At 44.0% G+C, this 50891-nt stretch carries 39 protein-coding genes, 3 tRNA genes, 2 rRNA genes, 1 pseudogene and 1 riboswitch; of the genes and pseudogenes, 38 read left to right on the top strand and 7 right to left on the bottom strand.

The window, feature by feature from the left end:
- The 4 genes from VEHSUH05_RS09255 to VEHSUH05_RS09240 form a co-directional block, all read left to right on the top strand.
- Positions 1-93 (top strand): 23S ribosomal RNA (locus VEHSUH05_RS09255); the annotation flags it as partial.
- Between the two features lie 217 nt (positions 94-310).
- Positions 311-427: ribosomal RNA gene (gene rrf / locus VEHSUH05_RS09250) — 5S ribosomal RNA — on the top strand.
- 851 nt (positions 428-1278) lie between these two features.
- Positions 1279-1354 (top strand) — tRNA-Trp (locus VEHSUH05_RS09245).
- 100 nt (positions 1355-1454) lie between these two features.
- Positions 1455-1531: transfer RNA gene (locus tag VEHSUH05_RS09240), tRNA-Arg, on the top strand.
- A 304-nt stretch (positions 1532-1835) separates the two neighbouring features.
- Here the strand turns inward: VEHSUH05_RS09240 and VEHSUH05_RS09235 are convergent.
- Positions 1836-2114: a helix-turn-helix domain-containing protein gene (locus VEHSUH05_RS09235; protein ID WP_038115989.1), complete on the bottom strand. Its 279-nt coding sequence runs from the start codon at positions 2112-2114 to the stop codon at positions 1836-1838.
- 168 nt (positions 2115-2282) lie between these two features.
- Between VEHSUH05_RS09235 and VEHSUH05_RS09230 the strand changes: the two genes are divergently transcribed.
- From VEHSUH05_RS09230 to VEHSUH05_RS09180, 11 genes are all read left to right on the top strand, one after another.
- Positions 2283-3983: an efflux transporter outer membrane subunit gene (locus VEHSUH05_RS09230; RefSeq protein ID WP_105091388.1), complete on the top strand. Its 1701-nt coding sequence runs from the start codon at positions 2283-2285 to the stop codon at positions 3981-3983.
- 21 nt (positions 3984-4004) lie between these two features.
- Positions 4005-5045: an HlyD family secretion protein gene (locus VEHSUH05_RS09225; RefSeq protein ID WP_105091387.1), complete on the top strand. Its 1041-nt coding sequence runs from the start codon at positions 4005-4007 to the stop codon at positions 5043-5045.
- A gap of 9 nt (positions 5046-5054) precedes the next feature.
- Positions 5055-6854, top strand: a complete 1800-nt coding sequence (locus tag VEHSUH05_RS09220) for an ATP-binding cassette domain-containing protein (protein ID WP_105091386.1) — start codon at positions 5055-5057, stop codon at positions 6852-6854.
- Positions 6851-7963: an ABC transporter permease gene (locus VEHSUH05_RS09215; protein ID WP_038115978.1), complete on the top strand. Its 1113-nt coding sequence runs from the start codon at positions 6851-6853 to the stop codon at positions 7961-7963. Before VEHSUH05_RS09220 ends, VEHSUH05_RS09215 begins: the two co-directional genes overlap by 4 nt.
- On the top strand, positions 7960-9078 hold the full coding sequence (locus VEHSUH05_RS09210) for an ABC transporter permease (protein WP_232203177.1): 1119 nt from the start codon (positions 7960-7962) through the stop codon (positions 9076-9078). The genes VEHSUH05_RS09215 and VEHSUH05_RS09210 overlap by 4 nt, the downstream gene beginning before the upstream one ends.
- 137 nt (positions 9079-9215) lie before the next feature.
- Positions 9216-9386, top strand: a riboswitch (cobalamin riboswitch).
- A gap of 460 nt (positions 9387-9846) precedes the next feature.
- Positions 9847-9931, top strand: a tRNA-Leu gene (locus VEHSUH05_RS09205).
- 136 nt (positions 9932-10067) lie between these two features.
- Positions 10068-13364, top strand: a complete 3297-nt coding sequence (gene mfd / locus VEHSUH05_RS09200) for a transcription-repair coupling factor (protein WP_105091385.1) — start codon at positions 10068-10070, stop codon at positions 13362-13364.
- Entirely contained in the window at positions 13361-14968 is a 1608-nt protein-coding gene (locus tag VEHSUH05_RS09195; RefSeq protein WP_038115974.1) for a putative polysaccharide biosynthesis protein, read from the top strand. The genes mfd and VEHSUH05_RS09195 overlap by 4 nt, the downstream gene beginning before the upstream one ends.
- Positions 14952-15764, top strand: a complete 813-nt coding sequence (gene mazG, locus VEHSUH05_RS09190) for a nucleoside triphosphate pyrophosphohydrolase (RefSeq protein WP_054674548.1) — start codon at positions 14952-14954, stop codon at positions 15762-15764. The genes VEHSUH05_RS09195 and mazG overlap by 17 nt, the downstream gene beginning before the upstream one ends.
- Before the next feature lie 51 nt (positions 15765-15815).
- Positions 15816-16115 (top strand): HU family DNA-binding protein, encoded by a 300-nt coding sequence (locus VEHSUH05_RS09185; RefSeq protein WP_038115973.1) that lies wholly within the window; start codon positions 15816-15818, stop codon positions 16113-16115.
- Between the two features lie 82 nt (positions 16116-16197).
- Positions 16198-17349 carry an MGDG synthase family glycosyltransferase gene (locus tag VEHSUH05_RS09180; RefSeq protein WP_038115970.1) on the top strand — a complete coding sequence of 384 codons (1152 nt, stop codon included), beginning with the start codon at positions 16198-16200 and terminating at the stop codon, positions 17347-17349.
- Between the two features lie 92 nt (positions 17350-17441).
- On the opposite strand, the gene VEHSUH05_RS09175 is transcribed toward VEHSUH05_RS09180, so the two are convergent.
- Positions 17442-17762 (bottom strand): hypothetical protein, encoded by a 321-nt coding sequence (locus tag VEHSUH05_RS09175; RefSeq protein ID WP_105091384.1) that lies wholly within the window; start codon positions 17760-17762, stop codon positions 17442-17444.
- A gap of 116 nt (positions 17763-17878) precedes the next feature.
- On the opposite strand from VEHSUH05_RS09175, the gene VEHSUH05_RS09515 reads away from it, so the two are divergent.
- The 6 genes and pseudogenes from VEHSUH05_RS09515 (at position 17879) to VEHSUH05_RS09155 (ending at position 23293) form a co-directional block, all read left to right on the top strand.
- A complete protein-coding gene (locus VEHSUH05_RS09515) occupies positions 17879-18943 on the top strand; it encodes an ABC-F family ATP-binding cassette domain-containing protein (protein ID WP_425445597.1) in 1065 nt (354 codons plus the stop codon).
- A 29-nt stretch (positions 18944-18972) separates the two neighbouring features.
- Positions 18973-19401: pseudogene (locus VEHSUH05_RS09510) on the top strand (ATP-binding cassette domain-containing protein); the annotation flags it as partial.
- A 225-nt stretch (positions 19402-19626) separates the two neighbouring features.
- Positions 19627-19938: an ABC transporter C-terminal domain-containing protein gene (locus tag VEHSUH05_RS09505; protein ID WP_425445601.1), complete on the top strand. Its 312-nt coding sequence runs from the start codon at positions 19627-19629 to the stop codon at positions 19936-19938.
- Between the two features lie 60 nt (positions 19939-19998).
- Complete coding sequence (locus VEHSUH05_RS09165; protein WP_105091383.1) at positions 19999-21468, top strand: [FeFe] hydrogenase, group A; 1470 nt, start codon at positions 19999-20001, stop codon at positions 21466-21468.
- Between the two features lie 204 nt (positions 21469-21672).
- Positions 21673-22302 (top strand): DUF47 domain-containing protein, encoded by a 630-nt coding sequence (locus VEHSUH05_RS09160; RefSeq protein ID WP_038115958.1) that lies wholly within the window; start codon positions 21673-21675, stop codon positions 22300-22302.
- Complete coding sequence (locus VEHSUH05_RS09155; RefSeq protein WP_105091382.1) at positions 22295-23293, top strand: inorganic phosphate transporter; 999 nt, start codon at positions 22295-22297, stop codon at positions 23291-23293. The genes VEHSUH05_RS09160 and VEHSUH05_RS09155 overlap by 8 nt, the downstream gene beginning before the upstream one ends.
- A 186-nt stretch (positions 23294-23479) precedes the next feature.
- Here VEHSUH05_RS09155 and VEHSUH05_RS09150 read toward each other — a convergent pair whose 3' ends face one another.
- From VEHSUH05_RS09150 to VEHSUH05_RS09135, 4 genes are all read right to left on the bottom strand, one after another.
- Positions 23480-25630: an ATP-dependent Clp protease ATP-binding subunit gene (locus VEHSUH05_RS09150; protein WP_105091381.1), complete on the bottom strand. Its 2151-nt coding sequence runs from the start codon at positions 25628-25630 to the stop codon at positions 23480-23482.
- 841 nt (positions 25631-26471) lie between these two features.
- Positions 26472-27482: an ABC transporter substrate-binding protein gene (locus VEHSUH05_RS09145; protein WP_105091380.1), complete on the bottom strand. Its 1011-nt coding sequence runs from the start codon at positions 27480-27482 to the stop codon at positions 26472-26474.
- 18 nt (positions 27483-27500) lie between these two features.
- Entirely contained in the window at positions 27501-28247 is a 747-nt protein-coding gene (locus VEHSUH05_RS09140) for an ABC transporter ATP-binding protein (protein ID WP_038115949.1), read from the bottom strand.
- 29 nt (positions 28248-28276) lie between these two features.
- Positions 28277-29284 carry a FecCD family ABC transporter permease gene (locus tag VEHSUH05_RS09135; protein WP_105091379.1) on the bottom strand — a complete coding sequence of 336 codons (1008 nt, stop codon included), beginning with the start codon at positions 29282-29284 and terminating at the stop codon, positions 28277-28279.
- A gap of 275 nt (positions 29285-29559) precedes the next feature.
- Here VEHSUH05_RS09135 and VEHSUH05_RS09130 point away from each other — a divergent pair, with 275 nt between their 5' ends.
- The 17 genes from VEHSUH05_RS09130 (at position 29560) to VEHSUH05_RS09050 (ending at position 49965) form a co-directional block, all read left to right on the top strand.
- Entirely contained in the window at positions 29560-30012 is a 453-nt protein-coding gene (locus tag VEHSUH05_RS09130; protein WP_038115945.1) for a PTS sugar transporter subunit IIA, read from the top strand.
- Positions 30013-30137: 125 nt separating this feature from the next.
- Positions 30138-30413, top strand: a complete 276-nt coding sequence (locus tag VEHSUH05_RS09125; RefSeq protein WP_054674561.1) for a PTS sugar transporter subunit IIB — start codon at positions 30138-30140, stop codon at positions 30411-30413.
- Between the two features lie 34 nt (positions 30414-30447).
- Positions 30448-31815, top strand: coding sequence for a PTS ascorbate transporter subunit IIC (locus VEHSUH05_RS09120; RefSeq protein WP_038115940.1), 1368 nt, complete (start codon positions 30448-30450; stop codon positions 31813-31815).
- Positions 31815-32213 (top strand): YbaN family protein, encoded by a 399-nt coding sequence (locus VEHSUH05_RS09115; RefSeq protein ID WP_054674562.1) that lies wholly within the window; start codon positions 31815-31817, stop codon positions 32211-32213. Before VEHSUH05_RS09120 ends, VEHSUH05_RS09115 begins: the two co-directional genes overlap by 1 nt.
- A gap of 220 nt (positions 32214-32433) precedes the next feature.
- A complete protein-coding gene (locus tag VEHSUH05_RS09110; protein WP_105091378.1) occupies positions 32434-33324 on the top strand; it encodes a helix-turn-helix domain-containing protein in 891 nt (296 codons plus the stop codon).
- Between the two features lie 244 nt (positions 33325-33568).
- On the top strand, positions 33569-38647 hold the full coding sequence (locus tag VEHSUH05_RS09105; protein ID WP_105091377.1) for a TonB-dependent receptor plug domain-containing protein: 5079 nt from the start codon (positions 33569-33571) through the stop codon (positions 38645-38647).
- 35 nt (positions 38648-38682) lie between these two features.
- Positions 38683-39300: a MotA/TolQ/ExbB proton channel family protein gene (locus tag VEHSUH05_RS09100; protein WP_038115932.1), complete on the top strand. Its 618-nt coding sequence runs from the start codon at positions 38683-38685 to the stop codon at positions 39298-39300.
- A 1-nt stretch (position 39301) separates the two neighbouring features.
- Positions 39302-39709 (top strand): ExbD/TolR family protein, encoded by a 408-nt coding sequence (locus VEHSUH05_RS09095; RefSeq protein ID WP_038115931.1) that lies wholly within the window; start codon positions 39302-39304, stop codon positions 39707-39709.
- A gap of 2 nt (positions 39710-39711) precedes the next feature.
- The gene (locus tag VEHSUH05_RS09090; RefSeq protein WP_038115929.1) at positions 39712-40506 is read left to right on the top strand and encodes an energy transducer TonB family protein; all 795 of its coding nucleotides are present in this window, start codon (positions 39712-39714) and stop codon (positions 40504-40506) included.
- 27 nt (positions 40507-40533) lie between these two features.
- Complete coding sequence (locus tag VEHSUH05_RS09085) at positions 40534-41052, top strand: flavodoxin family protein (RefSeq protein ID WP_105091376.1); 519 nt, start codon at positions 40534-40536, stop codon at positions 41050-41052.
- 18 nt (positions 41053-41070) lie between these two features.
- Positions 41071-42711: a heme anaerobic degradation radical SAM methyltransferase ChuW/HutW gene (gene hutW / locus VEHSUH05_RS09080; protein WP_105091375.1), complete on the top strand. Its 1641-nt coding sequence runs from the start codon at positions 41071-41073 to the stop codon at positions 42709-42711.
- Positions 42712-42900: 189 nt separating this feature from the next.
- Positions 42901-43947, top strand: coding sequence for a carbohydrate kinase family protein (locus VEHSUH05_RS09075; RefSeq protein WP_084214616.1), 1047 nt, complete (start codon positions 42901-42903; stop codon positions 43945-43947).
- A 10-nt stretch (positions 43948-43957) separates the two neighbouring features.
- Positions 43958-45319, top strand: a complete 1362-nt coding sequence (locus VEHSUH05_RS09070) for a TrkH family potassium uptake protein (protein ID WP_105091374.1) — start codon at positions 43958-43960, stop codon at positions 45317-45319.
- Positions 45320-45408: 89 nt separating this feature from the next.
- Positions 45409-46059 (top strand): potassium channel family protein, encoded by a 651-nt coding sequence (locus tag VEHSUH05_RS09065; RefSeq protein ID WP_038115915.1) that lies wholly within the window; start codon positions 45409-45411, stop codon positions 46057-46059.
- 112 nt (positions 46060-46171) lie between these two features.
- Positions 46172-46978, top strand: a complete 807-nt coding sequence (locus VEHSUH05_RS09060; RefSeq protein WP_054674570.1) for a hypothetical protein — start codon at positions 46172-46174, stop codon at positions 46976-46978.
- 110 nt (positions 46979-47088) lie between these two features.
- Positions 47089-48189: an AAA family ATPase gene (locus VEHSUH05_RS09055; RefSeq protein ID WP_038115913.1), complete on the top strand. Its 1101-nt coding sequence runs from the start codon at positions 47089-47091 to the stop codon at positions 48187-48189.
- 132 nt (positions 48190-48321) lie between these two features.
- Entirely contained in the window at positions 48322-49965 is a 1644-nt protein-coding gene (locus VEHSUH05_RS09050; RefSeq protein WP_054674572.1) for a vWA domain-containing protein, read from the top strand.
- Between the two features lie 199 nt (positions 49966-50164).
- On the opposite strand, the gene VEHSUH05_RS09045 is transcribed toward VEHSUH05_RS09050, so the two are convergent.
- The gene (locus VEHSUH05_RS09045; protein ID WP_054674574.1) at positions 50165-50842 is read right to left on the bottom strand and encodes a metal-dependent hydrolase; all 678 of its coding nucleotides are present in this window, start codon (positions 50840-50842) and stop codon (positions 50165-50167) included.
- Positions 50843-50891 lie beyond the last annotated feature (49 nt).

The raw sequence follows: 50891 nt of genomic DNA, 5'->3' as shown, positions 1-50891 counted from the left end.
GATCCCATGTAGACGACATGGTAGATAGGCCAGGTGTGGAAGAGCCGTGAGGTTTGGAGCTGACTGGTACTAATCGATCGAGGGCTTTACTTAAGCAGCGTAACCAACTTGAAGGAGCAATGCGACGCACAAGTTGCGTGGAGTCGCTTACGTCGAAACGTAAGATTTCACGATGTGAAATCCACAGGCTTCGACGCAATCCTCCGGACGTGTACTTTGAGTATGGGACGTAACATACAATACAATTAAGCAGAATGTGCAACAAATATATATACTTCTATGTGGTTTTCAGAGTACAAATTCTGACAGATTCAGTGGCGATAGCTATGAGGATCCACCTGTTCCCATCTCGAACACAGTAGTTAAGCTCATAAACGCCGAAAGTACTTGGCTGGAGACGGCCCGGGAGGATAGGAAGTCGCTGATTGAAGTAAAGGCACACCTGAGGGTGTGTCTTTTTTTGTGTGTACGACTTCCTATCCTCCCGGGGTATCCGGTAGTAAGCAGGGCAGTAAAAGCAGGGCAGTAGAAGATGAAGGAGCGAAGCGACGACAGATTCACTGCATCGCTTAGTTCGGAGCGTAAGAGTTTCCATGTAGCGAAGCTACATAGGGAACTCCACAGCGACGAACACCCGGTATAGCTAAGGGTGAAACCGTACATAAGGATTCGCTGATCATATTGGTAAGTCGACATAGGTAATTCTAAACAGTTAGGCCTACAGTATGTACAAATTTTGGTACTTCATTTAATAATTCATATATATGAATTATGCTTTTGAATGATATACAAATAATTTAATATTTAGTAATATACTATATTTTTTCGGATTCTTTACATTTATCTTATGTCCCAAAAAATACCCGTATATTTTTTGTAAAATATGGAACTTTCACTATCTTTTCACGAAGTGTATATATACTAGCAATAGTTGATTGAGGTCAACTAAGGAATGGAGGTCTACTGCTAATAACTTTTACCTGTCCCTTTTACAAATAATACAAACAACACAAAACAATACAACACATAAAACAACACTTAATACACAACAATACTCTCCCTGTGTATAAACAAAACAATACATATACAAAACTCTCTAATTATATATACCATCTCCCGTATATATAAAGGTAAAAGTTAGGTAGACATAAGAGCCCTTTTTAGGGCTCTTTTCCTTCCGGGACACGGTGATTTTACTATTTAGAATGCGCGTATTTCTTGACAGTGTCCCTGTTTTTTGTTATGATAATCAAGTATCAAGCATCGCTTGGTGGAGATAGGGGTATAGCTCAATTGGTAGAGTAGCGGTCTCCAAAACCGTTGGTTGTGGGTTCAAGTCCTACTGCCCCTGCCAAATTTATTTTCAGCCTTTTGGCTGTGAAGTACTCTAAATGTTAAATAAATGCTTGCTTTAAAGTAGACATTATGTTAATATGAGTGAGTACTCAATTTATGACTCAGTAGCTCAGCTGGATAGAGCGTTTGACTACGAATCAAAAGGCCAGGGGTTCGAATCCCTTCTGGGTCACCAAATTAACCCGCACGGTTGTGCGGTTTTTTCTTTTTGTCCTATAACCCCCAATTTTTAAACACAATTAAGAGACTGTCCTCAAAATGCAGTAGAATCGCATTTCGAGGACAGTCTCTTTTATCGTTGTTATGGCATATTTTCTATTACTGTATCGTATCTAGTTATTTATTAATATAACGTAGTACTATTTTTACAATGTAGTATTGTTACTATATATTATCTAAGTTTGTTTACATTAATTATTATACAGAAGATGTTTATTAGCGATGATGAGCTTTTGTTACCTGATGGTGTAAGTATCATACTATTTTGCGTGAGGTTGATCCGATTCAGCCACTACGTTAACGACGATTTCTTGATCCGAAGAAATCTGATTCATAATGATGGAAATTGGCTGGTCGATGGCTTCTGCTATACTTTTGATTTGTCGCATCGCAACAGGATGGGGTGTCCTTCCATCGGCTTGAAATAGTTCTTCCAATTGATTGATTTCTGTTTGACTTAGATTTGATCTGGTTGCGAACTCCTCAACCGTCATATTATGTTGTTCGCGATAGGTTTTGATGATTTCACCGATATACATGATGGGCCTCCACTTGAATTATATTAATACATTTTTAATTTTATGTGAAAGCCGGATAAAACTCAAGCTAGATTGTAATGATACTTCATATTATTGATAAATAACGGTTTTATATTATATGATGAATATATAATGATACGTATATATGGAAATGAAAAGAGGTTTGCTATGAAGACGAATAGAAAACAACTTTTAATTGTTTATATATGTTTAGCGCTGGGGGCTTGGAGCGCTGGCGGAGGCATCAGTTTCAGTCAATCGAATGACGATGTGAGTCGAACTAATCGGGATATAACGAAAGTACAGCATGGAAATGAGACCACTGTTAATACGACTAATCAAGGCAGTCCTGTTATTGCATCGTATTACAAGGCCGAAAAAGATAAAAAGAAAAAGAAGTCATCTGCTGATGAAGCGAAGCTTTCAGAAAAACAAAAAGCAACCAAAGAATTGAATGAGCATTCTTGGGTGGAAGAAGCGGGAAAACATCCGACACCGTATGAGGTTGTGGAAGGAAAAGCGGTCAGTGAAGATGAATTAGCTCATTGGTGGAAGGTTTTTAACGATCCCGTATTGGATCAGTTAATTGATTTAACTCTTAAAAATAACCGGCAATTAGAAGTGGCGCGCTCTCGAGTTAGACAGGGACGGTTGCAGTTGGGAATTGCTGAAGCGCAACGATTACCTTGGCTGGATGCTTCCGGTTCATGGTCTGCTAACAGGGGGCAGGGCGAATGGGATTCGGACCGAGAAGAAATAAAGAGTTTACCTTTACCGGATAAGACGACGAGAACTGTAGAAACCGGCAAACTGGGCGTGGATGCCCGATGGGAAATTGATATATTCGGAAGACAAAAAGCCAATTCACGTGCTGCATCGAATTCGTTGCAGGCTTCACAGGCGGATTTATATTCCACATGGGTATCATTGAGTGCGGAAATCGCATTACAGTATATGTCGTTAAGAACCTTGCAGGAGCAACTACGCATTACGGAAGATGATGTGAAGCGCCAACAGGAAGCGTTGGAACTGCTCAAGGTAAATTATCAGTCAGGCGTTATAAATGAATTACCGGTACAACAGGCTACATATGCATTGTCTCAGACTCAGGCGGAGATTCCTTCATTAAAGAAAAATATAGCATCCACAATGTCGGCCATCTCTATATTGACAGGAACGGTTCCGGGCGAAGTCGATGGGTTATTGATGGATAATGCTTCGTTACCGACGGTGGATCCGCATATGTTTATCGGCATACCGGCGGAAGCTTTGCGGCAACGGCCGGATATACAGGCGGCTGAACGACGTATTGCGGCACAACAGCAGAAAACGAAGTCCGCAAAGGCTGATCTTAAGCCTAGATTTTCACTGAATGGCAGTATAGGATTGGAGTCGTTTGCATCGGGTGGACTCGTTTCAGTCATCGGGAAAATGATCGGAATAGGACCGTCAATAACGATGCCTATTTTCCATGCCGGAGCTATCCGGAAAAATATAAAAGTACAAACGGAAAAGGAACAGGAATATTTAGCTGATTATGAAGAAACTGTTTTGAAAGCTGTCGGGGAGGTTCGAAATGCGGTGACGGATGCATCTCAGGATTACATTAAGTCCGAGGAATTAAAATCTGCCGTAGAATCTTCAAAACAAGCGGAGTCGCTGGCACAAACCAATTTCGACTCCGGTCTTAGCGATTATTTGAGTGTTCTTGATGCGAGACGAAATGTATTATCCGCAAGGCGGCAATATATCATGAGTCGGGGACAGGAATTTGCCGATACCATCCGTTTATTCAAGTCTCTGGGCGGTGGCTGGGAAGCTATGGACATCGATCAGGCGGCAGAGGCGGATTCGCATGCTAAGAAATAGTGTCAGAGAAGGGGAATGACTATGAAAGAGAAACTTGATGCTGTTAAACGATGGATGGCGAATAATAGAAAAAAATGTATAAGTATAATGATTGCTCTTCTAATTATTCTGGGCGGTGCAGGTTATTATGCTTATTATCAATATGAAGCGTATAAGGCCGCACATCACATTGTGTTGCAAGGCAATGTGAATCTGCGTGAAGTGAATGTTGCATTCCGGGGCAGCGATCGGATTTCCAACCTGTTAGTGGATGAAGGGGCGGTCGTAACCAAGGGGCAGATACTGGGCTATTTGCATTCTGATGAATTGAGTCTTGCTGTACAGCAGGCTAAGGATACCATTGCAGCACAGGAAGCGGTAGTGGCTAAGCTACAGGCAGGCAGCAGACCTGAAGAAATCGCCCAGGCATCGGCACGAGTTACATCTGCAGAGGCTTCGCTGGCTCAATCGAAGCAGGAGTCCGATAAGTTGCAAAAATCTTATAATGCTTCAAATGGTAAGGCCGTCAGTCGACAGTCCGTAGATGATATACAGGCGAAGGTGAAAGTGGCAGAAGCTAAATTGAATGAGGCTCAGCAAGCTTATAATTTAGCCGTTGCAGGACCGAGACAGGAAGATATAGCACAGGCACAGGCACAATTGGATGCGATGAAAAGTGAACTGGCCCGTCAGGAGTTCTTGTTGAACCAAACCGTATTAACGGCTCCTATAGACGGTGTTATAACGGCCCGATTGTTACAGGTCGGTGATATGGCTTCACCGAATACACCTGTATTTAAGTTGGCTGAGAATACTAAGAAATGGGTTCGTGTATATGTGAACGAACGGGATTTAGGGAAAATTTATAACGGTATGGATGCGAATGTGACGACGGATACCGATAAGAATGAACCGATTCACGGCACAATCGGATATATTTCTTCCGTAGCGGAATTTACACCTAAATCGGTAGAAACGGAGGATGTGCGTACTACACTTGTGTATGAAGTGCGGGTCTATGTGGATGACCCTGATAATCGCCTTCGTTTAGGAATGCCTGCCACTGTTTCCGTTGATATATAGAGGTGTGCGGTGAATGATGTATATGCAATCGAAGCGTCACAATTATATAAAGAATTTCCCATTGTCGGAGCTGATCCTATAATAGCATTGGACCATCTGGATTTTAAAATTCGGAAAGGATGTTTAACGGCATTAGTGGGACCGGATGGTGCGGGGAAGACAACGCTTATCCGGTTGATAGCCGGTTTATTGGATTCCACGTCGGGCTCTTTAGATGTTCTCGGAATGGATGTGAAAGCATATTCTCAGGAAGTTCAAGATAGACTCAGTTATATGCCTCAGAAATTCGGCCTTTATGAGGAATTATCGGTCAGTGAAAACATGAATCTGTATGCGGATTTACACGGTATCCCTCCGGGGGTGAGAACGGAACGGTTCGAAAAATTACTGCATATGACGGGGCTATCAAAATTTACGAAGCGTCCCGCCGGTAAATTATCGGGCGGTATGAAGCAAAAGCTCAGCTTGGCCTGCACACTGGTGCGATCTCCGGAGCTGTTGCTGCTTGATGAGCCTACCGTAGGGGTCGACCCGTTTTCAAGACGTGAGCTATGGGAGATTTTAGAGTCGCTGGTACGTACAGATGGAATCAGCGTACTTGTCAGTACAGCGTATATGGACGAGGCGGAGCGTTGTAAAGATGTTTTCGTCCTCAATAAGGGGCGATTTTTGGCAACGGGGACGCCGCATGAATTAATTAAAATGTCTGAGGGGCGATGCTTTCAGGTAAAGATTCCTAAACCATTGAGCATGAGAAATGTGCAGGCCGCATTGATGGATGATACACAATGCGTGATAGATGCCGTTCCGGAGGCCGGTGCCGTGCGGTACATAAAAACGAAAGAAGTACCTTCGATTTCTTGGCTTAGCGAGTACGGTATGGAGGAACAGCCTGTTCAGAGCCGCTTGGAAGATACCTTTATGATGCTGTTAAAAGAGGATGAATTTACCTCCGGGCACGGGGCTGAGCTTTCAGGGCGTTTAAATATGGACATAGATGAAAGTGCAATAGAAAAAGAACGAAATCGTTTATTGACCCCAAATGAAATGGCCGAGCCGCATGTAGAGATTTCCGTATCTCATTTGGTGAGAAAGTTCGGTGATTTTACGGCGGTTGCCAATACCTCGTTTACGGTGCAGCGCGGAGAAGTATTCGGATTGCTCGGACCAAACGGTGCCGGCAAGACGACGACATTTCGTATGCTTTGTGGATTGTTGCCTGTAACGAGCGGCGATTTGCATGTGGCCGGTGTTGATGTCGTTAAATCCCGTACAGCGGCGCGAAGCAATTTCGGATATGTAGCGCAAAAATTTTCTTTGTACGGTAATCTGTCCGTTATGGAAAACTTGAAATTTTTTGCCGGTGTGTACGGCCTTCACGGACAGAAGAAGCTTGATCGGATAGAAGCTGTTATTAAGGAGTTCCGTCTGAACGACGTGAGAGGTATGATGGCCGGTGATCTGCCAGGCGGTTATAAACAACGCTTGTCCATGGCGGCTGCGTTAATGCATGAGCCTAAAATTCTCTTTTTGGATGAGCCCACAAGTGGTATTGATCCTCTTACGCGGCGTAATTTCTGGCGACAGATTACCTCTTTATCAAAACGGGGAACAACGATTATTATTACGACTCATTTTATGGATGAATCGGAATATTGTGACCGTATTATGATTCAGGATGCGGGTAAGCTCGTTGTATTGGGCACACCGGATGAGGTCAGACGGACTGCCGGAGATGAGACCTGTACTATGGATGAAGCGTTTATCTCCGTCATATTGAAAAAGCGGGAACAGGAGGGGAACGCATGAACGGCTTTATAAAACGGTTTTCCTCATTGGTACATAAGGAAACCTTACAGGTATTGCGCGACCCCAGCACTATTTTGCTGGGGGTCGTACTACCCATACTCCTTATTATCCTCATCGGTTCAGGGGTAACGTTGGATGTTAAGCATGTACCGATAGCGGTGGTTATGGAACGTCAGGATGCAATGTCCGAGAGTGTGTACGATTCATTAAACGGGTCTGAGTACTTTCAACCCATAGCGGTTCGCGATAGAAATACGGCGGAACTGTTGATGGAAAAACGAAAGGTGGATGCCATACTGGTGATTCCACAGGATTTTTCGTCTCAAGTTATGCGCGGACAAGGAAAGGTACAGGGGATTTACTACGGTGTCGACACTTCGGTAGCGATGAGTGTGCAAAGTTATGTTACCTCAGCCATCAATTTGTGGGCGGCTAAGAATATTCCGTTTATGATGCGTGGCGGATATATAACGATGAACTATCGCATGTGGTTTAATGAGGAAAATACGAGTACATGGTTTTTGATTCCCGGGCTCATAATGATTATCATGACGATTGTATCCGTATTTCTTACGGCTGTCGTCATGGCCAGAGAGTGGGAACGGGGGACTTTCGAGGCTTTATTCGTTACACCGGTTAAGCCTATTGAAATTATTTTGGCTAAGGTAGTGCCTTATTATGTATTGGCCATGTTGGGGCTGCTGTTTTGCCTCGGTGTATCGTATTTTTTTTATGACGTGCCGATGCGTGGTTCCTTATGGATCATCTGCATCGTGTCCACATTGTATTTAATTGTTTCTTTAAATATGGGGCTGCTTATATCCGCACTTACGAAAAAGCAGTTTTTAGCGTGTCAAATGGCATCACTTACGAGCTTTCTACCGGCTTTGATGTTGACAGGTTTTTTGTTTGATCCTCATTCTCAGCCTGTGGCGATTCAATATATTTCGCGAATGTTACCGCCTACGTACTATTTGGAACTGTTGAAATCGTTGTTTCTGGGTGGAAATAACTGGTATTTAATTATTAAGAACAGCGCCGTTTTATCTGGGTTTGCTGTTTGTTTTACATTTTTGACGATTCATATTACGAGGAAGAAGGTGGAATGATGAATTGGCGCCTATACTGGAATCAGATTGTCGCTATCATATGGAAAGAGCTGATAGCCACCTTCAAAGATCCGAAAACTCGTATAATCTTACTGGTACCGGTTATTATTCAAGGATTCCTCTTCGGTTATGCCGCGACATATAACCTCAACAAGGTTCCCTATGTACTGGTTGATGAAAGTCATACACAAACGTCGGCTGCTCTGGAGTCAACCATCAATTCATCGGGTATCTTTAGCTTGTATAAAGTTGCGGACTCCCCCGATGTAATCGCCCCGCTTATCGATTCTAACGAGGTGATTATGGCGGTTATCATACCTCAGGATTTTGAAGAAAAATTAAAACATCAACAGCCTTCATCAATTACGGTTATTGCAAACGGAACAAATTCTATGACATCAGGTGTTGCCGCTTCGTATATGGGACAAATTATTTCTCAATTCAATCAGACCTCGTTAGGTGTTGGACATAAGGGTATCACGATTGAATCTCGTACGTGGTATAATGAAAATCAGCAGTCTTCATGGACCTTTTTAGCCGGTCTCGTCGTCTTGGTCAGCATGACACAAGTCATCATGCTGGGCGGCCTATCGGTGGCGCGAGAACGAGAGCAGGGAACCTTTGACCAGCTGTTGGTAACGCCTGTATCCTCCCTGCAGATTTTGATTGCAAAGTCCATACCTCCAATGTTTATAGGGCTGTTTCAAAGTAGTGTATTGCTATTACTGGCTATGTTCTGGTTTCAAGTTCCGTTCCGAGGAAATATTTTTCTCGTCTATGCCGTATTATTTACATTTATATGCAGCAGCATCGGGTTGGGATTATCTATTTCGGCCATTGCTAAAAATATGCAGCAGGTCCTCGTATATGTTTTAGTTTTTTTATTGCCCTTGGCGTTATTATCCGGATTGGCTACGCCGATTCATAATATGCCGAAATTATTGCAATATATTACATATGTAAATCCTATGCGCTTTTCTACCGAAGCGATACGGCGGGTTTATTTGGAAGGGGCAGGATTCGTTGATATATGGTTCAATTTTATTCCTATGATTATCCTGACTGTTATAACCATGTCCATAGCGGGCTGGCTGTTTAGAAACCGCGTGGGATAAGCATATTTTCTGGATGGTTGAACTGTTCATTTCTGTTATAACAATACGGCAGACCTACATAGCATTTTTTTATTAATAAATATGCTACTGCCGTATTGACTTAATGAATGGGGACTGTTAGAATAAAAGCATACAAAAGAACATATTTGGGAATAGGTGCTGAAAAGCATAATAGAGAAGCCGGTTAAAGGCCGGCACGGTCCCGCCACTGTATGGTTGAGCGAATCCGATTAAGTCACTGGGAAACTGGGAAGGCCGGATGAGCGTTGATGCCGAGTCAGGAGAACTGCCTATTCAACATTCACCATTTGACCTACGAGCGATAGGGAGGAGAAGTTTGAATCTCCTTTTTGCGTACCCGTAAAAAGGATTTTTTAGTCTGTTAATCAAAGTCGAAAGTTTTTGCTTTTGTCGTTCAGTCGTGGTGATTTATGAATTTCGGTATTATCACCACGGCATTTTTGTTTGTGGCTGTTAATATATTTTATGGTAAATGTAGGGCATGCATTTATTCATCATCATCCTAAAAAAGAGGCTGTCCCGGGATTTTGTAGTTTACAGATTCCGGGACAGTCTCTTTTTCTATGGGTCCGGTAGATTATATTTTTATCGGGTACAGTTTTGATAATGTATATTTTTGCTACTGTATATTTTCACGATGAGTATCATAGGTTTTTATAGCATGGATTTGTTTTAACGATTCTGAAAAATTATAAAAAAGTAATTGACGGTGCTGTATATACGTGATATTATAATTTCAGTCGGTACGCGGGAGTGGCGGAATTGGCAGACGCACCAGACTTAGGATCTGGCGCCTTACGGCGTGGGGGTTCAAGTCCCTTCTCCCGCACCAACTTTATTATTGCACCTTGGAGGTGCTATTTTTTTTGCCGAAAATTTGAGTCTCAATCGTCTTGGGACATGGGTAAATCTATGATATGTTATAATTAATGAGTCAAAAGATTTAAATTAATACAATATGGTGCAGTATGGATAATACATTTACAGAACTGCTTTCACAGAACCCATCCTTTGCGGATGGGCTAAACGCATTTCAAAATAAAGGAAAATCAGTTATATATGGGCTCAGCGGGTCTCAAAAGAGTTTCTTGTTGAGCAGAGCTTTCACAGACGGGCCCGCAAAGCCGTTTGTCATAGTGGTTCATGATAAGGAACATAAGGAGATGTGGGAACGGGATTTAGCCTTTTTCTGGCCGAATGTTCCGGTGCTATCATTTCCTGTAACGGATCATGTTGATTTTACCACCGTTGCACGCAGTCTGGAGGACCAGGGGGCGCAGATGCGTGCCTTGAGCCTGTTAGCGTGGCAGGAACCGGTGGTGGTGCTGGCCAATGCGGAGGAGGTCACCCAATATGTGGTGTCACCTCAGTATCTGAAAGGCCAATCCCTTCACTTCGGTTTGAGTGACGTGATTGATCGCAATACCGTACTCGAGCAGTTAGTGACAATTGGATATGAACGAGTGGACCAGGTGGAACAGCGTGGTCATTTTGCCGTGCGCGGCGATATATTGGATATTTATCCCGTAAATAGTGATGACCCTATTCGTATTGAGTTCTTCGGTGATGAAATCGATACATTGCGTTTTTTCTCCGTTGAAAGTCAGCGCTCCGTCGAGCAGATTGAGTCCTATACGGTGACGCCTTTCTTCTTAGGTAATGATGATGCTGAAAGTACGCTTTTATCCTATGTAAAAGAGGGGACTCTTATTTACGATGAGCCGGGACGGATTCAAGAGGCATTGAAAAAGTTCCTCAAGGAGGATCCGACTCATCGGAAAATGCACTGTGACTGGAGCTCCTTGCAGAGAACCGTAGATGCGCGGACACAGATTGCTTTCACATTTATGCAGCAACGTTCCATCGGCCTTGGCGGGTTTACCTCAATCGGTATTCAAGGCAAGACGATGAGCAGTTTTGAGCGGCAGATTCCGTTGTTAACGGATGAGATAGAGCAGTGGCATCGCCGACATCATCAAGTGGTGCTAGTACTTAATAATCAGCAGCGCAGAGAGGGCATTGAGCGGGCTTTAGAGCAGGAAAATATTCCTTTTATTCATAGTGATACATGGATTTCTAAGCCCGATACTGTCGTTATTTTACAGGGGCTTTTAACAGACGGTTTTGAGTTGCCGAACAGTCACATTGTGGTCGTTGTAGAGGGCAATATTTACGGACAGCAGAAGCGCAAGTTGCGAAACAAGCCGAAGAAAGGGCAGGAAATCAATTATTTTACGGATCTGACTGTCGGTGATTATGTAGTTCACAGTGTTCACGGTATCGGTAAGTACATCGGACTTAAGACGATTGAAACCGAAGGCATTCATCGTGATTATATTGAAATCGCCTATGCCGGTACGGATAAATTGTTCTTGCCGGCCGATCATCTGGACCAGTTGCAAAAATACATCGGCAATGAAGGTGATGTGCCTCGTATCCATAAGATGGGCGGCGGTGACTGGAATAAGGTCGTTACGAAGGCGAAAAAGTCCATCGATGACTTGGCGGAGAAATTGGTGGAATTATATGCTCAGAGGGAGATAACCGAGGGATTTGCGTTTCTCCCTGACCAACCGTGGCAGCAAGAATTTGAAGATGCCTTTCCTTATGAAGAAACGGCGGATCAATTGCAGGCGACGGCGGAAATCAAGGAATCGATGGAACGCCCGGTGCCTATGGACCGACTGCTGGCGGGTGATGTAGGCTTTGGTAAAACCGAGGTGGCTATGCGAGCCATCTTTAAAGCCGTTATGAGCGGTAAACAGGTGGCCGTGCTCGTGCCCACTACCGTATTGGCTCAACAACATTATCAGACCTTTGTGGACCGATTCTCTTCGTTCGGTGTTAAGGTGGATGTATTGAATCGCTTCCGCAGTACAGCAGAGAAAAAGCAGATTCTCAAGGGCGTTGAGGAAGGCTCTATAGATGTGTTGATCGGTACGCATTCATTGCTCAATAAAAAGGTAAGGTTTAAAGATTTAGGCATGCTCGTCGTCGATGAGGAGCAGCGATTCGGTGTGGCACAGAAGGAAAAATGGAAAGAATGGGCGCATAATATTGATGTACTCACCTTGAGTGCCACTCCGATTCCTAGAACATTACACATGTCACTTGTAGGGGTGAGGGAAATGTCCGTCATCAATACGCCGCCGGAAGAGCGTCTACCGGTTCAGACCTATGTGGTTGAATACGATATGAATCTCATCGCCGATGCGATCAAGCGGGAGTTAGCCCGAGGGGGACAGGTGTACTTCGTATATAATCGCGTTGCTTCTATTGAACATATGGGTGAACTTCTTGCTGATGCATTGCCGGGTCTACGGTATGCTATTGCTCATGGTCAGATGACGGGGCGTCAAATCGAAGAGATTATGACCGATTTTTATGAAGGTCACTATGATGTGCTCGTATCGACGAGTATCATTGAAACGGGGCTGGATATTCCGAATGCAAATACGATTATTATTTATGATGCGGACCGATTGGGGTTATCTCAGCTATATCAGATGCGCGGTCGTGTAGGGCGCTCGCGCCGCAGGGCTTATGCGTATTTCATGTATCGTCCGGATAAGATGTTGTCCGAGGCGGCGGAGAAGCGCTTGAAAGCCATCGAGGAATTTACGGAACTCGGAGCAGGCTTTAAGCTGGCCATGCGCGATCTTGAAATCCGTGGAGCCGGTAATTTGTTGGGTTCTCAACAGCACGGCAACATCGCATCCGTCGGCTTCGGCATGTATGTAACGATGCTGGAAGAGGCCATTGCAAAGGCTCAAAATAAAGAGGTGGAACGGGAGACTACTGTTGATTCCGCCATCGATTTAGAGGTGGATGCCTTTATCGACGATGCCTATATCAAGGACAGTGCTCGGAAAATCTCCGTATATCAACGATTATTGCGCATTAAGTCTAAACAAGACCTGGATGATATGACGGATGAACTCATTGATCGTTTTGGTACGCCGACGGATCCGGTGGACCGTTTGTTGCGCATCGCTCAAATCAAGGAGCAGGCTCGATTATTGGGCATTAAGAGCATGGTACGCCGCGCGGAACAGCTCATTATTCATTGGTACGATGATTCGAAAATGGCCGATTGGGATATGGGCGCTGTTCGTGAAGATTTATGGAAGAAAATGAAATTCGTGGATACAAAACCGACCACATTGTATGTGAGCCTCAACGGTATGAAGGGTTCTATTTTAACGATTACAGAAGCGGTGATGAAGGCCTTGAGTCAGAAATCATCGACAAAGGAGAGCCTATGAATCGATTTCTAAAAGGTGCCATGATTTTAACCTTGGCCGGTATTATCGTCAAGATTATCGGCGCTTTCAGTAAGGTCCTGATCGCCCGTATTCTGGGCGGTGAGGGGATAGGTCTTTATATGATGGCTTATCCGATTTATCAGATTATCGTCAGCATATCCGCTTCGGGGATTCCCGTGGCCATATCGATTATGATTGCCGAAAAGCTTGCCAACGATGATATGCGCGGCGTTCAGAAGGTTTTTTCCGTATCCTTGCGGACGCTTACCGTGCTGGGGGTCGTATTTAGTCTCGCCTTGTATAGCAGCGCTCAGTGGCTGGTTGATTATCATATTATAACCGACGCTCGGGCGTTGACCGCCATTCAACTTCTGTCGCCGGCTATTTTGGTGGTGACCATATTGAGTTGCTTCAGAGGCTATTTTCAGGGCTTTCAGTACATGGTCCCTACCGGTACGAGCCAGGTCTTTGAACAGATATTTCGCGTGTCCTCCATGGTGGGGCTGGCGTATTACTTTATAGATCGCGGCTTGCATCTTGCGGCAGGCGGTGCTACGTTTGCTACGTTTCCCGGAGTATTGGCTGGATTATTGGTGCTGATTTACTTTTACTATCGCCAACGTCACGTGCGTCAACAAATGTTGATGCATCAACATTCGCAGGTCTCTGTTGAAAGTACGACGACTGTCGTAAAGCGTTTATTCAGTCTTGCGATTCCCGTATCGATGGCTAATATCATGTTGCCGATGGTATCCCTTATCGATACCTTTATCGTTCCGAAACGGTTGATGGATATAGGATACTATCTGCATGAAGCGACCACACAATTCGGTTATTTAACCGGAATGGCTACGTCCTTAATCGGATTGCCTATTATTCTGACCACATCTTTGGCGGCAAGCCTTGTGCCGGCCGTTTCCGAGGCGCATGCGCAAAAGGATGTGCATCGCATCGTACAGCGTTCCGGTTCGGCCATCAAAATCGCGAATATGTTCACCATACCGGCCTGTGTGGGCCTCTGTGTATTGGCGACGCCTATATCGCAGCTTATTTATGCGACGCCTAATGCAGGTCCTGTCATTGCGGTCATCAGCCTGAGTATCGTATTTCTGGGATGGCAACAGGTGACGGCGGGGATTCTGCAAGGGCTCGGTAGAACTATGATTCCGATGATTGCTATTTTTATCGGGCTTGTAGCAAAAACCGTACTGGATTATAAATTGACGGGAACCGTCGAGCTCGGTATTAACGGCGCCGCATGGGCTACAAATTTCAACTTTGCCATTGCAGCTCTTATCAACTATACCTTTGTAAAACGATATGTAGGTGCTGTTTTAAATAAAATGGAACTTCTAAAAATCATCGTATCCGCCATGGCTATGGGCGGTGCGACTCAGGTGGTTTATGTAAGCACGGTGGATCTGTTGGGTAATGGCGGGGCCGTGGCGGTAGCTATACTGGTGGCTATTTTCATTTACTGTTTATCCTTATGGCTTACCAAGGCGATCGTGAAGGACGATATCTATTATTTCCCGATCATCGGTAAACGCTTACAGGCTCGCCGAAATAGAGAGGAGGCGAAACTATATGAACAACAATATTGATCAGTCCGGCTTGATTCATGATGAATCTACAGAAAAGGTATCGATTAAACCGCTTGTTGATGTAGTGAAAGCATTGCGCGCTCCCGATGGTTGTCCCTGGGACAGAAAGCAGACTCATGAGTCATTGCGGCGCTACTTCATCGAGGAGACCTATGAGGTAGTGGATGCCATTGATAATAAGGATATGCCCAATTTGCGGGAAGAATTAGGTGATGTATTATTACAGGTCGTTTTTCACAGTCAGCTGGCGGAAGACGCCGGACATTTTACGCTGCAAGATGTCATTGATGATGTGACCGCCAAGATGATTCGCCGTCATCCGCATATTTTCAACCCCGGAAATGATGAAAAATCATACAGTTGGGATGAATTAAAGGCGCAAGAAAAGAAAAATATACAAAAATCTGTATTAGACGGCGTTTCTAAAAGTTTACCCGCTTTAGTGGCCGCCCAGAAACTACAGGAAAAGGCAGGAAAGCTAGGTTTTGACTGGGATGAGCTCGGTCCTGTCTGGGCGAAAGTAGACGAGGAAATGGCTGAATTTAAGGAAGCCGTAGGCGAAAAAGATAGCGAAAATATGGAAAAAGAGGCGGGCGATGTGCTTTTTTCCTTGATTAATTTATTTAGATGGTATAAAATAAGCGGTGAAAATGCACTGAATCGCACAAACACTAAGTTCCGACAGCGTTTTTCACATGTAGAGGCTTGTGTTAACCAAAGCGATCGCTCATGGGAAGACTTTTCATTAGCTGAGCTGGATGCTTTTTGGGAGGAGGCTAAGGTGCAGGAAAAGTAACCTAGAGGTATTTTAACATCTCGGGTATTGTATTTTTAAGGAGGTTCTGTCATGAACAAAACAGAATTAATCGCAAGTGTTGCACAAAAAACTGAATTAACAAAAAAAGACGCTGAAAAAGCAGTTAAAGCTGTATTCGATACAGTTGCTGAAGAATTAGCTGCTGGTGGTAAAGTACAAGTTATCGGCTTCGGTACTTTCGAAGTTCGTGAACGCGCAGCTCGTGAAGGCCGCAACCCACAAAACGGTAAAACTATCCGTATTGCAGCTTCCAAATCTCCTGCATTCAAAGCTGGTAAAGGTTTGAAAGAACAAGTTAACGCTGCAAAAGCTAAAAAACGCAAAAAATAATTTGCTGTAAAAGCAAAAGAGACCTTTCGAGGTCTCTTTTTTTTGTCTATTTATGGTATAATGCACAGAGAAAGGGTGCATTATGAATAACGATTTATCACGGAAGGTCCTCATTGTGTCCGCATCCATCGGAACGGGGCATATGCAGGCTGCCAGAGCCATAGAAGAATATTGGAAGGATAAGGAACCACAGGCCACCATCAGTCATGTGGATTTTTTGGATACCGAGACGATGTCAGTCGAGCATCTGATTAAGGGGACATATATCAAGATGATTGACGTGTTCCCGATGCTGTACGATATCATTTATCGCGTCTCCAAAGGGGAGAAGCAGGGCTCCATTATGCAGACCGCTTTGTCCTATCTGTTGAAAGGTCGTATGCTCAAGCTGATTCAACAGGAAGAACCTGACGTAATGGTCTTTACGCACCCGTTTCCCTGTGGGGCCGCATCGATCTTGAAGCGACAGGGACATATCAACATGCCTCTCGTAGCGATTATGACGGACTTCAGCAGCCATCAATTTTGGCTCTATCCGCAGGTTGATACATACTTTGTGGCCACCGAAGGCATGGTTTCCGAGATGGTACAGTCCGGTATAGATGAGTCGCGCATACATGTGTCGGGGATTCCCGTGCGTCGCTCCTTCTTTCGAGATGCCATTGAGGACTACTCCTTAGAAAAACCTGTGAAAGTGCTTGTTATGGGCGGAGGTCTTGGCCTCGGTTCATTGGAAACGGCATTGAAGCATTTAGATGATGTAAACGGCATTGATGAAATCACCGTTGTAGCCGGTCAAAATACATCGCTCTATGAATCATTGGTGACCCTCAGCACCTCGATGAAAACGAAGACCACCGTATTCGGCTATACGTCGAATATTTCGGAATTGATGAAGACATCCTCCTTATTGGTGACGAAGCCGGGCGCATTGACCTGTATGGAGGCGGTGACGATCGGATTGCCGATGGTATTCTTCAATGCGATTCCCGGACAGGAGGAAGCCAATGCGGAGCTTCTTGAACAGCGCGGTTGTGCTCGCTGGGCCCGCGATATTCACAATCTGGAGGACGTTGTTGCGGCACTCCTCATCAACCCGCCACGATTACAGCAGATGTCTCAACGTGCTCGCGAATGGCAGGTGGACGGAGCGGCGGAAATCGTAAATGATTTGATTAAAATTTTAGATGATTATGATACGGTGCAGGTAACGGCTATAGAGGAATCTATATAGTTGCTAAGACATAATTAGCCCCTTGGTATTGACTGGATTTAGTCTGATACCAAGGGGCTATTGGTTTATACCGTACTCAATCAGTTTGTGTTTTACTGGTGTTGCTCGATGTGTTCTTCGCGAATATTCTCTAATGTGGCAAGAAATGTTTCCGTGCTGTCCGCATTTTGTAAAAGTTCCTGTAGCTGATGAGAGCTGTCCAGGGTGACACTCCATTGAAATGAGTCGTTATCATCGTATACATTGAATACGACAGGGGTGTTTAAATCCTCGGGCATATATCCGTCATCATCGGATACGGTAGCGTAGGTACCGTCCTCTAAGAGCTCTGTGAATAATGTATCATATCCGTCTATGTCGATGATTTCAAAATTGATGCTTTCATAAAAATCTAATACCGTATCTGTTACCATAAGGACCTCCTCAGGAATATTTATTACGTTACGTTTATTCTACTGATGGGGACCGTTACTGTCAATGATAATCTTGTAGTATAATAAGTACCATAGTTACAAAACAGGAGCGGGATATGAATGTCATCAGTTTACAGAATATAGAAAAATCATATGGCACGCGGCTGCTATTTAAAGATGTGAACATCACCTTTACTACGGAGAAACGATTGGGCCTTGTGGGGATTAACGGTACAGGTAAGTCCACGTTTTTGAAAATATTAGCCGACCAGATGGAGGCCGATAAGGGCCATATTGAACGAAATGGAAAGGCGAGTATATATTATTTGGAGCAGACGCCGGATTTTGATGTGAATGCGACCTTGTTGGACACGATTCTAGACGGAAATCATCCGAGACTGCAAATGGTCAGAAATTTTGGCCAAATCAGCCGAGAATATCACGCTATGCAGGCGGCGAGCCGCGATGATGATCGGATATCTCGCCGGTATATGAATGCATTGGAACAGATGGATCAACAAGACGGCTGGCAGGTGGAGCAGGAAGCTTGCATCATTTTATCCAAGCTCGGGTTTATGGATGTGGAGCAGCGGGTGAAGCTGTTGTCCGGCGGACAGAAGCGGCGCCTCGCACTGGGGCAGGCCTTGTTATATCCCTGTGATTTACTGCTGTTAGATGAGCCGACGAATCATTTGGATGAGGACAGCATCGAATGGCTCGAATCCTATCTGAGCAACCGTCAGGGAGGACTCCTGATCAGTACTCATGACCGATATTTCCTCGATTCCGTATGTAATGGTATTTTGGAATTGTCAAATCGACGCATGTATCAATATGATGGAAACTATGAGGAGTTTCTTGCTTTGAAAGCTGATCGTAAAGCACGTGAGGCGGCATCTGAAGAAAAGAGACGTCAATTTTTAAAGCGCGAAATCGAATGGGTGCGCCGCGGTGCACAGGCACGTAGTACGAAGCAGAAGGCCCGTCTGGACAGATATGAAACGTTAAAGAATATGGAAAAGATTCGTCGTCCCGACCAGATGGATCCGATTGCATTAAAGACCCGGTTGGGAAAGACGATTTTTGATATCGAGCATTTAACGTTTAATTTCGGAAATCGTCCGATTATTTCAGATTTTACGTATCATGTGGTGCGTCACATGATCGAATCGGTATCGTAGGCCCTAACGGGGTGGGAAAATCTACATTTATGAACATCCTTGATGGAGCCTATGAGCCGACGGGCGGCACCATCGGTAAGGAGGAAACGGTTCGTATCGCTCACTTTAAACAGGAATTGCCGGAGTTTGACGAGGATATGCGCGTTCTCGACTATATTCGGGAAGATCATGCTTACATGGTATTGGGGGATGGGTCCACGTTGAGTGCGGGACAGATTCTGGAGCGATTCCTCTTTACGCCGGAGCTTCACGGTGTGCCGATTCGTAAATTGTCAGGCGGTGAGCGTCGTCGTCTCTATTTGCTGAAACTGCTCATGAGTGCACCGAATGTGTTACTGCTCGATGAACCGACAAATGATCTTGATATTCCAACCCTTGAGGTGCTGGAGGATTTCCTCGACTCTTTCGGCGGCGTCATCATCACCGTATGCCATGATCGGTATTTTTTGGACCGCGTGGTGGATAAACTCTTTGTATTTACCGGTGATGGTCATATCGATATCGTGCATGGCTCGTATTCGGATTACAAGGATACTCTTGATGAAAGTACTGCAGGGAAACGGACGTTCTATGTTGCTGATACAGCAGGTAATACCGTAGATAATACAGAAAAAGCAGATAAAAAACATAGTGATACATTTGTACAGTCTAAATTACATCGGGAAAATGCAGAGCCATTTATAATGGCAAATGAGGCGGATAGGGGCAAGTTGAATTCCCCAGATGTTGAAACGACTCGGAACGGTGAAGTGCAGGATACTTTCACAGATACATCTGTAAAAAAGGGTCTCAATAAATCAGAGAAAGCCGAATACGATCGAATTCTTGAAGAAATGCCGAAGGTAGAACACCTTATCAAGGGCATTGATGTTATGATTGCACAATTCGCAACGGACTATGAAAAAATGCAAGAACTGATGGCGGAGCGTAGTGAGGCGGAGGAACGCTTAAATGCCTTAACGGAGCGGTGGATAGTTCTTGAAGAACAATTATAATTTGTGATATAATTCACTGATGATATAACGATAACAACGTTACCTAAGTAGGAGGAATTCATGAGTAAGTATCAATTCTTGGATCGTCGCGTACCTATTGAAGAAGGAAATATTGCATTAGTACAAGACTTATCTAAATGTAAGAACTGTTCTTTGTGTCGCAAGGCCTGTGCCGTAGACATGGGCGTATTTGATTATTATGATTTAACGACGAACGGAGACCATCCGATTTGTATTCATTGCGGTCAATGTGCATCTATTTGCCCGTTCGATTCCATCAATGAACGCTTTGAAATCGATGAGGTGAAAGCGGCTATCGCTGACCCTGATAAAATCGTTGTCTTCCAAACTGCGCCGGCAGTGCGTGTCGGTTTGGGTGAAGAGTTCGGCCTTGATGCGGGGACCTTCGTAGAAGGCAAAATGGTAGCGGCCCTTCGTAAGCTGGGCGGCGATTATGTACTGGATACAAACTTCGGCGCTGATATGACTATTATGGAAGAAGCATCGGAACTTGTTGAACGCGTTCTAAACGGTGCGGGTGAGCTGCCTCAATTTACATCCTGCTGTCCTGCTTGGGTTAAATTTGCGGAAACATTTTATCCGGAATTCTTACCGAATTTATCCACGGCTAAGAGTCCTATTGCTATGCAGGCGCCTACGCAGAAAACATATTTTGCGGAAAAAATGGGTCTCGATGCAAAGAAAATCGTCGCTGTTGCAGTAACCCCTTGTACGGCGAAGAAATTTGAAATCCGTCGCGATGAAATGAACTCTTCCGCGGAATACTGGGACGTACCGGAAATGCGCGATACGGATTACTGTATTACAACACGTGAATTGGCTAAATGGTTACGCGCTGAGAACGTTAATTTCGACGAACTTGAAGATTCCGCATTTGATCCGTTGATGGGGGAAGCGTCCGGAGGCGGTATCATCTTCGGTAACACCGGCGGTGTTATGGAAGCGGCTATGCGTACGGCATACAAGGTGGTAACGAACGAGGATGCACCGAATACATTGATTCCGTTTGAAGCAATCCGCGGTATGGACGGTGCCCGTGAAGCGGACGTTACAATCGGTGATAAGACATTACATGTTGCTGCTGTACATGGTACAGGTAACTTGCGTAAATTCATTGAACGCATGCGTGCGGAAAATATCCATTATGATTTCATCGAAGTGATGGCCTGTCGAGGCGGCTGTATCGGTGGCGGCGGTCAACCGCGTGTTAAATTACCGATGGCTGACAAGGCTCGTGAAGCGCGTATCGCCTCTTTGTATACGCGCGATAATGAAGTAAAAGTTAAAGCATCCTGTGATAATCCGGATATTCAAAAACTATATGCCGAGTTCTTTGACGGTAAACCGTTGAGTCATAAGGCTCATCATATGTTACATACGACATATGTAAGCCGCGCTGAAGATCTGGGCTCTAACGGTGCATGCACACCGGCTACATGCCCTACATCGGTGCCTAATTTGAAAAAGGCGGCTGATGCGGCAAAAGCGGCGGCGGAATCAAATAATTAATATAATGATACATTGTAGTATCCGTAATAAAAGCAACCGATCCATATCTCGTTATAGATCGGTTGCTTTTTCATATACTATATACGATATGCGCATATGAAGTATTAACATTGAGACTGTTAAATTTGTTTAGGAATTCTTTGGGGTATGCTATAATGAAATTATATTACAGAAGCAAACCGATACTGTTTCAGGAGGAACTTCATGGCTTTTAAATTAAAGGGAAAAGAAGAAAAGTTTTTCAGTATTCTAGAGCATCATGCTGCCTTAACCTATGAAAGTGCAGAAATGATGGAGCGTGTTTTTAAAGGGGAGATTTCAAAAGAGGAGGCCTTTCTTGAAATTGATACAAAAGAAAAGGCTGCAGATGAATTAGTGAGCGAAACAGTAGAGCGATTGCGCAAGACTTTCATTACCCCGATGGATCGCGAGGATATTCAATTGTTGATCGATCAATTGGATACGACTTTGGATAATATCAAAGAAATCATGGATAAAATGTTGATGTACCATGTGGGAAATCCTAGTGACGGCGCGATACGCATGAGTGAAATTGTCGTGAAATGCGTGAAGCATATCAATAAATCCATCGGATACATGGGTAGCCTTAAGAAGGATCATGTAAAGGTGGAAGGCCGCGTACATCAAGTGTTGAAGCTTGAGTCTGAAGCAGATAATATCTATCATGAAGAAATGGCTAAACTCTTTACGGAATGCAATGATCCGATTGAGATTATCAAATGGAAGGAAATCCTTAGCGCTATGGAAGATGTCATCGATGGTTGCGAAGATTTGGTAGGCACATTCCGCCGGGTAGTATTGAAGTATGCTTGATTCTCATTACTTGGTATGGCTGGTCGTGTTGTTGGCGTTAGCTTTTGATTATATCAACGGCTTTCATGATACGGCAAATGCCATTGCGACATCCGTATCGACGCGGGCAATTTCACCTAAAAAGGCGATTATGATGACAGCAGGGCTGAATTTCCTCGGTGCCATGGTCAGTACCGGTGTAGCGAAGACTATCGGCGGAGATATCGTATTATCGCCTGATCTGATTGACAGCTCTATTATCAGTGCCGCATTAATCGGCGCTATCGTTTGGAATCTTGCCACCTGGTGGTGGGCAATTCCAAGCTCCTCATCTCATGCCCTGATTGGCGGTATTATCGGCGCCGTCGGATGGTCTGTCGGCTTTGATGCCTTAAATGAAGGCGGTATCTTGAAGATATTTTTCTCCCTTATCTTATCGCCCATCGTAGCGATGATAGGTGGCTTTATCATCATGAAGCTGTTGCTGCTTATCTTCGGACGATTTTCACCGATTGTCTTAAATGATCGATTCCGATCCATGCAAGTTGTATCGGCGGTTATGATGGCGTTTTCTCATGGCTCAAATGATGCTCAGAAAGCGATGGGGATTATCACGTTGACTTTGCTCAGCGGCGGATATATCGATACTCTCGATGTACCGTTATGGGTTAAATTATGCTGTGCGTCGGCGATGGCGTTAGGCACCGCGGCAGGTGGTTGGAAAATCATTTCCACCATGGGCACAAAGATTTTCAAATTGGAAACCATCAACGGTTTTGCGGCGGATTTAAATTCCGCTATTACGATTTTTACAGCTACGTTCTTGCATTTACCGGTCAGCACGACTCATGTTGTGAGCGGCTCTCTTTTGGGGGTCGGATCGGCTAAGCGTGTGAAAGCTGTTAACTGGGGCGTTGCACGATCCATGGTTATGGCGTGGTTCGTCACGATTCCGTTGTCAGGTATCGTATCGGCTATTGCTTATGAAGTAGGACATCTGTTATTCAGTTAATATAAAAAGGGGCCGTAACAGGCTGCGGAAAAACCGCATTCCTGTTACAGCCCCTTTCATTATTAATAGGGATGTTTATGTGTGTAATTGTTTTTCATGGGGTTAAAGTTACAATACGTTTTGTCATATATCCTCATATCATGTATTGTCATATTTAAATTGAAACATGTTTTATCTATAAGCCGATTATTTGCTGGAATCAGCTGACTTTGTATCATCTGATGGCTTAGCCTCATCCTTGTCGCTGATAACGATGTGTCCGTCCACAACATCGGCAAGTAAGTGTTTAGCATCGATGTGATCCAAATAGAAGTCAGTCACATTGTCGCGTATTTCGGATTCGATGACGCGACGTAATGGACGAGCGCCCATCGCTTTGTCATAGCCTTGTTCCATCAAGAGCTCTTTGGCTGCATCGGTTACATCAAGGGTGATGTTTTTCTTCGCCAATGTAGCATTTACCTGGGCAAGCATCAAATCAACGATTTTCTTCAAGTCTTCCTTGCTCAAATGATTGAATTCGATAACCGCGTTGAAACGGTTTAAGAATTCAGGACGGAAGAATGGGGCGATACGATCCATGATTTCAGCTGAGCTTTCATCATCCTTAGTATCACCATAACCAAAGCCGGCATTAGATGTGGCGATGATAACGGTGTTTTTAAAGTTGACCGTGTTACCTTGACCGTCTGTTAGGTGACCGTCATCCAATACTTGTAAAAGTAATGTGATAACTTGAGGATCCGCTTTTTCGATTTCGTCGAATAGGATAATGGAATATGGGTTACGACGAACACGTTCAGTCAATGTATTGGAGTTATCGTCATAACCGATGTAACCGGCAGTAGCACCAATCAATTTGGATACCGCAGTGCGGTCACTATATTCGGACATATCGAGACGAATAATAGCGTCTTTATTGCCGAACATATCAAGGGCTAATTGTTTTGCCAATTCCGTTTTACCGACACCGGTAGGACCCACAAATAAGAAGCTGCCGATTGGACGGTTGCCTTCGTCAAAGCCTGCACGGTTACGACGGATTGCTTTAGATACGGCTTCTACAGCTTTATCCTGGCCGATTACATGAGCTTCCAAGCGAGACTTCATGTCTTTCAATCGTTCGATATCGGATGCACCCATTTGGGATACAGGAATACCTGTCATGCGTTCTACCGCTTCGGCTACATCGTTAACCTTAGCCACAACCTTTTGGTTTTCTGTGTGGTTATCGATTTCTTCCTGTAATTTCTGAATGCGCATCTTTTCATTGATAGCGGATTCGTAATCTTCTTTCTGCGCGTATTCCTCCTGTTTTGCCTTAGCATCCGCAATATCCGCTTCCAATGTTTTGATATCGGTTACGGGATGTTGAGAGGCCAAGTGAGCTGCTGTTACATCAATCAAGTCGATAGCTTTATCAGGCAAACTCCGTTGAGGGATGTACTGCACGGAATAATCTACGGCCGCTTTCAATACAGCGTCCGGTAATTCAATGTTGTGATGTGCTTCATACAATGGGCGAATGCCTTGTAAGATTTTGAAAGTATCTTCCGGGGACGGTGCGTTTACCTTTACTTCATTAAAACGTCGAGCGAGAGCCGCGTTTTTCATAATTGTATTACGATATTCATCCTGTGTAGTTGCACCGATTACAGTCATTTCACCACGAGATAGAGCAGGTTTCAAGATATCTGCCAACCCCTTGGAACCTTGACCGTCACCTGTGGATCCGGCACCTAGAATCTGGTGGATTTCATCAAAGAACAGGATGATATTGCCCGCAGCCTTTACTTCTTTGATAAGGTTCTGAATGTTTTCTTCGAAGGAACCACGGTATTGTGTACCTGCTTCCAAACCGGAAATATCAATGGAGATGATTTCCTTATTTTTAATCGCTGCCGGTACATCGCCGTTTACGATAGCTTGAGCTAACCCTTCGACAACGGCTGTTTTACCGACACCGGCATCGCCGACCAACACCGGATTGTTTTTTGTACGACGGGCCAAGATTTCAGCTGTTTCCTGAATTTCCTTATTACGTCCTATAACAGGATCCAGTTTTCCGTTACGGGCTTGTTCTGTTAAATTTGTACCGAGTTTAGCAAGAATACCATCTTGCTTTATCTTGCCTTGTTGTGCAGCTTGAATTTCTTCATCGGTAGGTAAGTGACCTGTTTGACGATAGTAAGCAAATTCTTCAGGTGTTACTTCACGACCGTTGATCTTGTATCGACGAGTTTCTGTGGAATAACCGCCCATATTTCCCATTAATTGATTAAACAAATCATTCATGCTACCGAATTCACTGCCAAAGTTATTAAAATTGTTATTCATATATATTACCTCACTTTTTTACTACAAGCTTAACTATTTGACTTTTTGTCCACTTAATTTCTTGCGTATATTATTAGGTTCTGTTAACCTTATGTCATTATAATAACTTTAAAAAGTCAAAAAGTCAATAGCTTGAAATAAAATTTTTGACTTTTTCTGACTTTTTATTATAAGAAATATTATTATAATAGTTAAATACAGGTAAATACTATATTCTATAATCTGAATATATCTATATTTGGCAACATTGATGTCGTTATTCAAGTGTAAAAGTATATAAATCTTATAATTATGTGCTTTGATTAACTATGCATTTTACTAATGCTTGCAATTTATATATGGATTAATGCGATTTAATGGTCTGTTAGGGATGGATAAGTATTGAATAGTTATGTACATAAGAGTATACTGTTCCTTGAGAGGAGTTATTTCAAGTGAAAAGTGAGGTATGTATATGGCCTGGGGTGGAGCAAGACGTGGGGCAGGGCGCCCTTGTAAACCTATTAAACGTATTGGCAGAACCTTTCGACTTAGCGATGAGGAGTTTCTTTCGTTACGACCTCTGATTATGGCGATTAAGGCGAATAATGACAGGCGGTATGAAACTAAAAGGACATGAGCGTTAATCTGTCGGAACGATTATGACGGCATTGTCACAGCATATGATAACTGAATATCAAATTTTATATTTTGTATCTATTTGTACTTAACTTTTTAAATCTTTCAAATCACAACACATTCCAACTCTCTAACATATGCTGTGTGCAATAAGCAATATGAAAAGGACCCGATTCTTATGGATCGGGTCCTTTTCAGTATTAGATTGAATGACTATTTGACTCTAGTCGATTTTGACACCGTGAATTTCTTCCGCTAGGCGTTTGAGTGCGTCGACTGTACGCACGCCCGGTGTGATTTCAGAAAGTTTTACACGGATGAAGTGATTTTCTTTAACGGCTGTAATATCCTGAAGTTGAGGATTTGCCTTGATTTTTTCGATTTTTTGCTGGAAGTCGTCATCGTTGCGGATAGAGTTACCGTAGTCAGCGATAATAATGTAATCCGGATTTTGTGCGATCACTGTTTCCCAGGAGCCTTTAGCCCATGTTTTATCTACACCCAATCCGCTCATAACATTATCCGCGCCGATAAGTCTTAAGATATTTGTTGTATAGCCTTCAAATGCGGTAAATGGTTGACCGTCTTCGGAGTCATAAATAAATACGCGTTTACGAGGTAAATCCTTTAGCTTGTCCTGAATAGAAGCCAATGTTTTACGCTGACCTGCGACCCAGTCTTCGGCCTTGTCTTTTACACCGAAGATCTCGCCTAATTTGATCATATCATTGAAGTTCGTATCTAAATCGGCTTTGGTGGACAACATGGATTCAGGAAGCCAGATATTTACTTTTTGAGCAATCATCTTATCGGCCGGAATGGCGCGTTTACTGAATGAGTCAGGCCAGCCGGTGGCGAAGTCTGGTTTTACGGACATAAATACTTCATAAGATGGCCATTTGTCGGATAATACTTTTACCTTATCGTAAGCGGCTTGTAAAGGCGGATAAATTTCTTCTTCTTTAAATGCTGTTCCCGCCATTTTGTCTTCAAGTCCTAATTGCAACATCATTTCCGTTGTTGCTTGAGACATTGATACGGCATGGGTAGGAGGTGTTTTTACGGAGAAATCCGTTTTCGTACCGTCGAATGTTTCACTCCAAGTTACGGCTTTTCCTGTGTCAGCTGTATCTTTTGTGGCATCAGCATCAGACCCGCAACCGGCAATGGCAAAGGCTGCACAGGTCAGGGTAATTACTACTAATTTTTTTGCTTTTCTTAAATTTTGAAACATGATAAATCCTTTCTTTGGTTAATAATATAAATGATAGCGCCCTTCATCCCAGGATGTTTTGAAAGGCACTTCAAAAATCGGTTCAAGAATTTCAGGTGTGAGCACCTCGTCGGGTGAACCTTGTCTCAGTATGACCCCGTGATTCATTATGATCACGTGGTCGCAGTATTGAGCGGCTAAATTTAAATCATGCAGCACTACAATCGTAGTGCCTGTGAAAGACCGTAATTGTTTCATAAGGGCTATTTTATATTTCATATCCAGATGATTGGTAGGTTCATCCAGGAGGAGCACCTGCGGCTCTTGCGTCAATGCTTTAGCGATAAAGACGCGTTGTTTTTCGCCGCCCGACAGATGATGAATCTCCTCGTTGGCAAGATGTACGATACCTACTTCATTCATATAGTGCTCTGCAATTTTAATGTCCTCTGAACCATATGTACCGAAATGCTGTTTGTACGGATAGCGCCCCATGAGAACGATATCTTTCACTAAGAAGTCATCGATCATGGCGTCTCTGGATTGTGATAAGACTGCCACTAATTGAGCGAATTCGCGTCCTTTATATGATTCTAAAGGGCGTTGTTTTAATGTGATTTTATTTTGCGACGGATGGAGGCGGTATAGATGACTGAGCAACGTTGATTTACCGCATCCGTTAGGGCCGATTATGGCCGTTATTTTATTCGTTGGAAATGTTACGGTAATATCCTTTAACACTTCTTTTTTTTCATAAGAAAAAGACAACTGATCGATATGATACATAGTATCTCCCATAAATTTGATAAAGACCGCTAACTGTTGTGTTTATAACGATTCATGATAATCCATATGAAGAGCGGAGCCCCTAATAAGGATGTAAGAACACCGATAGGGATTTCTTCCGGACTATAGAGCGCTCTCGATAATACGTCTGACCAAATCATTACAATACTGCCGATGAGTGCGCTGAACAGTAATGTGTGTTTATGTTTGGGTCCGCCTATAATCCGCGCCAAGTGAGGAATGATAAGACCGATAAATCCGACAACTCCAACCTTTGATACCAATGTGGCGATGACGATGGAGGATATGATGACGATGCTCAGTTGCAATTGTTTTATAGATAAGCCCATTTGTGCGGCTTCGTGATTGCCAAGAAGCAGTACATCTAGATCCTGATTAAACATATATATGTATATAATTAATAAGACTACAATAACTGCTGTTAGCGGCAGGTCACTCCATTGTATGCCGGCAAAGCTGCCAAGCAGCCAGAACATGGCGCTGCGGACTTGAGCTTCGTGCTTGGCTCCATAAATAATCATCATCGTTAATGCCGAGAAGATTCCGGTCATTCCCATACCGATGAGTATGAGTTTTACGGGACTGTTGCTTTTACCGACACAAAGCAGTACCAGTAGAATGGAAAGTGCCGCACCCAAGGCTGCAAAAATAGGCGTATTATATTGTCCTAACAGAGGAACGCCGCCTATGATTATGGCGAAAACAGCACCGGTACTCGCGCCGGATGAAACACCTAATACGTAGGGGTCTGCCAATGCATTGCGCGTGACGGTCTGCATTAATAGACCTACGAGCGAAAGACCGATACCTGTCAAAATCGAGTAGATAAGTCGTGGCAACCGAATATCTGTAATAATCGTGTCTGTCGTAGTTGTATGAGCATTCGAATTCAGTATGTGCGCAAGTGCAGACGTGATTTGCTCTAATGGAATAAAATTAGCCCCGAACTGAAGGGCGACTACTAATGAAAAACAGAGTATAAGACTTAGAATTAGTACTTTTATAGGAATCTGCATAAAATCTCCTTGTTATCGTTTTAGCAGGTAATAACTACTTAGATAAGTATAGATAACTTTCAATATATATACAATATGGATAGGCGTATGGGTATTCGAAAATATAGATGAACAAGCAATAAGTTTGGTATACAAATTTGTGAGTTCATATCCTTTAAGATTTAGGTTTTTATACTTATGATGAGTTCATCTGTTTTTTGATATATGAAATTTGTCACAGAATAGATATAATAGACATGATATCTAATATGTACTTAAGCTTAGGAGGTGTTAGCTTGTTACAAGATTTATTATCCGAGGACAATGTATCCTTTCATTATCCGGCGGAATCCTGGGAGGATGTCATCCGTCATGGGGGTCAGCTTATGGTGGAGGCAGGGTTTACGGAACCTTCTTATACGGAGGCTATGGTAGAGGTCGTTCGTGAAATGGGTCCGTACATCGTATTGGCTCCGGGGTTAGCCATGCCGCATGCACGTCCCGAAAACGGAGCGAAACAAGTGGGAACGGCACTGGTTACGTTGGAAAAACCATTGGATTTCGGCAGCCCTGACAATGACCCCGTATCCGTGGCATTGTTCTTATGTGCACCTAACAAAGATGAGCATATTCAATTACTTACGGATATTGCGATGCTGTTTGATGATGAAGAATTTCTTGATGCGGCTGCTAATTTTGAAAGTATCGATGATGTTCAGGCATTCTTGTCGGAACATTTGAGTGAATAGTGAGTTGTTTAAAATCTACAGTATGATATGTTCTTTAACTTAGACATATTATATGTATTATTTTATATGCTTATATGCAGTATTAGTTATATGATGTATCGTGCTTAATAGTATGGGAGGACTTTATGATTTCAGTATTAACTGTATGTGGTAATGGCATCGGATCCAGCTTGATGCTTAAAATGAAAATTGAAGAAATATGTGCGGAAAACGGTATCGATGCGCAAGTGGAATCCATCGATTTTAATACGGCTCAAGGTCGTAAGGCGGATTTAATCGTAACCGTAAAAGAATTAGCGGAACAGTTTGATGGTAAAAATGTGGCTGTCGTTCGTAGCTATATCAATAAAAAGAAGATCAAAGAAGATATTTTAGAAGCATTGCAACAGGCGGCTCAATAACAGTCGTTTGAGTTTTACCATAGGAGGTAGTGTTATGGAAATGGTATTGGAGTTTTTACGTGATGTGCTCTCTCAACCGGCATTATTAATCGGTATCATGTCATGCATCGGACTGATTGCACTGAAACGTCCATTTCATAAAATTATGACGGGCACACTAAAGCCGATTCTCGGTTATTTAATGCTCGCCGCAGGGGCCGGTGTTATCGTAAGCAATCTCGATCCTTTAGGGAAGATGATTGAACATGGATTTCATATTACCGGTGTCGTACCGAATAACGAAGCTATCGTAGCGGTAGCACAAAAGGTATTGGGCGTTGAAACGATGTCTATTCTGGTAGTCGGTCTTATTATGAACTTATTGATTGCCCGTTTTACCAAGTTCAAGTATGTATTCTTAACCGGTCATCACAGCTTGTTTATGGCATGTCTCATGTCCGCCGTGTTGGGTACGGCGGGGTTATCCGGTATGGAACTGATCTTTGTAGGGGGCTTTTTGATGGGGGCCTGGTCCGCTATTTCCCCTGCTATCGGTCAAAGCTATACATCTAAAGTGACGGATGGTGATGAAATCGCAATGGGGCACTTTGGCAGCTTGGGTTATTATTTATCCGCATGGATTGCTAAATATGTTGGTAAAGCCGATGACAGCACGGAGGATATTGAAATTCCGGAAAAATGGGGTTTCTTACGTGACTCTACATTGTCTACGGCCTTGACGATGATCGTATTTTATTTAATTGCGGCCTTTGCGGCAGGCTCTGAGTTTGTAGCAACCTTATCGGGTGAAATGAGTCCTTATTTATATGCCATTATGAGCGCTATGAACTTTGCGGTAGGTGTGACTATCGTATACTCCGGTGTTCGAATGATTTTAGGTGATTTGATTCCCGCGTTCCAAGGGATTGCTACAAAGATTATCCCTAATGCTATTCCGGCCGTAGATTGCGCCGTATTCTTCACCTATGCACCGACGGCTGTAGTGCTGGGCTTTATCAGTTCCTTTATCGGCGGCATCATCGGGATGCTCATTCTTGGTGCCGTAGGTGGCGTTTTGATTATTCCGGGACTTGTACCTCACTTTTTCTGCGGTGCTACTGCAGGTATTTTCGGCAATGCTACAGGTGGTCGTCGTGGTGCAGCGGTAGGGGCATTTCTCAATGGTTTGGCGATTACATTTTTGCCTGCAATGGCGTTACCCGTTTTAGGACAGCTCGGCTTCCAAAATACGACCTTCGGTGATGCGGATTTTGCAGTGGTAGCTTTAGTGTTAGGCCACGCTTTTGAATGGATCGGTATGGCAGGTATCTACGGTATCGTCGCTATTGCCGCATTGGTACTGATTATTCCTAATTTTATCAAAACAAAAGGTAAAGTTATTAACTACGTAGAAGAAGAATGATGAAAACAACAGCGCAACATCGATATGCAGTAGTGCGCTATGTATTTCTTACTATAGCCGCTATTAGCTTTGGCCTTGGTACTGCAGGCATTGTACTGCCAATGTTGCCAACTGTTCCCTTTTACATGCTTACACTATTTTGTTTGGCGCGAGGCTCTGAAAGATTCCACAAGAAGTTTCTGGAATCCGATTTATATCAAAGGACTGTCGGAGCTTATGAGCGAGATAAGGCGTTGACGGTTCGGGCAAAGTTGACCATCCTGGTTTCCGTCAGTACCATAATGGCGATAGGAGCCTACTTTAGTAGAATTATTCCGGCAGCGCTCATAGTGATGGCAATCGTATGGATTGCACATGTAATAGCTTTAACGTGTGTTGTAAAAACAAAAAATAAGTAAGTACCGGTTATCATACTTTAAACTGGCCATCCCTATTAGAGGTGTTAATTAGGGGTGGTCATTTTATTTGGGGAGAATTATCTGTAATGGTTTTACGTCGATATGGAAACTTATATAATTTAAAAGTAATATGAATTATTGGTGATTTGAATTTGACAATCACTTTCAATATGTATACTATAATAGTGATGTTTATAGTATTTGTGTATATGGTGATAGTATGAATCCACATAATCATGCGATTTCACAGCCGGGAATTTCCATGTCGAGATATACTGTTTTTGACGGTATCGATTTGATTTTCCTTGATGTGAAACGAGAGACGATTCAATTTTTCGCCCAGTCACATACAAAGACGTTTGCAATTAATCACTGTGAAGAGGGACGCATTGAGTGCAAATTTACATCTGGTGAGTACCTATATATGGGGGCAGGGGATATGTCATTAGGATGGCATACTCACTCGGATTATCAACATGAGAACTATTTTCCTACGAAATTTTTTAAAGGGATTGTATTGTTGGTAGATGTTGAAAAAGCTCAACCTGTATTGGACTCCCTTGTAACGGATTCGCGCATCGATTTGACGGACTTAGCTAATCGATTTTGCGAGAATTCAGACTTTGGTATGATGGTGGAGGAAACGGAATCTGTTCGTCAAATTTTTTCCAGTTTATATACCGTGCCCGATCAAATTAAAGGTCACTATTTTAGACTGAAGGTTATTGAAATCTTTTTATTATTATCTGTTATATCTACAGAAAATTGTGAAAGGCGCAGTACTTTCAGGAAGCAACAGGTAGATATTGTTAAATCCGTCAGTCGATATATGTCTACGTATTTTATGAAGCGTATCACTATTGACGAGTTAGCCAATAGCTTTAACATTCCCTCATCCACATTGAAACGGTGTTTTAAAGGTGTATATGGTGTGACCATTCATCAATTTTTGAAAGAATGTCGCATTAATGAGGCGAAGCGGCTGCTGCGCGATACGGATGAACCGATTTTGCGCATTGCTAATGCCGTCGGATATGAAAACGGCAGTAAATTTACAAGTGCTTTCAAAGAGGCTGTAGGGATGAAACCGAGTGATTATCGAAAGATATAGTCACACTATAACAACAGATTTAGATCGGTTGTTACATGATAATTGAATATTGTCCGAATCGTATATTTTTGGTCTGTTCGGAGTAGATATGCAAGATACACTTTGCTACCATAATTATGTAAATGATTTTCAATGTCATTACCTGATGGTAGTGAAGTGTATTTTTTATGATTCTTCTGGTGTGAAATGGGAATCATAAAGAAACAGTATAGTTGTGTGTAATCAGATATTGGAGGAGGTTGTGATGATCCGTTGGGGACGCACAAAACGCTATTTAATCCTATCCAGTGCGGTGGCACTATGGTTAAATGCTCCGTTTGTTGTCATGGCTGACAATGCGACGGTGACCACCGATGTAGTTCATGTTAAGGGTACATGGGCCGAAGAGGAAGCAAAATTAAATCCACAGCAAGTGCAAATTATTACCAAAAAAGAAATTGAAAAGAAGCAGGCGAAGTCCGTCGAAGATATTATTTTTACTCAAACCGGTGTATCCAGAACGGTTGATGCAATGGGGCGCGTAGGGGTATCCATACGTGGTGCCGAGGCGCGTCATACGTTGATTCTAGTGGATGGGCAACCGGTACTGGGTGATTTTGATAAGTATTCCGGAGCTGCTGATGAAGTACAGCGTCTGGGAACGGAAAATGTAGAGAGAATCGAGGTTATTCAGGGAGCGGCGAGCGCTAAATACGGTTCCGATGCGGTGGGCGGTGTTGTCAACATCATCACAAAGAAGGCGCAGAAGAAACCTACCTTACAACTTAATGCGGAAGGGATGCGTCGGAAGAGTGATGGTGATGCTTTTCCGTATCAAAACTTCTTTATTCGGGCCGATTCGGGTCAAATGGGTAAATTGAAGGTGGGCTTGTCCGGCAGTAAACGGGATCTTATGCCGGTACTAGCATCTGTTAAGCGTCGTCAGTCCGGGATGGCTTTTGATTATGCAAAACATAACTTTAAGCCGAACGTGCTTCGTTATTATGGGGATGCGGCGGATATCGGTCTCGTTGCGACCTATGAGGCCAGTGACAGAAATAGGTTTGAAATGCGTCTCAACCGATATACGGAGGATCTTGTACGTGATGTGAAACATTCTGATTCAGATTTGGAACCGCAACAACACTTTAAACGAACCGCTGATCGGAATACGGCGAATTTATCGTGGTCCTCGAAGGCCGGCAAAAGTGATTGGACGGTAGAGACCAACTATTCGCGCATCAAGGAAAATGATGTGGCTCTCATCAGTTATACGGGGCGGTCCGCATATGAAGGATCCAACGAATTGCGGTATATCGATAATATCGATCATCGTCAATTGGATATTCGTGCGAATGCGAACACACAGGTCCATAAAAATCACTTGCTCAGTTACGGCGTAAGTTATGCTCGTGAAGAAGGCTCCGGCAGTCGCCTTAAGAGCTCGCCGAATACGAGCACTATGTATATCGATCCGTGGAATTATGACAAGAGTCTGCTCGTAGATAAATTAGACCGTCTGGTGCGGCGTAAAGGTGATAACAGCGTTAAGGTGTATTCTCATATTCATGACTATAAATTCATTAATTCCGGCGGTGGAATGCCGCAGTGGGATATGGATTATGAATACTATGGCGCTGAAACAAATGCCCAGAAACCGGGGATTACATATGATGACTATGTGAATTACGGCTTATCTGAAAGCCGTCTCAGTGAATGGTCCAGCACATCACCGAATAATCAACCTGTAACCGATGAGTTTAAAAAGCGGTATTATGCTTTAGAGGATCGCTTAAAAGCGGAGAATCCTGAAATGGCGGCGCATCGTGCGAACATTGTTGGCGATTACTTTAAATACGGTGAATCCAATGATGCGGAAATGCGTAAGAAAGCACCTAAATTAAATGGTAAGGCATTTCTTGAAGAATATCGTAATCGAGATCAACGGTTGACTACCGGTAGCGGAACGATTAGAAAGGTAAACGCTTATATTTCCGATACATGGCAGGTTAATAAGAATTTGACATTGATACCGATTGTACGATTTGATAACAGCAGTCTGTTCGGTTCCAATATATCTGCGTCTATGGGGATGACTTATAACGTCAAAGGTAATACACACCGTCGATTCAAGGCTAATGTGGGTACCGGTTATACGGAACCGGGCATGGGCGAGTTGTGGTACAACTGGGAAATGTATGCATCGAATCCTGTGGGCATCGGTGTTGCCAAGCTCGGTTGGTACTGGGCGGGCAACCCGAACCTGAAACCGGAAAAATCACTCAACTTTGATATGAGTTTAGAAGGTGAAAACAAAAATACCTATGCTCGTATCGGGGTATTCCATAATCGCATTAAAAACTATATGTCCGTGTATTTTACTGGCGATTTTATGGACTTCGCACCGTACTTGCGCGGCGATGCAAAATACCAACGCGCACCGGATATGATTTACAGCTTTAAAAATATCGGCAAAGCTGAAATTACCGGTCTTCAAGCGGAAGTGCAGCAGAAGTTCGGCAAGTACTGGTCTGCGAAATTGGGTTATACCTATTTGCATGCCATTAACAAGAGCGATCCGAGCATGCCGCGTCAGCTCTTAGATAAACCGATGCATAAAGTGGATATAGGTATCACATATGATAATCCGAAATCCGGCTGGAACGGCTCTATCTGGGGTGATTATTATATCAACATGCTCGACAGCAACACATTGAATAATGGCGGTAACTATTGGCCTGATATCCTGTCCGGTGATGCCGGTGTATATAAGAAACAGGTTTATGAAAAGAAGACATTCGGTATTTGGAATGTTATGGTGCAGAAGCGGTTTAATAAAAATGCCATGATGTACTTCGGCATCAATAATATCTTTAATCATCGTGATGATGATCGGGCTACACAGGAACGCGTATACCGAGTAGGTGTCAATCTTAAATTCGGCGGTGGTGAAAGTAAGACCGCGGTCATTGGTAAAGCCAACGGCACAACCGGTAAAGTCGGTTCCGTAGATTTTAATGCAGCTAATGGTGAGTCTGTAAATATCGAATCCGCAGTACAAAATGTATCCGATGTAGTTCGTCTAACCGATTTTATTCGCTCTGATTTCGACACCTCTAAAGAACGTGGTATTACGATGGTCGGCGATTACCGTACACGTTGGATGGCTCATGACGGCACTAACCGTCCTCAATCGCCGTTTAGAGAAAATTCTGCTATCGGATCTGCAAAGGCCAATATGTACGATGCAAATCGTCATAGCTTTGAACAACGACTGCGTCTCGGCTTTGATGCACGTCTCAATGAGTTTACTAATCTCACCGTTATCGGCAGTGCGACGGGTATGCGTGGCGTAGATACGAGTTGGACGATGTCTAATTCGAAGGGTTTTAATCATCAACGGCTCGATACGGTTGATCTTACAAGGCGTGTTAAGAAGTGGGACGTATCCGTAGGACGATTGACTGAGCCTATGGGGGCAAGCGGCTATTGGTTCGGACAGTCTTATGATGGAGCACGTGCCGTGTGGACCGGTAATGATACACAAGTACGCATTGGCGTAGGTACATTTAAGCACAGTACAGGAATCAGTGATTCCGCTTATACACATGCGGAACATAAGGTGATTTATAGACCGCCTACTGCGGCCGAGCTGATAGGGATTAATCGAGATGAATATCCGTATGATATCAACAGCGCAACCAAGTCCGGCTCTGACGGAGAACGAAAGACGACGGAAGATGCGGCGGCTCCGGACAGTCCAAATGGTATCTACGACTCCACGTATAAAGGTAAAACGGATAATCTCTACTTCTATCAACAGCTAAAGGATTTGCAGGATGAATATGAGACTTTCAAAAAGAATGCGGATCTAAGCTGGAGTAATCCTAATCGTGATCAGGAAATCGCGAAGGTTGATGCAAAACTGGCTGAAACGCAGAAGAAACAGGCTCAAATTATGGGTCGCTTACAGGATATTCTTACAAAGGCCTATCCGGAAGAAATGGCGAAAGCCAAGTTCTCCCTTGATATTCCGTCCGGTGGTTATGCAATGTATGAAATCACCAATAAGAAAACAGGGGAAAAACTCTATATGACTGGCGGCATCATGTATAACGTGAATTCGCCGTTATATCCTGAGTACTTAAAAGAGTCGGCCAAAGGGCTTATCGTTTCGTCAGATAATAAGGATGCTTTGTTGAATCCTAAAGCTTATATGGATAAACATGGGGCGGATATCGATAAAGCTATGAACTCTATCGCTAAATACAATGCATCCGATAATTGGTCCAACTATAAGAATGGTGAACTTGAAGCTGTTTGGGTTAAACAGGCGGACGGTACGTTCCGTCAATCGTATGATTATTATGGTCAATCTGCAAATGACTACGAATTTTCCGGATTCTTAGGTGCCAAGACCTACAAATACGACAGCGGTAAATATGTATTTAGCGATTATGATGCTAAATCGACTCTTTATAATAAGAACTTTACACTTTCCTCAAGTGATTGGGGTGAAGGTAGCTCCGATTATGGTTGGGGTCTTACTCCTGCGATGTATAACTATCTATATAATTTGGAAAAGGTTGTACATGATGCTGAGTCTGAAAATAAATTGCCTCGGGAGGCTATCGGTAAGATTATCGGTAATCTTATCAGGACGGAAGGTGTTGTTCTTGAAAAGGATACAATTCCACCGATTGAAACGGCCGCTTTTGTACAGGTGAAGAAACAGATCGGTTCACGTCTCGGCTTGCAAGCATGGTATTTACGTTCCTTTAACGGCAGCAAGCATACCTTCCTGAATGCTAACGGCAACAAAAATGATGAATACAGTTTCTCGAATGTAGCGCATATATTCGGTATCGGCGCTAAATATCAGCTAGGCGCTAATGCATCCGTAACCGTTGATTACGGGCAGAACAGATCGAACTTCGGCAGATATATGAACGGTAATACCGTTTATGAACATGAACGGGGCACCGCGGATTTTACTATTAAAGGGCACCAAATGGGCGGTACGCCGCACTTCTGGATGGCTCGACTCGATATCGGCCGTGCGGATTTGGATGTTCCGAAGTCGTGGAATGCGTTTATTGATTATAAATACTTCCAGCACGGTTCATTCTTCGGCGGCAACGGTACAGGTGCTGTTCCGGACCGTTATCTGGACGGAATCCGCAGCTTCACCTTTGGTGCCGGTTATGTACCGCGTAAGGATCTGCTCATTGAGGCGTTCTATACATTTGATGCCAAGGGTACTAATAAACGGGATACTTTATATGGTAGTGAAAGTTTTAAGTTAGGCGATTATACAAGAATTCAAGGGACCTATCGGTTCTGATATGCGGTCTGTGAATAGACAGAAAGGTAACTAGTATGGAAAATCTAAATTATGTAATTCATTTATTTCATAGCGGCGGATATGTCATGTATCCATTGTTATTCTTGTCCCTTATGGTTATCGCCATAGCGGTGGAACGAGCTTTCTATTATCGTAAATATGCAGGTAAGACCTTTGTTGTGTGTCATGCTGTTAATGAACTTTCCAGATTGCAGAGATGGGATGAAATTGAAAAAGTGATTCAGGAAAACCCGTCTATTGCAAGTCGAGTTGCGCAAGCGGGATTGATGAATGATAAGGACGAAGCGGGAATGAAAACGGCTTTCGGCGACCAGATGGGCGTTGATGCGGTAGGATTCAAAAAATATATGGATTACTTAAGTGCAACCGTAACAATTTCTCCATTATTGGGCTTGTTGGGGACGGTTACGGGGATGATCGGTTCTTTCAGTATTCTCGACTCCGGTGCAGGTGCATCCGCCATTACCGGAGGGGTAGGTGAAGCCCTCATCGCGACGGCATCCGGTCTATGCGTGGCGATTATGGCATTTATCGTTTATACATTTTTTAGTCATCGTTTGGACTCCATTATTAATCAAATTGAAACGATGTGTGTTAATATAATTACAGCAAAACGGGAAGGGTGGAAATAGTATGAATTTACAAAGTTTTCGTATGAAATCCAAGCCTGAATTCATGATTATCCCAATGATTGATATTATATTCTTCTTATTGGTGTTCTTCATGATGAATAGTTTGCAGACCATTGCACAGAAGGCTTTATCCGTACAGTTGCCGCAAGCTTCATCTGCATCGGCACCGGCTCAATTACCGGTGGTCCTCACGCTGGATGCGGAGGGACACATCACGATTGATAATAATCCGATGAGCATCGATGCGGCAGAGGCCATGGTAAAAGAACGTATAGCCCAGAATCCGAATGCCAGCGTTATTTTACAGGCCGATAAGCGTGCAGCACATGGTCAGGTGGTAGCTATCATGGATATGCTTAAACAATCCGGTGTTAAGCGTCTGGCTATTGCTGCAGAACAGAAAGGATAACTATGGGAATAGGCATATCATGGAAAAAGGCAGCCATCATATCCGCCATAGTGCATCTGATTATTCTATTTATTGCCGTCATTTTCTTTGTAGTAGTGCCCGCTATCCAGGAGCAGGACACATATGAAATCGATCTCACTCAGAGTGTGCTTGATGATGGCGGTAGCGGCCATGCCGGCGGCGGAGGCGGGGACAGGGCATCCCTATTCCCGAAACCGCTGTCCGCTGATGAAGTGGCGGCAAGGACAAAGGCTGTTGTAACAAATGTGGAACCATCTACGGCAACAGATATTCCTGATGCTGTAAATGTACCAAGTAAGGGTAATGAAGCTCAATCGAACACATCCGGTGAAAATGGCGGAGTCGGTAACGGTCCGGGATCCGGAGGCGGCACCGGTGGTGGTCATGGAACCGGTGACGGTACAGGTGTTGGCGATGGTCGTGGTACCGGTTATGGCAAGGGCGATGGCAAGGGTGAAGGAGACGGTCATGGCAAAGTGAAAGCGGCATTTGACAGTGAAGGCTTCCGTGAAAAAGTACAGAATTATGCACAAAGTCCGGCTATGGCGTTGAAACGGCGCCTGGAAGGTGACGTACTTGTACAGGTGACATTAAATACGGATGGTGCTCTTATCGGGCAGCAAATTTTATCGACCACAAATGAAATCTTTAATGATGCAGCTATGTCTGCAGTTGTATCCGCAACACCATATAATAATCCGACCGGAGAAGATATAAATGTAAATGTACCGGTTGAATTTAGAGGACAAGAATCATCTGATGAAGATGACGAATAATCTATATAAGTAATAGAGGAGATAGCAATGAAGAACATTATTTTATATTCATCCCTTACAGGGAATACAAAACGTGTAGCGGAAGCCATGGCTTCCATTATGCCGCCGGGGACACCTTGCGTTTCCGTTAAGGACGCACCGGAAAATTTGAGTGATTACGACACTGTATTTGTAGGTTTCTGGGTTGATCGCGGTACGGCTAATAAAGAAGCCGCTAAATTGATTGAAACGCTTACAAATCCTCATGTCGTATTATTTGCGACGTTGGGTATGTATGCCGATTCCGACCATGCTCGTGAAAGCATTGAAAAAGCAGCCGCATTATTACCGAACAAGGAGCAACTGGTAGATGGATTCGTATGTCAAGGAAAAATCGATCCGAAGGTCATCGAAATGATGTATAAGATGTTCCTTCCGGGATCTGCACATGGTCAAAGTCCTGAACGTGATGCATTACATAAGTCTGCAGAAACGCATCCGGATGAACAGGACTTTGCAAATGCCAAGGAATTTGCAAAATCGGTTCTTGCCAAGTTGCAAGCCTGATATAAGGGGGATTGTAGTATGACGTTAGCAGCGTTTTTTGAATCACTTCCCGAGAAGCAGAGAAATTTGCAATTGGGTATGATTTGTGATGATCCTATCAGCGGGGCATTCCCTCATAAGCGCGTCGTTCATGCGGGGTTAAACGGTACACTCGTATCTCCGAAGGAAACTCAACATGTCTGGCAGACCGTGATGAACGGAGAGGCCTCTAAAGGACAGATGCAGTCCGCATATATCCATATTCCATTCTGTAAGACGAAATGCACCTATTGCGGCTTCTTTCAGAACGGGACCAGTCAGAATGTGGAAGATACATATATCGACGGCCTCATCGGTGAATTGCAGGCCGCCAGTGAATGCAAGCGATTGAAAGACGGTCTAATTCATGCGCTGTTTATCGGTGGCGGTACGCCTACATCGTTATCTCCGGAGAACTCGAAACGCCTGTTGCAGGCGATTCGCGACTACTTGCCGTTGGCGAATGATTATGAACTGACCTTGGAAGGTCGTATTCACGATTTGATTCCGGAAAATTTGGACGTTTGGATGAGTCACGGTGTAAATCGTATGTCTATCGGGGTGCAGTCCTTTAATACCGAGGTACGCCAAATGGTAGGGCGTTTAGACGATCGGGAGACGGTGCTTAAAAGACTGGCGGATGTGAAAGCTTACGGTCAGTGTTCTCTGGTTATTGACCTTATCTATGGTTTACCGGGTCAAACGATGGAGGTATGGGAGGACGACCTGGCTCAACTCGTAAGTTCCGGAGTGGATGGAGCCGACTTATACCAGCTTAATGTGTTTGACGGCAGCGACCTTAATAGGGATATTGCGAACGGTAAAGTGCCGCCGGCAGCGACGACGGCAATGCAAAGTGATATGTTTACGTTCGGTCGGGACTATTTGGAGAAACGCGCGTATCGTAGATTGAGTGCAGCCCATTGGAGTGCCAATAATCGGGAACGCAGCCTGTATAATATTCTCGCTAAAGCCGGTGTGCCGATGTTTCCGTTCGGAAGCGGTGCCGGTGGTAATATAGACGGTTACGGTATGATGTTGCATCGCGCGTTAAAGCCTTATGAAGACATGGTCAGCCGCGGTGAGAAACCGTTTATGGCGCTTATGAAGCAGAGCGAACTGCAGCCGATTGTCAATGTCGTGGTGAGTCAACTGGAACAGGGCTTCCTGAATATCGATGATTTAGTGACGATGGATCCCCGCTTGAAAGAGCTTTGCTGGCTCTATGATATCTGGAGGGAACGAGGACTTGTAACTTATAACGGGATCCTTTACCGTTTGACGACGGCCGGTGAGTTTTGGACCGTTAATATCACTCAAAGTACACTGGAAGTCGTCGAGTACATCATGACCGGTCGCAATTCATTCGCGTTGGAATCGGTAGCTGCACAGGATACAAAGACTCGTTCTAAAACGGCGCCGGCTCAAGAGGTGCGCGGCATCGGTCAAGGCAAGGAGAATGTTTCCGTCCCCACCGGTGAAAACGAAGAAGCTAAGCGTAAGGATGCTCTCATTGCAAAGGCTAAAGCGGAAATCGCGAAAAGCGGTTCCTCCGGTGAATCTGCGGAACGTATGGCCCAGGCTATGTATAATCTCAGCGCTGATGAAATAGAATATATGATGGAACGTATGATGTCCTAACCTTTACACTACTTACACCAACTAAATAACCTCAGTATACATTGTATATACTATTTCATCACATGATCGATAAAAACCCCGGGATTCGTTCCGGGGTTTACTTTTACCATGTATACGGGTATGCTAGACGTAGAATTGTATTAAAATTAAGGTCAGCATGTAAGATGATTAGTATAATGAGGAAGTAATATGCAGGTTACTATTGCAAGTGTTACGGCGACACCTGAACGGCCGAGAGATATTGTATATGATACACATCCTTTTGATATTGTCGGTATCGGGGCCAGTACATTGGATCGATTTGTCATGGTTAAATCATTCCCTACGGGACGTGAGGTGCAGGAGGCGGTAATGACTGCCGTTGACGGAGGCGGCCCTGTAGCGACTGCCCTTGCTACGGCGGGGAAGTACGGACTCGATACGGTTATGATTGACGTTATCGGAGATGATATAGGGGGAACTCATATTCTCGATGATTTTGATTACTATAATGTTGAAACCAGTCATATCGAATCTGCGCGGGACTCCAAGTCGGCGAGTGCCACTATTTTAGTTAATGAAAAGACCGGCGATCGGGCTATTTTCTTTGAACGGTCCACGGCACCCGAACTGGAGTCTCTGGATAAGCATAAGGCGTGTGTTGAAGGCGGTCATATCCTACATATCAACGGCCGTCATCGTAAATGCCTGATTGAGGCCATGACTATCTGTAAGCAGTCCGGGAACCTTGTCTCTCTTGATGGCGGTGCGAACCGGTATGATGAAGGCTTGAAGGACATTACACGGGCCAGTGATATTGTTATCGTCGCCCGGGATTACGCCGAAAAATATACGGGAACTACGGACCTGGAGGAGGCCTGCCGCATTATTCATGAGCGTGGCGCCTATATTGCGGGCGTTACGGATGGGGCTGAGGGCAGCTATTTTGTATGGCCTGACGGGACATTTTATCGGTGCCCCGCATTTCCTCAAGATGCCGTTTTAGATACTACCGGGGCGGGTGACAGCTTTCACGGTGCCTTTTTGACGGTTATCGCCAAGACGATTCGCAATATGCGCGTTGAGTGCGAGGGGCGTCGAAGTGCGCGGGAGGTCCTGTTGGACTGCTCTAATACAATTTTTGAAAGTGCCGCTGATTTTGCTTCCGCCGTCGCATCTTTAAATACGCAGAGGCTCGGTGGCCGCAGCGGATTACCCTCATTAGAGGATGCGGTGGCATTGGCAAACTCCCGTTAAGGTGGACATTATGTGGCACGATATTTCACATCATCCTGTACAAAAATATATTCAAGATAACCCTTATCGATTATTGGCACTCAGTTTTTTCAGTGTCATGGCGTTAGGTACATTACTGTTGATGCTGCCCATGTCGAGTGCCGATGGTTACGGTACGAATCTCGTGGATGCGGCTTTTACGGCGGTATCCTGTGTGTCCGTTACGGGGCTTGCGACTGTGGATACCTATTACCATTGGTCTCTTTTGGGAAAAATAATCATGGTCCTTCTCATTCAGTTGGGCGGACTCGGTATCGTATCGTTTACGACGATTATTGCATTACTGTTAGGGCGGCGCATCGGTCTCAGAAATCGAGTTCTCTTGTCGGAGGATGTAGGCCAGGAGGGGATGAGCGGACTCTTACATATCACAAAACTGATAACACTGTATACCATAGTTATGGAGATTATAGGCGGCATCATTTATACGATTCAACTATACCCCTATATCGGCTCTGAAGCTCTATATACCGGGTTTATGCAGGCTGTTTCGACCTTCTGTAATGCGGGCTTTGTATTTTTCGATAATAATCTGCCCTATGCTATGGTAGGGGATGTGCTGTTTAATATTAATACGATGGTTCTTATCATTGTTGGCGGCTTCGGATATTTAGCGACCTTTGATATATGGGCGAATCGCGGTGCAAGACGGTTTACAAATCTTAAACTGCATACGAAAATCATGCTGATAGGAACGGTAACTCTCATTGCAATCGGTGCCATCATCATTTTAGGAGTCGAGTGGGGAAATCCAAAGACTTTGGGGCCTTTACCGGTATGGGAAAAGGTCATGGCTTCGCTTTTCCAATCCGTTACGCCGCGTACGGCGGGGATTGCGACGGTTGATTATAGTTCATTACATCCTATTACATTGTTCGTGTCGATTATTCTCATGTTTATAGGGGCCGGACCGAACTCGACGGGCGGCGGTGTCAAAATAAGCACCGTAGCTGTTGCATTTTTGTCTGCTCGTACACTGTTTAATAACAGACCTGATGTGGAGGTCTTTGAACGTCGCTTATCCATAGTTACCGTAATGAAAGCGAACGGTATCATTTTCTTATCGTTACTGATAGTGCTATTGGCGACCTGTTATCTTGCATGGGATGAACCGTATGACTTTATACGGATTCTGTTTGAAGTTATGTCCGCATTCGGTACGGTCGGGCTCACGACGGGGATTACCCCGGACTTATCGGATAGCAGCAAATGGGTGCTGATGCTCGTCATGCTTACGGGGCGCGTCGGTGTTATGACGGTTATCGGTACATGGGCCTTAAAAACTGCGCCTATGAAACCTATCGGATATGCGGAGGAGAATGTGCTGCTCTAACTGTTATTTCGCATGAACCTTTCGATATTTTTATTTTGAGTATTGAGTATTAGCGTATTGAGTTCCATGAGGTAATGAGAGGTGTTTGTATGAAACATAAAACTATAGCTGTAATTGGTCTCGGTCAATTCGGTACGACCATTGCTAAAATGCTGGCATCCATGAAACATGAAGTGCTCGGTGTTGATATCGATCCGGATATTGTGCAGAAAATATCTCCTTATGTGACACATGCCATCGTAGCGGATACCACTGACGAAACGGCGATCAAGTCATTGGCACTTAGCCAATTCGATCTGGTTATCGTCGCTATCGGCGACAATGTGCAGGCGAATTTGATGACATCCATGCTGTTAAAAGAAATGAATATGCCCTATGTGGTGGCGAAGGCGGAAAACAGCTTGCAAGGCAAGATGCTCAAAAAAATGGGCGTAGATATGGTAATTTATCCTGAATATGACGTAGCGTTACGTTTGGCACAGTCCTTGACGCGCGATCATGTGATGGATTATTTACAGTTATCTGAAAGTATCGGTCTTATCGAGGTGGATATGCCGGCGTTTATGGTAGGGTCCTGTTTAAAGGACTCCAGGTTGCGTGAGCAATATAATCTGAATGCCATCGGTATTCGGCGCGGCTCGGAACTGGAGGTTCCGCCGGACCCTGTAACCATACTTTCACAAGAGGATAAACTATTGGTTATCGGGAATAATTCCGATTTGGATGCATTAACGATGTAGCAAGTATGTAAAAGATATATAACTATATCGAAAAAAGATGATATAATAGAATGGAATTCAGTATAGGTCATACGTATTCGTATGGCCTTTTTATATAGAAGTGAAGGGTATTATGACAGAGGAACAATACATAACGGCATTGGCTAATAATCCGCATGGCATACGGAATATTCCAAATCCTACGGAGGGAATGCAGCTCGTCTGCGTTTCGCAAAACGGCATGTTGTTACAATATATTAAACAACCTACGCAATCGGTTATTGAAAAAGCCCTTGAAGTATCGCCTCGAGCGATTCAGTTTGTGGAGGATCCGGATGAAGCCTTGTTGATGCGATTGATTGAAAAGGATTGGGCCGTATTGGAGTTTATAGAGAATCCGTCCGATGCATTAATTGAGAAGGCACTTGAACAGTCGGGCTGGGCTATTCGATACATCGAGAATCCGTCGGAAGCATTGCAACTTACCGCGGTGCGAAAAAACTTTGATGCGTTGCAATATATTAAACATCCTACGGAAGCGGTGCAACTGGCAGCTGTACGGGAAAATTATTTAGCGCTTCGCTATATTCCGGAGCCTTCGATGATCGTATTGGAGACCGCCGTATTACAAGATCCGCAAGCAATGAGACAGATCGGTAGTCTGACGAAGGAAATGGCGTTACATCTTTTTTCTGTTTCTGCACGGGTTTTAGGCTATATTCCGAATACATTGGGAATTTCGGTGGAGGATATACGGTGGAGTATTATAGATACATTGTCCGGTGAGAACGTAAACGAAGTATATATTCGTGAGCTTATTAACAATACCTCTATCGGCGGACGTCAATCAAAATGGCCAATCGATGTATTGGCGCTAATCGATACGTATGGAACAAGAGATGTAAAGAAAATCGCGGTAGATGAATATTTAATATATTGATGCTGCAAGGGCATTTCGTATTGATAGGGTGAGGAATATGACTTTTACAAAAAGGTTGATACATTATGAAAGCCCTGTTTCTTGAAATATAAGGCATTAAAGGAGTTATAATGAATTTTACAGATACAATGGCCAGTGTTGAATTGGTGCTGGCCGCGAATCAGGTACCTTTGCTCGTCGGTGAAACGGGTATCGGTAAAACATCATTAGCGGCGCGCGTGGCGACGCTTCACGATTGGGAACTGGTGACGATTGACGGTAATCTTTTGAAAGAAGGGGAAATCGGCGGCTTACCGACCGTGGAAACCGTGTCGCATACGGACGGACATGGCACCGTACACCAAGTGAAGACCACTGTATATGCGGTTCATCATACGCTGGAACATGTGGCGCAGGCGGTCGACAAGGGACGGCATGTATTGCTGTTCATCGATGAAATCAATCGCGCTGAACATGCGGTACAGCAGGAGTTGATGAATCTCATTCTGAATCGTGAAATCAACGGGTTTTCTTTGAGTGACAACGTGCGAATTGTGGCGGCCATGAATCCGGAGGATTCCTTTGACTATCAAACTATCGATATGGATCCGGCGCAACAGAACCGTTTTGTCTGGCTGTATATGCATGCGGATTACATGCAGTGGATTGACTGGGCTATCGGTGCCGGTATTGAAAGCAAGGTAATCGAGTTTATTTCATCGTATCCGGAATACTTGAATCAGCGGCATGAGGATGATATCGATGCGACGCCGCGTTCCTTTGAGCGGGTATCCGGCCTATACAGTATTTATAAGAATCAAGAGGACAACAGTTACAGTCGCGACGTGTTTTTGAATGTCATACGCGGCAATGTGGGAAAACTGATTGCCGAGGCGTTTATAAACTTTATCGAGTCCGATCAGGAACCGTTGATTACCTTTGACGATGTGCTCGCAGCCGTTCAAAAACCGGGGGCCATCATGTCTATGGCTGAACAGGTTCAAGGTGAAAGCCCTACTCGTCTTTACGTGGCGGCAAAGAATATGCTTCATCGCCTGAACGGTAACAGCAATGCGGAAGAGGTACATCACTTTGTAGAATTTTTAACACTCTATCCCGGTGATTTACGCATTGCGGTTATGAAGGATCTGCGTAATATGTACGAACGCGTTTATGCCTATGCTATCGAAGATGAACTGTTTGTGGATACATTTTTTGAGGCGCAGAAATAGCTGTTAAAAATGTGTCATTTTAAATTTATATGCCCTTAGATTGATAACTATACGGCTATGTGAGATTTAGTTGTGTTGTGATTCAGGTGAATGTTATGTTTTATCGTTATTAACTTGAAGGAGGTGGAATCGATGCAACGTAATTTGGATAAGGATGACATCCGTGATGCCTCGGATCTGTTGACGCATATCGACGGCTGGGAAAAGACCGGTGATTATGATGCGGATGCGGCCGAGTCACTAGATAGATGGTATGCCAAACGGGAACGAATCCATCGTGAGGCGGAGGCTTTATATACGCAGATTTATGCGGCCTATGAGGACTATGTGGATAGCTATGAAGCTCAACATCACAGCCTTGAACCGGAGCGTATCGCCGCTGATTTGATGAATCACAATATGTCAGACAGTCATATCGGCACTATCGGTCGCGCATTAGAGGATATGCCGTTAGAAGGAACTGATTTGTCGGTCATGCAACAGGCTGTTATGAATACTTCGTATGAGCAGCGGTTGTGGGCGATTTTGCATGACGTGAACAGTCTGCTTTTGGAAGAAGACCAATTTTTCGAATACTTTTACCTGCAGATGGCACATCGTATCAGATTTGATATGACCAGTGCGTTCGGCATAAATTTGAAACAGGGCGGCTATGTGCTGTATGTGAATCCGTTTATCTTGCTCAGACAGCCGCCGGACGTCATGAAAGACGGCATCAAACGCGAGGTGCTCCATATTATTTCCGTCCATTTGGTGCGTGTGAAACAGTTGAGCCAAAGTTTTAATAAAACTGCGGTACACATGGCTATGGATATGGTGGTGAACGATTATTTGGAGCATGTGGACCGAGATGCGGTGACGGTAGCGAATGTGAATGAGCGGTTCGGTTTGTTACTTAAGCGATTCCGTACCATTGAATACTATGCAAAGGCCATTGATAAGGTGATGACGGAAAAGCCGGACCTATTTGTGCCGATTGATGATGCGGATACGGCGGTAGCGATGGAATTTAATCCTGAAACAAGTCATAATATTTGGGATGAGTCGGATTCTATCGATACGGATACGATGGATCAGATCACAGAGCGCTATATTAATGAAGCCTCTAAAGGTGACATGGAAGGGTATGTGAAAAGTCTCATCGATACCTTTCAGAAAACTCGTCGTACATTGCCGTGGTACTTTTATCTTAAAAAACTGATGGGCAAGGTTTCAAGCGGATATAAGAAGACGACGATGCGCCGCAATCGCCGTCAGCCGGAGCGCCTTGAATTATCGGGCACATTGCGCGAGCATAAGGCGAATGTGTGGGTGGCTCTTGATATGAGCGGCAGTATTACCGATGATGAATTTACGAATGCACTGGAGCAGGTATTGCAGATCGTACATGCCTATAACCATCGCATTACGGTTGTGGAATGCGATAATGAGGTGCGCCGCATATATACGATGGAGTCCGTACGGGATGTAAAACCGCGTCTAGATGTGCGCGGTGCTACGGCGTTCAGTCCTGTATTTTCGTTGGCCAATCAACATTGCGTAGATTTACTGGTTTATTTTACGGACGGCAAGGGCGAGGAGCGTTTGCGGGATGTGCCGAAAGAGTACAAAGTTCTATGGGTTCTCACGGGAGAACAGCCGAAGCTTTCCTTGCATAATCCTCATGGGCTCGTTCGTGAATTAGGCTATGTGGGTGTCGATGAACGGCAGGACATTGATGAATTTGTGCGCATGAGTAATCGCGGAGGATTCTCCATGGCGAATCAGGAAATATAAGCTGGTCTAGGATTATAGATTTACTAGGAAATACAAAGTATACATTCAGTCCCATATTTGGAACTGCATGCCGACGTTTGCAGAAATAATAAAGGCTGTCACAGCGTAAGAGACCGTATTCCCCTTGTTTGAGGAATGTTGTCGTATGCTGTGACAGCCTTTTGTCGTTTTTATAAATGCAGTTGTTTGTGAAATTTGATTAACTATTCAGTTCAATGGAAGAACCGGGATCGATAATGAGGCCGGTCTGGTTGTATTTACCTTCTACGAGGCTCGTAAATACACCGGGCTCGCGATCGATAACTGGCCATGTTTTATAGTGAATCGGAATGGAAATGCGCGCTTTCACATAGGAAGCGGCAAGTGCTGCGTCCTCAACGCCCATTGTATAATTATCGCCGATAGGCAAGAGTGCATAGTCAATATCACCGAAGCGGTTTAACAGTTTCATATCGCTGAAGAGCGCCGTATCACCTGCAAAGTAGATGATATCGCCATAGAAATCTATAAGGCAACCGGCGGCGTGACCGCCCGGAACACCGGCACCGTGAAAGGCGGGAACTAAACGAACGGACCCGAATTCAAAGTCGAATTTACCGCCCAAATGCATGGCATGCGTGCGGCATCCGGCTTCAGCCGCTCTGCCGGCTACTTCGGCTGTGGAAATAACGAGGGCATCGTTAGCCTTGGCGATATAATCTGTATCGCCGTAGTGATCGTCATGTCCGTGGCTGACAAAGATATATTGACATTTAATATCTTCTTTCTTTGCAATATTCCATGTATTACCCGTTAAGAACGGATCAAAAATCATGGATACATTATCACGGGTAAGCATAAAGCAAGCGTGACCGAAATAGGTTAATTTTGTTTTCATGGGAACACTTCCTTCCATATATATAATTCTTAATTCTATTGTATAATAT

Source organism: Veillonella denticariosi JCM 15641 (assembly GCF_002959855.1).
In the GTDB taxonomy this organism is placed as follows: domain Bacteria; phylum Bacillota; class Negativicutes; order Veillonellales; family Veillonellaceae; genus Veillonella; species Veillonella denticariosi.
Note: the sequence above shows the minus strand (reverse complement) of the source record. Positions and strands in the feature narration are given on the sequence as shown.

Coding starts and splice junctions, on each gene's coding strand:
- VEHSUH05_RS09235 (WP_038115989.1), bottom strand. CDS start 2,114: ATGTATATCGGTGAAATCATCAAAACCTATCGCGAACAACATAATATG.
- VEHSUH05_RS09230 (WP_105091388.1), top strand. CDS start 2,283: ATGAAGACGAATAGAAAACAACTTTTAATTGTTTATATATGTTTAGCG.
- VEHSUH05_RS09225 (WP_105091387.1), top strand. CDS start 4,005: ATGAAAGAGAAACTTGATGCTGTTAAACGATGGATGGCGAATAATAGA.
- VEHSUH05_RS09215 (WP_038115978.1), top strand. CDS start 6,851: ATGAACGGCTTTATAAAACGGTTTTCCTCATTGGTACATAAGGAAACC.
- VEHSUH05_RS09210 (WP_232203177.1), top strand. CDS start 7,960: ATGATGAATTGGCGCCTATACTGGAATCAGATTGTCGCTATCATATGG.
- mfd (WP_105091385.1), top strand. CDS start 10,068: ATGGATAATACATTTACAGAACTGCTTTCACAGAACCCATCCTTTGCG.
- VEHSUH05_RS09195 (WP_038115974.1), top strand. CDS start 13,361: ATGAATCGATTTCTAAAAGGTGCCATGATTTTAACCTTGGCCGGTATT.
- mazG (WP_054674548.1), top strand. CDS start 14,952: ATGAACAACAATATTGATCAGTCCGGCTTGATTCATGATGAATCTACA.
- VEHSUH05_RS09185 (WP_038115973.1), top strand. CDS start 15,816: ATGAACAAAACAGAATTAATCGCAAGTGTTGCACAAAAAACTGAATTA.
- VEHSUH05_RS09180 (WP_038115970.1), top strand. CDS start 16,198: ATGAATAACGATTTATCACGGAAGGTCCTCATTGTGTCCGCATCCATC.
- VEHSUH05_RS09175 (WP_105091384.1), bottom strand. CDS start 17,762: ATGGTAACAGATACGGTATTAGATTTTTATGAAAGCATCAATTTTGAA.
- VEHSUH05_RS09515 (WP_425445597.1), top strand. CDS start 17,879: ATGAATGTCATCAGTTTACAGAATATAGAAAAATCATATGGCACGCGG.
- VEHSUH05_RS09505 (WP_425445601.1), top strand. CDS start 19,627: ATGGCAAATGAGGCGGATAGGGGCAAGTTGAATTCCCCAGATGTTGAA.
- VEHSUH05_RS09165 (WP_105091383.1), top strand. CDS start 19,999: ATGAGTAAGTATCAATTCTTGGATCGTCGCGTACCTATTGAAGAAGGA.
- VEHSUH05_RS09160 (WP_038115958.1), top strand. CDS start 21,673: ATGGCTTTTAAATTAAAGGGAAAAGAAGAAAAGTTTTTCAGTATTCTA.
- VEHSUH05_RS09155 (WP_105091382.1), top strand. CDS start 22,295: ATGCTTGATTCTCATTACTTGGTATGGCTGGTCGTGTTGTTGGCGTTA.
- VEHSUH05_RS09150 (WP_105091381.1), bottom strand. CDS start 25,630: ATGAATAACAATTTTAATAACTTTGGCAGTGAATTCGGTAGCATGAAT.
- VEHSUH05_RS09145 (WP_105091380.1), bottom strand. CDS start 27,482: ATGTTTCAAAATTTAAGAAAAGCAAAAAAATTAGTAGTAATTACCCTG.
- VEHSUH05_RS09140 (WP_038115949.1), bottom strand. CDS start 28,247: ATGTATCATATCGATCAGTTGTCTTTTTCTTATGAAAAAAAAGAAGTG.
- VEHSUH05_RS09135 (WP_105091379.1), bottom strand. CDS start 29,284: ATGCAGATTCCTATAAAAGTACTAATTCTAAGTCTTATACTCTGTTTT.
- VEHSUH05_RS09125 (WP_054674561.1), top strand. CDS start 30,138: ATGATTTCAGTATTAACTGTATGTGGTAATGGCATCGGATCCAGCTTG.
- VEHSUH05_RS09120 (WP_038115940.1), top strand. CDS start 30,448: ATGGAAATGGTATTGGAGTTTTTACGTGATGTGCTCTCTCAACCGGCA.
- VEHSUH05_RS09115 (WP_054674562.1), top strand. CDS start 31,815: ATGAAAACAACAGCGCAACATCGATATGCAGTAGTGCGCTATGTATTT.
- VEHSUH05_RS09110 (WP_105091378.1), top strand. CDS start 32,434: ATGAATCCACATAATCATGCGATTTCACAGCCGGGAATTTCCATGTCG.
- VEHSUH05_RS09105 (WP_105091377.1), top strand. CDS start 33,569: ATGATCCGTTGGGGACGCACAAAACGCTATTTAATCCTATCCAGTGCG.
- VEHSUH05_RS09100 (WP_038115932.1), top strand. CDS start 38,683: ATGGAAAATCTAAATTATGTAATTCATTTATTTCATAGCGGCGGATAT.
- VEHSUH05_RS09095 (WP_038115931.1), top strand. CDS start 39,302: ATGAATTTACAAAGTTTTCGTATGAAATCCAAGCCTGAATTCATGATT.
- VEHSUH05_RS09090 (WP_038115929.1), top strand. CDS start 39,712: ATGGGAATAGGCATATCATGGAAAAAGGCAGCCATCATATCCGCCATA.
- VEHSUH05_RS09085 (WP_105091376.1), top strand. CDS start 40,534: ATGAAGAACATTATTTTATATTCATCCCTTACAGGGAATACAAAACGT.
- hutW (WP_105091375.1), top strand. CDS start 41,071: ATGACGTTAGCAGCGTTTTTTGAATCACTTCCCGAGAAGCAGAGAAAT.
- VEHSUH05_RS09075 (WP_084214616.1), top strand. CDS start 42,901: ATGCAGGTTACTATTGCAAGTGTTACGGCGACACCTGAACGGCCGAGA.
- VEHSUH05_RS09070 (WP_105091374.1), top strand. CDS start 43,958: ATGTGGCACGATATTTCACATCATCCTGTACAAAAATATATTCAAGAT.
- VEHSUH05_RS09065 (WP_038115915.1), top strand. CDS start 45,409: ATGAAACATAAAACTATAGCTGTAATTGGTCTCGGTCAATTCGGTACG.
- VEHSUH05_RS09060 (WP_054674570.1), top strand. CDS start 46,172: ATGACAGAGGAACAATACATAACGGCATTGGCTAATAATCCGCATGGC.
- VEHSUH05_RS09055 (WP_038115913.1), top strand. CDS start 47,089: ATGAATTTTACAGATACAATGGCCAGTGTTGAATTGGTGCTGGCCGCG.
- VEHSUH05_RS09050 (WP_054674572.1), top strand. CDS start 48,322: ATGCAACGTAATTTGGATAAGGATGACATCCGTGATGCCTCGGATCTG.
- VEHSUH05_RS09045 (WP_054674574.1), bottom strand. CDS start 50,842: ATGAAAACAAAATTAACCTATTTCGGTCACGCTTGCTTTATGCTTACC.